General features: G+C 64.5%; 57 protein-coding genes, 4 tRNA genes and 2 pseudogenes (2 of these 63 running past the window's edge). 35 read left to right on the forward strand and 28 right to left on the reverse strand.

Translation table 11 applies throughout. From position 1 onward, the window contains the following. Both DB708_RS27365 and DB708_RS25145 read right to left on the reverse strand, forming a co-directional pair. On the reverse strand, positions 1 to 108 hold the 5' portion of the coding sequence (locus tag DB708_RS27365; protein ID WP_165839920.1) for a hypothetical protein. It extends 402 nt beyond the left edge of the window; the window shows 108 of its 510 coding nt (coding positions 1-108); it begins with the start codon at positions 106 to 108; the stop codon falls past the left edge of the window. Positions 109 to 173: 65 nt separating this feature from the next. Then, positions 174 to 665 (reverse strand): YajQ family cyclic di-GMP-binding protein, encoded by a 492-nt coding sequence (locus DB708_RS25145; RefSeq protein WP_108926167.1) that lies wholly within the window; start codon positions 663 to 665, stop codon positions 174 to 176. Positions 666 to 734: 69 nt separating this feature from the next. Between DB708_RS25145 and DB708_RS25150 the strand changes: the two genes are divergently transcribed. Then, positions 735 to 820 (forward strand) — tRNA-Tyr (locus DB708_RS25150). 99 nt (positions 821 to 919) lie between these two features. Here DB708_RS25150 and DB708_RS25155 read toward each other — a convergent pair. Then, a complete protein-coding gene (locus DB708_RS25155) occupies positions 920 to 1,606 on the reverse strand; it encodes a winged helix-turn-helix transcriptional regulator (protein WP_108926168.1) in 687 nt (228 codons plus the stop codon). 183 nt (positions 1,607 to 1,789) lie between these two features. Between DB708_RS25155 and DB708_RS25160 the strand changes: the two genes are divergently transcribed. Then, the gene (locus DB708_RS25160; RefSeq protein WP_235616935.1) at positions 1,790 to 2,488 is read left to right on the forward strand and encodes an alpha/beta hydrolase; all 699 of its coding nucleotides are present in this window, start codon (positions 1,790 to 1,792) and stop codon (positions 2,486 to 2,488) included. Between the two features lie 72 nt (positions 2,489 to 2,560). Here DB708_RS25160 and DB708_RS25165 read toward each other — a convergent pair whose 3' ends face one another. After that, a complete protein-coding gene (locus DB708_RS25165) occupies positions 2,561 to 3,673 on the reverse strand; it encodes an NmrA family NAD(P)-binding protein (RefSeq protein WP_108926170.1) in 1,113 nt (370 codons plus the stop codon). 319 nt (positions 3,674 to 3,992) lie between these two features. Here DB708_RS25165 and DB708_RS25170 point away from each other — a divergent pair, with 319 nt between their 5' ends. After that, a complete protein-coding gene (locus DB708_RS25170) occupies positions 3,993 to 4,568 on the forward strand; it encodes an ABATE domain-containing protein (RefSeq protein WP_108926171.1) in 576 nt (191 codons plus the stop codon). Between the two features lie 42 nt (positions 4,569 to 4,610). On the opposite strand, the gene DB708_RS25175 is transcribed toward DB708_RS25170, so the two are convergent. From DB708_RS25175 to DB708_RS25190, 5 genes are all read right to left on the reverse strand, one after another. After that, positions 4,611 to 5,615 carry a zinc-binding dehydrogenase gene (locus tag DB708_RS25175; protein WP_108926172.1) on the reverse strand — a complete coding sequence of 335 codons (1,005 nt, stop codon included), beginning with the start codon at positions 5,613 to 5,615 and terminating at the stop codon, positions 4,611 to 4,613. A gap of 166 nt (positions 5,616 to 5,781) precedes the next feature. Next, positions 5,782 to 6,714 (reverse strand): aldo/keto reductase, encoded by a 933-nt coding sequence (locus DB708_RS25180; RefSeq protein WP_108926173.1) that lies wholly within the window; start codon positions 6,712 to 6,714, stop codon positions 5,782 to 5,784. Continuing rightward, the gene (locus DB708_RS27885; protein WP_235616936.1) at positions 6,701 to 7,165 is read right to left on the reverse strand and encodes a cysteine hydrolase family protein; all 465 of its coding nucleotides are present in this window, start codon (positions 7,163 to 7,165) and stop codon (positions 6,701 to 6,703) included. Before DB708_RS27885 ends, DB708_RS25180 begins: the two co-directional genes overlap by 14 nt. After that, a complete protein-coding gene (locus DB708_RS27890; protein WP_235616937.1) occupies positions 7,162 to 7,464 on the reverse strand; it encodes a cysteine hydrolase family protein in 303 nt (100 codons plus the stop codon). The genes DB708_RS27885 and DB708_RS27890 overlap by 4 nt, the downstream gene beginning before the upstream one ends. Before the next feature lie 92 nt (positions 7,465 to 7,556). Beyond that, positions 7,557 to 8,147, reverse strand: a complete 591-nt coding sequence (locus tag DB708_RS25190) for a TetR/AcrR family transcriptional regulator (protein ID WP_108926174.1) — start codon at positions 8,145 to 8,147, stop codon at positions 7,557 to 7,559. Between the two features lie 480 nt (positions 8,148 to 8,627). On the opposite strand from DB708_RS25190, the gene DB708_RS25195 reads away from it, so the two are divergent. Continuing rightward, positions 8,628 to 9,494, forward strand: a complete 867-nt coding sequence (locus DB708_RS25195) for an FkbM family methyltransferase (RefSeq protein WP_235616938.1) — start codon at positions 8,628 to 8,630, stop codon at positions 9,492 to 9,494. A gap of 47 nt (positions 9,495 to 9,541) precedes the next feature. On the opposite strand, the gene DB708_RS25200 is transcribed toward DB708_RS25195, so the two are convergent. The 4 genes from DB708_RS25200 to DB708_RS25215 all read right to left on the reverse strand — a co-directional run bounded on the left by DB708_RS25200 (position 9,542) and on the right by DB708_RS25215 (position 14,170). After that, on the reverse strand, positions 9,542 to 11,527 hold the full coding sequence (locus DB708_RS25200; protein WP_108926175.1) for a molybdopterin-containing oxidoreductase family protein: 1,986 nt from the start codon (positions 11,525 to 11,527) through the stop codon (positions 9,542 to 9,544). Positions 11,528 to 11,712: 185 nt separating this feature from the next. After that, positions 11,713 to 12,510 carry a carboxymuconolactone decarboxylase family protein gene (locus DB708_RS25205; protein ID WP_108926176.1) on the reverse strand — a complete coding sequence of 266 codons (798 nt, stop codon included), beginning with the start codon at positions 12,508 to 12,510 and terminating at the stop codon, positions 11,713 to 11,715. Between the two features lie 8 nt (positions 12,511 to 12,518). Next, positions 12,519 to 13,343 carry a mycofactocin-coupled SDR family oxidoreductase gene (locus DB708_RS25210; protein WP_108926177.1) on the reverse strand — a complete coding sequence of 275 codons (825 nt, stop codon included), beginning with the start codon at positions 13,341 to 13,343 and terminating at the stop codon, positions 12,519 to 12,521. Further along, positions 13,340 to 14,170 carry a mycofactocin-coupled SDR family oxidoreductase gene (locus tag DB708_RS25215; protein WP_108926178.1) on the reverse strand — a complete coding sequence of 277 codons (831 nt, stop codon included), beginning with the start codon at positions 14,168 to 14,170 and terminating at the stop codon, positions 13,340 to 13,342. The genes DB708_RS25210 and DB708_RS25215 overlap by 4 nt, the downstream gene beginning before the upstream one ends. 74 nt (positions 14,171 to 14,244) lie before the next feature. On the opposite strand from DB708_RS25215, the gene DB708_RS25220 reads away from it, so the two are divergent. Continuing rightward, positions 14,245 to 14,835, forward strand: coding sequence for a TetR/AcrR family transcriptional regulator (locus DB708_RS25220; protein WP_108926179.1), 591 nt, complete (start codon positions 14,245 to 14,247; stop codon positions 14,833 to 14,835). 10 nt (positions 14,836 to 14,845) lie between these two features. Here DB708_RS25220 and DB708_RS25225 read toward each other — a convergent pair whose 3' ends face one another. Genes DB708_RS25225 through DB708_RS25235 form a run of 3 tightly spaced genes read right to left on the reverse strand, consistent with a single transcriptional unit; the run spans position 14,846 to position 18,484 of the window. Further along, on the reverse strand, positions 14,846 to 16,183 hold the full coding sequence (locus DB708_RS25225; protein WP_409347629.1) for a hypothetical protein: 1,338 nt from the start codon (positions 16,181 to 16,183) through the stop codon (positions 14,846 to 14,848). 57 nt (positions 16,184 to 16,240) lie between these two features. Continuing rightward, the gene (locus tag DB708_RS25230) at positions 16,241 to 17,215 is read right to left on the reverse strand and encodes a DUF1254 domain-containing protein (protein WP_108926297.1); all 975 of its coding nucleotides are present in this window, start codon (positions 17,213 to 17,215) and stop codon (positions 16,241 to 16,243) included. Positions 17,216 to 17,251: 36 nt separating this feature from the next. Next, positions 17,252 to 18,484, reverse strand: a complete 1,233-nt coding sequence (locus tag DB708_RS25235; protein ID WP_108926181.1) for a cytochrome P450 — start codon at positions 18,482 to 18,484, stop codon at positions 17,252 to 17,254. 288 nt (positions 18,485 to 18,772) lie between these two features. Between DB708_RS25235 and DB708_RS25240 the strand changes: the two genes are divergently transcribed. Then, positions 18,773 to 19,456 carry an adenylate/guanylate cyclase domain-containing protein gene (locus DB708_RS25240; protein WP_235616939.1) on the forward strand — a complete coding sequence of 228 codons (684 nt, stop codon included), beginning with the start codon at positions 18,773 to 18,775 and terminating at the stop codon, positions 19,454 to 19,456. Between the two features lie 45 nt (positions 19,457 to 19,501). Here DB708_RS25240 and DB708_RS25245 read toward each other — a convergent pair whose 3' ends face one another. The 3 genes from DB708_RS25245 to DB708_RS25255 form a co-directional block, all read right to left on the reverse strand. Then, positions 19,502 to 20,737 (reverse strand): cytochrome P450, encoded by a 1,236-nt coding sequence (locus DB708_RS25245; RefSeq protein WP_108926182.1) that lies wholly within the window; start codon positions 20,735 to 20,737, stop codon positions 19,502 to 19,504. Positions 20,738 to 20,821: 84 nt separating this feature from the next. Next, positions 20,822 to 21,586 carry an SDR family oxidoreductase gene (locus DB708_RS25250; RefSeq protein WP_108926183.1) on the reverse strand — a complete coding sequence of 255 codons (765 nt, stop codon included), beginning with the start codon at positions 21,584 to 21,586 and terminating at the stop codon, positions 20,822 to 20,824. Positions 21,587 to 21,664: 78 nt separating this feature from the next. Next, positions 21,665 to 23,842, reverse strand: coding sequence for an FUSC family protein (locus DB708_RS25255; protein WP_108926299.1), 2,178 nt, complete (start codon positions 23,840 to 23,842; stop codon positions 21,665 to 21,667). Between the two features lie 214 nt (positions 23,843 to 24,056). Here DB708_RS25255 and galT point away from each other — a divergent pair, with 214 nt between their 5' ends. Then, a complete protein-coding gene (gene galT / locus DB708_RS25260) occupies positions 24,057 to 25,166 on the forward strand; it encodes a galactose-1-phosphate uridylyltransferase (RefSeq protein ID WP_108926184.1) in 1,110 nt (369 codons plus the stop codon). Beyond that, the gene (locus DB708_RS25265) at positions 25,163 to 26,251 is read left to right on the forward strand and encodes a galactokinase (RefSeq protein WP_108926185.1); all 1,089 of its coding nucleotides are present in this window, start codon (positions 25,163 to 25,165) and stop codon (positions 26,249 to 26,251) included. Before galT ends, DB708_RS25265 begins: the two co-directional genes overlap by 4 nt. 3 nt (positions 26,252 to 26,254) lie before the next feature. Here DB708_RS25265 and DB708_RS25270 read toward each other — a convergent pair whose 3' ends face one another. From DB708_RS25270 to DB708_RS25285, 4 genes and pseudogenes are all read right to left on the reverse strand, one after another. Further along, entirely contained in the window at positions 26,255 to 26,740 is a 486-nt protein-coding gene (locus DB708_RS25270; protein ID WP_108926186.1) for a hypothetical protein, read from the reverse strand. A gap of 22 nt (positions 26,741 to 26,762) precedes the next feature. Continuing rightward, complete coding sequence (locus DB708_RS25275) at positions 26,763 to 27,521, reverse strand: hypothetical protein (protein WP_133251055.1); 759 nt, start codon at positions 27,519 to 27,521, stop codon at positions 26,763 to 26,765. Between the two features lie 71 nt (positions 27,522 to 27,592). Beyond that, positions 27,593 to 28,264, reverse strand: coding sequence for an envelope biogenesis lipoprotein LpqN (gene lpqN / locus DB708_RS25280; RefSeq protein WP_108926188.1), 672 nt, complete (start codon positions 28,262 to 28,264; stop codon positions 27,593 to 27,595). 104 nt (positions 28,265 to 28,368) lie between these two features. Continuing rightward, a pseudogene (locus tag DB708_RS25285) lies at positions 28,369 to 30,748 on the reverse strand (lysylphosphatidylglycerol synthase domain-containing protein). Positions 30,749 to 30,963: 215 nt separating this feature from the next. On the opposite strand from DB708_RS25285, the gene DB708_RS25290 reads away from it, so the two are divergent. From DB708_RS25290 to DB708_RS25335, 10 genes are all read left to right on the forward strand, one after another. After that, positions 30,964 to 31,911, forward strand: coding sequence for a class I SAM-dependent methyltransferase (locus DB708_RS25290; protein WP_108926300.1), 948 nt, complete (start codon positions 30,964 to 30,966; stop codon positions 31,909 to 31,911). A 103-nt stretch (positions 31,912 to 32,014) separates the two neighbouring features. After that, on the forward strand, positions 32,015 to 32,737 hold the full coding sequence (locus DB708_RS25295) for a FadR/GntR family transcriptional regulator (RefSeq protein ID WP_108926189.1): 723 nt from the start codon (positions 32,015 to 32,017) through the stop codon (positions 32,735 to 32,737). Then, complete coding sequence (locus DB708_RS25300) at positions 32,734 to 33,531, forward strand: MlaE family ABC transporter permease (protein ID WP_108926190.1); 798 nt, start codon at positions 32,734 to 32,736, stop codon at positions 33,529 to 33,531. Before DB708_RS25295 ends, DB708_RS25300 begins: the two co-directional genes overlap by 4 nt. Position 33,532: 1 nt before the next feature. Continuing rightward, complete coding sequence (locus tag DB708_RS25305) at positions 33,533 to 34,402, forward strand: ABC transporter permease (RefSeq protein ID WP_108926191.1); 870 nt, start codon at positions 33,533 to 33,535, stop codon at positions 34,400 to 34,402. A 5-nt stretch (positions 34,403 to 34,407) separates the two neighbouring features. Next, complete coding sequence (locus DB708_RS25310) at positions 34,408 to 35,622, forward strand: MCE family protein (protein WP_108926192.1); 1,215 nt, start codon at positions 34,408 to 34,410, stop codon at positions 35,620 to 35,622. Continuing rightward, positions 35,619 to 36,650: a virulence factor Mce family protein gene (locus DB708_RS25315; protein ID WP_108926193.1), complete on the forward strand. Its 1,032-nt coding sequence runs from the start codon at positions 35,619 to 35,621 to the stop codon at positions 36,648 to 36,650. The genes DB708_RS25310 and DB708_RS25315 overlap by 4 nt, the downstream gene beginning before the upstream one ends. Then, on the forward strand, positions 36,647 to 38,188 hold the full coding sequence (locus DB708_RS25320; protein WP_108926194.1) for a virulence factor Mce family protein: 1,542 nt from the start codon (positions 36,647 to 36,649) through the stop codon (positions 38,186 to 38,188). Before DB708_RS25315 ends, DB708_RS25320 begins: the two co-directional genes overlap by 4 nt. Next, entirely contained in the window at positions 38,185 to 39,684 is a 1,500-nt protein-coding gene (locus tag DB708_RS25325) for a virulence factor Mce family protein (protein ID WP_108926195.1), read from the forward strand. Before DB708_RS25320 ends, DB708_RS25325 begins: the two co-directional genes overlap by 4 nt. Before the next feature lie 8 nt (positions 39,685 to 39,692). Continuing rightward, entirely contained in the window at positions 39,693 to 40,835 is a 1,143-nt protein-coding gene (locus DB708_RS25330; RefSeq protein ID WP_108926301.1) for a virulence factor Mce family protein, read from the forward strand. 3 nt (positions 40,836 to 40,838) lie between these two features. Further along, positions 40,839 to 42,389 carry an MCE family protein gene (locus tag DB708_RS25335; protein ID WP_108926196.1) on the forward strand — a complete coding sequence of 517 codons (1,551 nt, stop codon included), beginning with the start codon at positions 40,839 to 40,841 and terminating at the stop codon, positions 42,387 to 42,389. A gap of 17 nt (positions 42,390 to 42,406) precedes the next feature. On the opposite strand, the pseudogene DB708_RS25340 reads toward DB708_RS25335, so the two are convergent. Further along, positions 42,407 to 43,138: pseudogene (locus tag DB708_RS25340) on the reverse strand (TVP38/TMEM64 family protein). 163 nt (positions 43,139 to 43,301) lie between these two features. Here DB708_RS25340 and DB708_RS25345 point away from each other — a divergent pair. Genes DB708_RS25345 through DB708_RS25365 form a run of 5 tightly spaced genes read left to right on the forward strand, consistent with a single transcriptional unit; the run spans position 43,302 to position 47,589 of the window. Continuing rightward, on the forward strand, positions 43,302 to 44,738 hold the full coding sequence (locus DB708_RS25345; RefSeq protein WP_108926198.1) for a CehA/McbA family metallohydrolase: 1,437 nt from the start codon (positions 43,302 to 43,304) through the stop codon (positions 44,736 to 44,738). Between the two features lie 58 nt (positions 44,739 to 44,796). Beyond that, a complete protein-coding gene (locus tag DB708_RS25350) occupies positions 44,797 to 45,312 on the forward strand; it encodes a nitroreductase family protein (RefSeq protein WP_108926199.1) in 516 nt (171 codons plus the stop codon). Between the two features lie 20 nt (positions 45,313 to 45,332). Next, complete coding sequence (locus DB708_RS25355; RefSeq protein WP_108926302.1) at positions 45,333 to 46,094, forward strand: class I SAM-dependent methyltransferase; 762 nt, start codon at positions 45,333 to 45,335, stop codon at positions 46,092 to 46,094. Between the two features lie 23 nt (positions 46,095 to 46,117). Continuing rightward, positions 46,118 to 46,576: a cyanase gene (gene cynS, locus DB708_RS25360; RefSeq protein WP_108926200.1), complete on the forward strand. Its 459-nt coding sequence runs from the start codon at positions 46,118 to 46,120 to the stop codon at positions 46,574 to 46,576. Beyond that, on the forward strand, positions 46,576 to 47,589 hold the full coding sequence (locus DB708_RS25365) for a patatin-like phospholipase family protein (protein ID WP_108926201.1): 1,014 nt from the start codon (positions 46,576 to 46,578) through the stop codon (positions 47,587 to 47,589). Before cynS ends, DB708_RS25365 begins: the two co-directional genes overlap by 1 nt. Positions 47,590 to 47,710: 121 nt before the next feature. On the opposite strand, the gene DB708_RS25370 is transcribed toward DB708_RS25365, so the two are convergent. The 3 genes from DB708_RS25370 to DB708_RS25380 form a co-directional block, all read right to left on the reverse strand. Then, complete coding sequence (locus DB708_RS25370; protein WP_108926202.1) at positions 47,711 to 48,406, reverse strand: crotonase/enoyl-CoA hydratase family protein; 696 nt, start codon at positions 48,404 to 48,406, stop codon at positions 47,711 to 47,713. Between the two features lie 60 nt (positions 48,407 to 48,466). Next, positions 48,467 to 49,309 (reverse strand): hypothetical protein, encoded by an 843-nt coding sequence (locus DB708_RS25375; RefSeq protein WP_201263617.1) that lies wholly within the window; start codon positions 49,307 to 49,309, stop codon positions 48,467 to 48,469. A gap of 125 nt (positions 49,310 to 49,434) precedes the next feature. Further along, entirely contained in the window at positions 49,435 to 50,085 is a 651-nt protein-coding gene (locus tag DB708_RS25380; protein ID WP_108926303.1) for an MBL fold metallo-hydrolase, read from the reverse strand. Positions 50,086 to 50,267: 182 nt separating this feature from the next. On the opposite strand from DB708_RS25380, the gene DB708_RS25385 reads away from it, so the two are divergent. The 12 genes from DB708_RS25385 (at position 50,268) to rplA (ending at position 55,283) form a co-directional block, all read left to right on the forward strand. Beyond that, positions 50,268 to 50,480, forward strand: coding sequence for a type II toxin-antitoxin system VapB family antitoxin (locus DB708_RS25385; protein WP_108926204.1), 213 nt, complete (start codon positions 50,268 to 50,270; stop codon positions 50,478 to 50,480). A gap of 84 nt (positions 50,481 to 50,564) precedes the next feature. Then, a tRNA-Thr gene (locus DB708_RS25390) sits at positions 50,565 to 50,637 on the forward strand. A 37-nt stretch (positions 50,638 to 50,674) separates the two neighbouring features. After that, positions 50,675 to 50,748 (forward strand) — tRNA-Met (locus DB708_RS25395). A gap of 35 nt (positions 50,749 to 50,783) precedes the next feature. After that, the gene (gene rpmG / locus DB708_RS25400) at positions 50,784 to 50,951 is read left to right on the forward strand and encodes a 50S ribosomal protein L33 (RefSeq protein WP_108926205.1); all 168 of its coding nucleotides are present in this window, start codon (positions 50,784 to 50,786) and stop codon (positions 50,949 to 50,951) included. 49 nt (positions 50,952 to 51,000) lie between these two features. Next, positions 51,001 to 51,477, forward strand: a complete 477-nt coding sequence (gene hadA / locus DB708_RS25405) for a (3R)-hydroxyacyl-ACP dehydratase subunit HadA (protein WP_108926206.1) — start codon at positions 51,001 to 51,003, stop codon at positions 51,475 to 51,477. Then, positions 51,464 to 51,892 (forward strand): (3R)-hydroxyacyl-ACP dehydratase subunit HadB, encoded by a 429-nt coding sequence (gene hadB, locus DB708_RS25410; RefSeq protein WP_108926207.1) that lies wholly within the window; start codon positions 51,464 to 51,466, stop codon positions 51,890 to 51,892. Before hadA ends, hadB begins: the two co-directional genes overlap by 14 nt. A gap of 4 nt (positions 51,893 to 51,896) precedes the next feature. Continuing rightward, positions 51,897 to 52,412: a (3R)-hydroxyacyl-ACP dehydratase subunit HadC gene (gene hadC / locus DB708_RS25415; protein WP_108926208.1), complete on the forward strand. Its 516-nt coding sequence runs from the start codon at positions 51,897 to 51,899 to the stop codon at positions 52,410 to 52,412. Between the two features lie 146 nt (positions 52,413 to 52,558). Further along, a tRNA-Trp gene (locus DB708_RS25420) sits at positions 52,559 to 52,631 on the forward strand. Positions 52,632 to 52,720: 89 nt separating this feature from the next. Further along, positions 52,721 to 53,194, forward strand: a complete 474-nt coding sequence (gene secE / locus DB708_RS25425; RefSeq protein ID WP_108926209.1) for a preprotein translocase subunit SecE — start codon at positions 52,721 to 52,723, stop codon at positions 53,192 to 53,194. A gap of 34 nt (positions 53,195 to 53,228) precedes the next feature. Beyond that, positions 53,229 to 54,008, forward strand: a complete 780-nt coding sequence (nusG, locus tag DB708_RS25430) for a transcription termination/antitermination protein NusG (RefSeq protein WP_108926210.1) — start codon at positions 53,229 to 53,231, stop codon at positions 54,006 to 54,008. Between the two features lie 62 nt (positions 54,009 to 54,070). Beyond that, a complete protein-coding gene (rplK, locus tag DB708_RS25435) occupies positions 54,071 to 54,499 on the forward strand; it encodes a 50S ribosomal protein L11 (RefSeq protein WP_108926211.1) in 429 nt (142 codons plus the stop codon). 76 nt (positions 54,500 to 54,575) lie between these two features. Continuing rightward, positions 54,576 to 55,283 (forward strand): 50S ribosomal protein L1, encoded by a 708-nt coding sequence (rplA, locus tag DB708_RS25440; RefSeq protein ID WP_108926212.1) that lies wholly within the window; start codon positions 54,576 to 54,578, stop codon positions 55,281 to 55,283. Between the two features lie 2 nt (positions 55,284 to 55,285). On the opposite strand, the gene DB708_RS25445 is transcribed toward rplA, so the two are convergent. Beyond that, positions 55,286 to 56,177, reverse strand: partial view of an RNA polymerase sigma factor gene (locus DB708_RS25445; RefSeq protein WP_108926213.1) — the 3' portion only. Its footprint extends 335 nt past the window's final position; only the last 892 of its 1,227 coding nucleotides appear in the window; the start codon falls outside the window, past its right edge; it ends in the stop codon at positions 55,286 to 55,288.

A 56,177-nucleotide genomic window follows, 5' to 3' on the forward strand; every position in this document is an offset into this window, starting at 1 on the left:
GGCGGGCTCGGTGTGCACCGTGACCGACGACAGGGCGACGCCCACGGCGTGGGCGCTCTCGCGTAGGCGCCGGTTCGCGGCGTCCAGCTCGGCGACCGTGGGGGTCATGGCAAGCTCCTGCGTTCGATTCGTGCAGCCCTAGTCTACTGCACGAACCGAATGCGAAGCGCTGGCTAGCGGTAGTTCACGAACTGCAGCGCCACCGCCACGTCGGCCTGCTTGAGCAGCGCTTGGACCGCCTGCAGGTCGTCCCGCTTCTTGCTGGTCACCCGGATCTCGTCGCCCTGGATCTGCGTCTTGACGGACTTGGGTCCGTCGTCGCGGATCAGCTTGGTGATCTTCTTGGCGTTCTCGCTGTCGATGCCCTGCTTGAGCGTGCCGGTGACCTTGAATGTCTTGCCCGAGGCCTGCGGCTCACCGGCGTCGAAGGCCTTCATCGAGATGTCGCGGCGAATCAGCTTTTCCTTGAACACGTCGACGGCGGCCTTGACGCGCTCCTCGGTCGACGAGGTCAGCTCGACGCCCTCGTCGCCCTTCCACACGATCGTGGTGTCGGTGCCGCGGAAGTCGAAGCGGGTGGCCAACTCCTTGGCGGCCTGGTTAAGCGCGTTGTCCACCTCTTGCCGGTCGAACTTGCTGACGATGTCGAACGATGAGTCAGCCATGCGATCGCCCTTCCTCGTTGCTGCTAGCCGTTTGTGAATTGTCTACCCGCTCGTTGTACCCTGCTAGGCGGCAGGTTGCCCGAGCGGCCAATGGGAGCGGACTGTAAATCCGTCGGCTTACGCCTACACTGGTTCGAATCCAGTACCTGCCACCACAGTTCAGGCATGTAAGGATGGGAATCGGTGGGCCCTACGAGCGCTGCTTGAAATACTGAAAAGCGCTTGGATGCAAGCGTTTTCACTAAAGCGTCAGGTCAGCCCGCCAATTGACTAGAGGCCGGGGCGACGGGTGCATACAGGTTCCACTTCGGAAATGCGCGACGAAGCGACTGTGGGCCACTGACGGTGATATCGCCGGTTCGCAGCACATCCCGCCAGGTTCGGGCGCCCCGGTGCCAGTCGACGAACGCTTGGGATCTTGCCTCAACAGTCAGATCAGGCTGCCCGCCCGGGTCTGAGTGACAGAATTCGGCCCTCCCGTGGTCGACCAACATCCAGAACCGCCGCTTGTTGGGGCGCTCTTCGGGAAATATGAAAGCAACCACTACCCGGGCATTGGGCAGGGCCGGCCGGTCGACCTGCGCCTGGCACCAGGCCCACAGCGCGTACGCAGGATCAGAGTGCTCCCTTGTCACGTGAGCCCACCGCTTGCCCCATGTCGCCAGAGCGGTGACAACACCGGCCAGGTCGGCGCCGGCCTCGGTGAGTCGGTAGTGGTGCCCGCGGCCATCGGGCTTGAGCTGCGTTTCGATTACACCCGCTCGTTGGAGTTCGTCGAGCCGCTTGGCGAGCATGGAGCGAGACATTGCCGGCACGCCGTTGGCGATTGCCGAAAAGGTGTCCGCGCCAAACATTAGATTGCGCACGATCAACGGATTCCACCTCTCGGCAACGATTTCCGATGCCATAGCGACCGGGCAGTACTGGTGGTAGGTGGCCATGTCATCAATTGTGCAACACCGCTGACGAACGTCGAGTTCTAAATCAGAACTTCACGGCGCGACCCTGCCGCCCGACGATGTCTTCATGGGAGCCCGCGAGCATGACCAGCGGCCCGGAGATGAATACAACGAAAGAGGCTCGCTGCCATGGGTATTCAATCGGAATCAGTCGATTCTCGGCCGGTGCTGTTCTTTGTTCACGGGGCCTTTTTTGGCGCGTGGAGTTGGGACGCGGTGCGACAGGATCTGTCGGCCCGGGGCTGGAGGTCGCAAACCGTCGACCTGCCCAGCGTGGCGGACCGAGGAAGCGCGCGTCTTGCGCTGTTTGACGACGCCACGCTGGTCCGTCGGCGCATCAAGGAGATCGCCGGTCCCGTAGTGGTTGTCGCCCATTCGTACGGCGGCGTGGTGGTGACTCAGGCCGCTGCCGGGTTGCCGAATGTTCGACACCTGATTTATGTCTGCGGTTTTCAGCTTGACGTTGGAGAATCCTTGCTCGGTGTCACCGGTAAGGCACCCGACTGGTGGAATATCGAAGGTGACATTTTGACCGTGCACGACCCGCGTGCGGTCTTCCTTCACGATGTTCCGCAGGGCGTCGCGCTTCAGGCGGTTGCCCGGCTGAAGCCCTTGACCCTGTCCGCCACCACCCAGAAATTGACTATCGCTGCCTGGCATAGGATTTCGTCGACGTACATCGCGGCTGACGAGGACAAGGCTATTCCCCTTGCAGGTCAGGGCTTCCTGGCGAGACGAGCCGCCTACGTTCGTCATTTGCCGTCGGGCCACTTGCCTCTCCTCTCTATGCCCTCTGCGCTGGCAGACCTGATCGTTGAGGCAGCTGACGCCACTACCAAGTCGGAAAAATCAAATCTGATCTGAAGCAATTTTGAGTTTCACGACCGATCGGATTTCCATGCCAATCAAAAGGATTTGCGATTGCGGCGTCGAGGGTCAACTCGATAGGAGCTTTCGATCCCAGGTGCTGCCGTCCACCCGGGGAAATGCTGCAGGGTGCTCGGCCCGCCACACTTCCGATCGGCCTGAGTATTTCGGCTCGGCTGGTTGGGGCTGTTGCTGAATCCGGTCGAAAGCGTCGAGGTCGCGCACCGGCACGACCGCTGCCAGCATGAAACCCCTTAGGGCCCTGAGGAAGTTGCCGGCAGTGCGGTGGGTCGCCGGCCCCGTCGCGTAGCGGCGAGCGATCGTCAGGAAGTCCTCGGGCTCGACACCGGCGACGTCATGCACATGCGTCGTCACGCCTCCTACCTCCCACGAGCCGAGGGCTTGCTCGACGAGGTAATGGCGCAGGCTGGTCTGCAGGTACATGCTCAGGCCGAGTTTCTTGGCGCGCAGACCCACCGCTCGCATATACCTGTCAGGAGTCACGTCGATGTGGCGTACGCGTCGGCCGAGCGCTTCGCCGATCGCGTCAGCTATCTCTTGTCCTGTCATGAGTTTTGGTCCAGTCGGACGATATGCGTGGCCGTCATGACGATGGGGGTCGAGCAGTGCACCGACCGCTACCCGCGCGATGTCTTCGTTGGAGGGGGGCGCGTTGCGACCAAGGCCGGTCGGCGTCGGAAATATTCCGAGCTGGGCGGCCATCGGGACTTGCGTCAGATAGTTGTCGGCGAAGTAGCCCGGATCGACTGCCACATGGGCGGTGTCAGGCAATAGCTCAAATAGCTTGTCGGTCAACCAGGCGTGCCGGGTCAGCAGCGATGGGTGCTCTGGACTGGCCGCCCATTGGCCCATTGCCACAACGGCTTCTACACCATTGCGCCGTGCGGCCACAGCGAAGGCGACGGCGCTGTCTAGCGCGTGGGGATGGAAGGGAGCGTTGAAGAATAGTCGGTCGACTCCGTCCATCGCGGCCGCAACCTGCTGGATATCCATCATGTCCGCGACGACAATTTCAGCTCCCAGGTCCTTTAACCGGGCGCTTCGCGCGTCCTCATGATGAACCATGGCCGTAGTGGGCATGCCCTTCTCGAGTAGTTGGGCGACGACGGCGCGGCCGATCTTGCCGGTAGCGGCGGTGACCAATATGCGGTTGTTAGTCATGGGATCTCCTAATTGCGATGGTGTCGACGGTCTCCTTGGGCGCCTCGGTGTTGCGCCCGAGCCCAATGACGTTGTCGCCGCGCCGCAACGCAGCGTAGGTCAGCGACAGGCCATGCCTGAGGTCGCGCCAGTGATGAGCCAAGCGCGGCGAGGCGTGTTTGTCATGTGATCAGCATAAGCATGTAGACGATAACGTGTCAACGTAACCATCTCAAAATGTTAGCTACATAGTAGGCTTGAAGATAACCAACGGCCGGACTGCTTGGCTTCTGTCGTACAGTTGACCGTCCGCGGAAGACGAGGTCGAGGAGGGTGCGAGATGGCCGTAGCCGACGACTCGTTCCCGGCGGATACCAGCGCCTCGCTGGTGTTGGCGTTCGTCAACACCCACGACCATCAAGGTCGCTTTCCTGATCGCTTGTCAGGAGTGCCGGGCCTGGAGGGATGGCTGAGTTCGCTGGTCCCGCCGGTAGTCGACGACACCGTCGGCTCTGTCGATGCCGTCGAAGCCCGCGATATCCGCGACGCCTTGATCACCGTGCTGCTGTGGCACGGCGACGCCGACAACATCACCGATGATGAGATCGCCGGTGCGCGGCGCGCGCTCAACCGAGCGGCACTGCGGTATCCGCTGCGAGCCCGGTTCACCGATAACGGTGTTGCACTGGTCTCCGACCAGCCTGCGCTGGCCGGGGTCCTAGGCTCTGTCCTGGCCGAAGTTGCCGCACTGTCGCAGTCGGGAAGCTGGGCAAAGGTAAAGGCCTGCAGGAACTGCCATCACGGATTCGTCGACAGCAGTCGCAACCTCTCGGCGACGTTCTGCAGCAACCAGTGCAAATCACAAGCCGGAATGCGCGCCTACCGAAGCCGACAACGCGACGCCGTCGACGACTGACCGGCGACCTCGCCAGCGGCGGGGTGTGTCGCACCTGGCCACTCAACTGCCGTCGATTGCCGCGACGATCTTTCCGAGGACTTTTCGTTCCCCAAGGCGCGTGAGCGCTTTGGGGATGTCGTTGAACGACACGGTTTCACCGACCATGTGCCGGAGAGCACCGGTGTCGATCAATTCCTCGAGGCCGCGCAGGATCCCTTCGAGATGCGCGCGGCTGTAGCCCGCCGCGAGCACACCAACCAGGGTCGTATTCGTCATGACCATCATCGGGACGTCGGGGGTTGGCCAGGTGCCGCTGGCGAAGCCGACGGCCAGATGCCGGCCGTCGCGGGCCAGGGCGCCCATCGCCGCGGTGCCCTGCGCACCGCCGACGGGATCGAAGACCACATCGAGGCCGGCCCAGTCCGTCGCTTCGCGCAGCGCGTGCGCGAGTGGTGTTCCGTCAGAAGCGGTTTCGCCGTGGGCGACGACAACGTGGTCGGCGCCCAAGGACCGACAGAATTCTGCTCTCTGCTGGTCGCTGACGACGGCGAGTACCCGTGCGCCTCGAGCCTTCCCGAGTTGGACCGCCGCGATTCCACTGCCGCCCGCGGCGCCGAGCACCGCCAGGCGTTCGCCCGCTTCGAGTCCGCCGCGATCGATCAGGCCGATCCATGCTGTCATGTTGGGGATCCAAAATCCCGCCGCGGCGGAGTCGTCCATCCCGGCGGGAGCCGGGAACACGGTGCTCGCGTGGGCGAGGGCTTCGGCGGCGAAGGATCCGTTGCCACTGACGAGGTCACTGACACCCAGCACGCGGGTGCCGATTGCGATGTCGACGCCCGGTCCGACCGCGGTGACGGCGCCGACCAATTCCTGCCCGGGTGTAAACGGTAGCGGGGGAGTCAACGGGTAGCTGCCCCGACACATCAGCACATCGGGTAGTCCGAGGCCCGCCGCCGCGACGCGGATTCGTACTTGCTCGGCGCCCGGGCTCGGCAGATCCCGGTCTACTTCGCGCAAAACATCGGTCGGCTCACCGATTCCGTGGACCTGCCAAGCTTTCACGTGACCGCCTAACTCACAGTGTCTGCAGCTGGTCTAGCTTCCGGCGACGCGCAGACGCTCGCCCGCGAGCTGACCAGAACGAAGGCCGGGATCGCGCCGACGCCCATATCGCATTTTATGAACGCACTCTCGCCACGCGCAGCACATTCGACCTATGCGCGCCGCCTCAACGACTTATAAATCCCGGAACTCCAGTGTCTGGAACGGAATTGAATCGATGGCGAGTGTCGAGGCGCTCGTTGATCTCACGGATCGCACTTTCGGTAAGCGCGGTGACATCGACGTTCTCGCGAATGCGTTGCGGGTTGGCCGACGACGTGAGAACAGCACTTCCACGCTGAATGCCCCACGCCAGCAACACTTGTGCAGGGGTCTTTTCGAACCGACGGGCCATATCGACGATCAGCGGATCGTCGAGCAGTCGCGGCTCCAACGCATGCCCCAGCGGTGCGAAGGCCAACATGACGATGCCTTGTGTTTCAAGGAATTCATGCAGTTCCCATTGCGGGTGATAGGGATGTGACTCGACCTGGACGACCGCCGGCTTGATCCGGGCGTCGTCGATGATCTTTCGGGTGCCTTCAACACTGATATCCGACAAGCCGATCGTTCGGGTAAGTCCCTCGTCGACAAGGGTTTCCATCGCGCCCCAGGTCTCTTCCAACGTGACTGCGTCGTCGTAGACGACGGCTCCGTGCGCGTCGCGGGGATCCTGGTCGTCGCCGGGTGCGAAGGCGAATGGTGTGTGCACGAGATAGAGATCAACGGCGTCCAGCCCTAGTCGGTCCAGGCTGGCCTGCAACGCGGGCCTGACTCGTTTGGGCTGGTGGTTGTTGTTCCACAGCTTCGTGGTCACGAAGAGGTCCTCACGCCGGACCGTTCCCTCGGCGAACAACTCCTTGAGCGCCGCGCCGATTTGCGCTTCGTTGCGATAGCGTTCGGCGGCGTCGAGGTGGCGGAACCCAACCTCGACCGCGGCCTTAACGGCAGTGCGCGTTTGGTTGGGGTCGGAAAGCAATGTGCCGAACCCGAGTGCCGGAATCTCGGCACCGTTGTTCAGGGCGAATTTGTGCTGGTTCAGATTTTCAATGGTTTCCATTTTGTTCGACCTCCTTGTTGGTCAAAAGATATTCGGTGACAACATGTTTCGTTAGCTGGGTGACCGCCTCGGCGGTGGTCCACACCACGCTGGCGAGGAATCGAAAGTTCACCAGCGCGGCCAGGTAGCCGTCGCCTTCGGGCAGCCGTGGGCCCGCCGTGGCGTCCTTGACGACTGCCACCTCGAAGCCCTGTTCGATGAGTTCGCGCAGGTGCCCCTCGACACACAGATTGGCCGCCATTCCTGCCAGGACGACCTGGCTGACCCTGCGCTTGCGCAACTGCAGCACCAAGTCGTTGGACTCGGGGCCGACGATTTTGTGCGGAGAGGCGATCACCGTTCGGCCGTCGTGAATGTGGTGCTGGTAGTCGGGCAGGAAGTCGGCTCCGGACCCGGCGAAGCCGTCCGTTGCGTACGCGTCCCGGCGCCCGAACATGCCGACGTTGATCATGAATTGTTCGAGCGGATCACCGAACCGCCACTGGCTGTCCGTCGGGGGTAGAAGTAGTGCGGCGACACCGCGACGGTGACACCCGCAAGCTTCGCGGCTCCGAACAGTTCACCGATGTGCGCGACGGTGTTGTTGTCGCGGACACTCTCACCGAACACCGGCCACGAGACCCCTTCGGGGCTGAGGAAATCAAGCTGCGGGTCGGTGATGACGAGTGCGGCACGCTGGTGATCGAGCTGGAAGTGGGCGCTTGGCAGCCCTGGGTTCTCCGGTTCGGCGTACCTGGACAAGTCGGCCATCGAGGTGATCCTTACGCTCGTAGTGCTCTGAGAATAGATGACCAGTCGTCTATAAATCAAGAGGTGGTGGAGTCTCCCCGATCACACCGGGATCAGCGCAGAACTGACGGCACGGTGACCGTTTCGAATCGTTCATACGGGGCTCGGCTGCGGGTCACCTTCCCGCGCAGGGCTGCGCCCTCCCACGATTCGATTAGTAGCGAGGCGAGCTCGGCCGCGTCCAGATCTGCGCGGATGCCATCGGCGCCACGCTGGCCGGAACGCACACACGCCGTCAGGGCCGAGTCCCAACGGTCGAGAATGCGAACGAGCTCGGCACGAACCTGCTCGCTGCAACCGCCGAGTTCGAGGGACAGATTGCCGACCAGGCAGCCGAGCAGGAAATCGCCCGACTCGTGTTCATCGGCGAGTGCATGGAAGAAGCGGGTGATTCGTTGCTGCGCCGTGCCGTCCGCGTCAAGCATTGGCAGCAAACGCGTTTCGATGTCGGACCAATGGTGGGCGAGGACCGCGGCGGCGAAAGCCTCCTTGCTTGGAAAGTAGGCGTAGAACGAGCCTTTCGGCACACCGGCCGCATCGGTGATGTCTTTGACGCCACTGGCGGAGAAGCCGCGTGCGTGCACCAGTTCGAGGCCCGCCGCAAGAAGGCGACGGCGCACGTCGGGATTCGGCGGCCGCGGCATACGACAATAGTAGCCGACCGGTCGCTTATCTTACCGCCGGCCTGAATTAGCTGCGTGCTCCAGGGCCGTGCACGACCAGTCCCATGCAATTGCTCCGGCACCGGATCCGGTGGATGATCCGCCCGACCGTGTCTCCCCGCGAGGAGTACTGGTACCAGACCAGGGCATCGGCGAGCCCCTGGCACTTGCGGCATTGTTCGGTTTCACGTTTGTACATTGGATTCCTCCATCTCGGGGAGTGGGGGGAATCGTCCAACGTTGGGCGACTTAATTAAAATTACATCAGCATTTTTCGTGCGGTGCTTTCCCGCGCCAAGAGTTATTTACTTTAAACACTATGCGACATTCCCGCAGCTCAGTCGCAACATAATTGATACATAGCTTGCTGACCGGCTGGCCGAATCTGCGTGGTTAGTGTCGGACTTATTGTGCGATTCACCTTTTCGATGAGGCAAGCGTCGTATACCTATACTTGACTCCGTGGTGGCGGCGAACCTTCCGGAAGGCATTGGCGAAATCGCCGATTTCTACGACCTGCTGGCCCCGCAGCGCCGCACCGAGGTCGTCGACGTCGGTGCGAATCCGATCGATTCCGAACCGCCTTACACGCCGATGCTTGGCGCGGGACTATGTCGTGTGACGGGATTCGAGCCTCAGCATCAACCGCTGCACACGCTGCTGGGACGCCAAGGCCCACACGAGCGTTATCTCCCGTATGCGGTGGGTGATGGAAATGCGCACACGCTCAACGTATGTCGTGGATCCGGGATGACAAGCCTGTTGGAACCGGACCCGGCGGCGCTGGACGTGTTCGAGTATCTCAAGCTCCCGGCGGAAGTGGTGCAACGGCTACCCGTGCAAGCCCGCCGACTCGATGACATCGACGAAATTGAACACATCGACTTCCTGAAGGTCGACGTTCAAGGGGGCGAACTCGCGGTGTTTCAAGGGGGGACAGTCAAACTCGCTGAGACGGTGGCGATCCAGACCGAGGTTTCGTTCGTGAGCCTGTACAAGGACCAGCCAACTCTCGGTGACATAGATTCCGAGCTACGTGGTCAGGGATTCGTGCCGCACTGCTTTCCTGCGATCAAGCTGTGGCCGATTGCGCCGTGCGTGGATCCGCGCCAGCCCGTCAACCAGCTGCTGGAGGCCGACATCGTCTACGTGCGGGACTTCACCCGCGCGGACTCGATGAGCGACGAGCAACTCAGGCATCTCGCCGTCATCACGCACTACTGCTATCGGTCGTTCGACTTGGCCCTGCGCTGTGTGATGTTGCTGGAGCAGCGGCAAACGGTGGAGGCCGGAACTTTGCAGCGCTATCTGGATCTCTTGGCGACCTGATAGCACCCAAGCCAATCGGCGGCTAAATGCTTGACGCTCTTGATATCTCAGGCAGGATGCAGGCTGACGGCTATGCCGGAATAGCGCACCATGCCGGTCACCACGTCGATGTCGTCCTTGTTGGTCAGTCGATTGACGTTGGCATCGTGGTGGCCGTGCGGGATCGACACCGCTCCGCGGCGCATCGCTTCGTCGACCTTCGCGATGCCGGTCAACTCTCCGTTGGCGCTGCGCACGGTTACCCGACGGCCGCTGACGACGCCCGCGGCGGCGCCGTCCTGCGGGCTGATCAGGATCTCGGCGGCTTCGCCGAGAAAGTCGAGTTGCCCGTTCAGCTTTCGGCGCTGCCGGCGCGGCACCATCACCAGCGGCGGGGTCGGCTCGAGTGCGGCGAGTTGATCGACGAGCAGCGGTGGCGCCAGCCGCCAGCCGCCCATCCGCCCGACGTGCTCCTCGACCCACGCCGCCGGAAGCTCGCGCGGCACTTCCGCCCAGCCCGTGGCGGCCACTTCGTCGTACTTGGTGCGGGCCCCGGCCAGCAGGACGGCGAGCACGTCGTCGTCGGTGCTGGTGTCGGGGTCGCCGAGACTGCTTAGGTTGTAGCCCAGCCGCCTGCCGATTTCGGCGAAGACCCACCACATCGATCGCCGCTCACCGACCGGGTCGACGACCGCGGAGCTGTATTGCACCGACACCTGCGAGCTCAGGATGTCGTGAATGGTGATGTCGGGACGTTCCAGCGGATCCTTGGTCGGCAGCACGTGGGTGGCCAACTCGGTGGTCTCGTTGTTGATGATCTCGGTAGTGGCGAAGACTTCCAGGTTCTGCAGCGCTGGGATCAACTTGCCCGTTTCGGGAAACGACGTGACCAGGCTGCCGCCGACGTTGATCAGGGCGCGGATGTTCCCGGCCGCGATCTCGTCGGGCAGTACCGCGCACGGCCATTCGTTGATGAACGCCTGGGCCTCCGGGCGGCTGCGCGGACCGGGGCCGAATGATCCCTCGACTGGGGTGACCGGCAGCAGATCGCCGAAAGTTTCGAGCTGGTAAGCGAATCCGGGATGGAACCAGGTGCCGCCGGGCCGGTTCATCGCGCCGGTGAGGATCATCAGCACCCAGGCGAGCCACTGGGTGACGTTGGCCCGTTCGGCCGTCATCGTGACGCCGGTGCCGGTCTCGACCGCGACGCATTTGGCGGCGCGCACCGCCTCGCCCAGCCGCGTCAGCTCCGCCGCGGGTACGTCGGCGAACGCCGCGGTGTGTTCGAGAGTGAACGGCTCGACCGCGGCGGTCAGTTCGTCGATACCTTGAACCGGCACATCGGTTTTCATGCCGTCGCGCAGAATTTCGCGGACCAGATAGGCCAGCACCGCGTGGTCGGTGCTGGGCCGCGGTGCGAGATGACCGGAGGCCAGCCGCGCGGTCTCGGTGCGCCGCGGGTCGATCACCCAGACCTGCCCGCGCTTGGCGATCTCGCGCACCGTGCCGGTCGGGTTGGGCATCGAGATCGCATGGCCGTGTGAGACCACCGGGTTGGCGCCGACGAGCATCAGAAAATCGCACTCGTCCAAATCGGTGCGGCCGGACAGGCCCATGAATCCGCCCACCAAATCGGAGACCAGAGGCTTAGCGGTGCCGTCGATGGTCAGCGGGCTGAACTTCGCCGGTGTGCCGATCGCGGCGTGTAAGGCCTCGGCCATCCGGAACCCGGCGCTTTCCATCGTGCTGAAGTAGAAGCCGACCGCCTGGGGCCCGTGGCGGTCGATGATGTCCTTGAGCCGGGTGCCCAGGTCGTCGAGACAGGCGTCCCAGCTGGTGTCTTGCAGCGCGCCGTCCACCCGAATCCGCGGCCGTTCCAGCCGGTCCGGGTGGTGGTGCAGCAGGGGCAGCGCGCGGCCCTTCGGGCAGCAGTAACCGTGCGAAAACGGGTGGTCCTGGTCGCCGCGAACGCGGACCACCTCGTCCCCGTCGACGTCGACCAGAATGCCGCACACCGACGTGCAGATACGGCAGAAGCTGCGCACCGTTTTCATACATCGGTAACGTACTCTCGCATTCCGAGAAGCACTATTACTGTTTTGGAAATAGCATTTCCAGCACGGCGCGGCGTTCGCGGTCCCGACCCGACGGCGCTTGACGTCCCGTCGGGTGTGCGTCCCCGGCTTTGGGTGTGCATCCATGGCGCCAGGAGTGCACCCTCAACGCTCCGACGCGGTCGTCACACGGGCGATGTTCCGGCTTCGGCCAGCACCCGCTGCTGCTGCTCCGCGATCACCTGGTGGAGGTATTCGGCCTTCGCGAAGCCGTAGTATGCGGCGAATTGCAATGCCAGTTCGTCCATCTCGTCGAACGAGACGTCACCGCTCTTGAGTGCCGCGTAAACGTGGGACATGATCGGGATTTCGGTGTCCTGAAACGCCACGCACGCCACGGTGATCAGGCGCCGTTCCTTCATCCCCAGCCCGCGGCGAAGCCACATCTCACCGAACACGAAGTTCAGGATGCCCGCGCCCGTGTAGGGGTTATCGCGCGGTGGCGCGAACGGCAGGCAGTTGATGTCCTTGAAGGAGCTCTCGCCACCGAGGAGGCGTTGCTCCGGGTCGCTTTCGGTGACCATCGGCAGCAACGGCTCGGCGGGCGACGGTTCTTCGCCGCGCGCCGCCATGATGGCGAACCACTGCTGGTCCACGACGATGTTGAACCTCGACGCCTTGGGCCACCCCGCGTAGACGGCGAAATGCAGTACGGTCTCCCGCATCTCGTCGATCGTGATGTCACCACTGTTCAGTGCGGCGTAGATGTGTTGTTCCAGGGGCTGGGCGGCATCGGCGGCGGCGACGCAGGCCAGGGTGACGAATCTGCGGTCGCGACGGCTAAGCGTCGGTCGCGACCACACCTCGGCGAAGACGAAGTCGATCAACCCGTTTGCGAAGGCGGTGCCGTCCTGTTCGGGCGGGTCGACAGTCATCACCTCGGCGTACTGGCGAATGCCCCGGTCTCGACGCGTCGTATCCATCGTGGCTCCTACCTGATCGTCACGCCGGCATCGACTTTGAACTCGAGCCCCGTGACGTAACGCGATTCATCCGAGACCAGGAAGAGCACGGCATTGCTCACGTCGGATGCCTCGATAAGGGGCGCCGGCAGCGCGTTGAGGAAGATCGGCAGGAGGTCGGGCCGTGCCGCGATGTGTTCGTGCAGCGATGGTGGCGCCATCCCGGTCGCCACGCCCGTGGGATGGACGGTGTTGACCCGAATATTTTGCGCGGCAAGCTCATTGGCAAGGGCCAAGCTCATGCCCACGATCCCGTGTTTGGACGCGGTGTAGGGCACATGCAGCGGCGTGCCCTTGATGCCCGCCGAGGAACTGATATTGACCAGGCTGCCGCCGCGCTCAACCAGATGTGGAATCGCCGCGGCGCAGGTGTTCCAGACGCCGATCAGATTGACATCCGTCACCAAGCGCCACTGCTCGGCCGTCGTCGTGTCCCAGGTGCCGGTGGTGAGGATTCCGGCGTTGGCGACGGCCGCGTCGAGCCCGCCGAGCTGCGAGACCGCCTCGTTCACAACGGACTTCATCGCGTCGCCGTCACGGACGTCGGCCACGTAGGTCAGCGCCGTGCGGTGATGTTCACGGACCAGCCGCGCGGTTTCGGCCAGGTCTTCTTCCGTCGCCAACGGGTAGTCCAGTCCGGCAAGGGGCGCGCAGACATCGACCAGTACCAGGTCGGCGCCTTCCTCGGCCAGGCGTACGGCATGGCTGCGACCCATTCCCCTTGCGGCCCCAGTGATTAGGACGCGTTTGCCTGCCGCACGCCCTGTCGACCCGCTATCGGACCCGGTGGTCATAGCTTGTTGCAGAAGCCGGCGTCGACGGGGAAGGTCACGCCAGTAACGTACCTGCCCTCGTCGGAGACCAGGAAGGCGATCGCGCCGCTGATGTCTTCGGGCTCGAGCATCCCGACCGGCAGCGGGTTCTGCAGATGCGGTCCGCCGCCGGGGTAATTCTCCAGGAACTCGGTCATCGCGGGGTTGACCGCCATCATCGTGTTGACCGCGGTGGGGTGCACGGTGTTGACCCGAATATTGGCCGGCGCAAGCGCATTGGCGAGGGTTCGCATCAATCCGACGATGCCGTGCTTGGACGCCGCGTAGCCGAGGCCGCCGCCCTGCGCACCGCCAAAGCCTCGCAATCCGGCCGTGGAGCTGGTGAACACGATCGATCCGCCCCGATTGCCGGCGAGCAGGTGCGGAATCGCCGCCGAGGCGACGTGGTACGAACCGTCGAGATTGACGCCGACGGCCGCACGCCACTGGTCCAGCTCTTCTTCGATGCTCAGCTCGCGGAAGGCCACCGGGGCGATACCGGCGTTGGCGAGCACAATGTCGAGGCGTCCGAAATGCGCGACCCCGGCGTCCATCGCCGACTTGACCTGATGGAAGTCACGGACGTCCGCGACGGTGCCGACCATCTTGCCGCCGGCCTGTTCGACCAGGGCGATCGTTTCGTCGAGTTCTTGGGGCGATGCCATCGGGTAATGGTTCGCCGGGATGTCGCTGCAGATGTCGATGCCGATGATGTCGGCGCCCTCGCGAGCCAGCCGGATCGCATGACTGCGTCCCTGGCCGCGTGCGACCCCGGAGATAAAGGCGACTTTGCCGTCCAGCTTGCCCACATGCCCTCACTTTGATTTACACCGTCGGTGCAGTTAGAGCGCCGGTAACCCGGTTACTAGACTGCCACAGTAACATGGTTACCGTGGCAGGCAACAGGGGCTCCGAGACGGTAGACCCGATCATCGGAATCGTGGTCGAACTACTCGACACCGAGGGCTCTGACGCCGTCCAGCTTCGCGAAATTGCGAGGCACGCACGGGTGTCGCTCGCGACGATCTACAAGCGTTACGGGACGCGGGATGAACTCATCGTCGCCGCACTCGAATGGTGGATGGACACTAACCGATACGCGAAGCTGCCGGAGCCGGGGGCCGCCAGCGCCTCGGGCGAATCGCTGTATTCGGGCCTGATGCAGGTGCTGCGGACCATTTTCGAGCCGTGGGAACAGCACCCGCTGATGCTGAAATCCTACTTTCGCGCCAGGTCGGGGCCCGGCGGTGAGCGACTCATCGAACGCGGTGTCGACGCGGTGGTGCCGGTCGCCAGAGCCGTTCTGGCGCAAGTGGATCAGAGTTTCGCCGATGATCTCGAGTTGATCCTCACCGGCGTCGTATACGGTTTCCTCGGCCGGTTCACGCAGGGGGAGATCGACGTCACCGAGATCGTTCCCGGCCTCGAGCGCACGGTGTTCTGGTTGACGACGGGCTACGAAAAGGGCAGGTGAGGGGTCGGCCCTAGAACCACGGGCCTGGGTAGTGCCCGTCCTGGTCTTGCACCATCACGATTTCCTTGCAGTCGCCGCCGGCGGTGGTTTCGCCGCGGCAGACCAGCGTCCATCCCGATATCCGCTCGAAGGGCCGGACGGACCAGTTCGTCGCGACCGGATCGGGGGCGGGCAAGGCGAGCACCGAGTACGTTCCGCCGATATTCGTGATGTAGAGATGATCGGCGAAGAAGGCCATTTTGGAGATCGGAAGCTTCTTGGCGTCATCTCGGTTCTTGAGCAAGTCCCAGTGCTGGGTGCGCAGATTCCACACCCCGAAGCCGAACTGCGAATCGGCCGAGTCGCGGCCGTCGACGAAGAGCTTTCCGTCCGACAACGTCGCGGTCAGCCCACCGCCGGAGATCCGATCGGACTCACCCACCTTGATCATGGCCTTGGCGTTCAGGTCGAAAAACATGGTCGAGACGACGGTGGGAGAGTCTTGATGGGTGATCTTCACCAATTTGTCTGGCCCGTCTGACAATTCGGTATCCACCGTGATTACATCGTTGTCCTGATAAATGGTTTCACCCGACGGACGGCGCAGCTCAGCACCAGAGGATTTGCCGGGCTGCGTGTTTCGCTGAAACGACAGCACGTCCTGCCAGACGCGAGCGGGCGCATCGTCGTTCCACGCACTGGTCAAGTCGCTACCGGAAAGAATGACGGTTCGCGGCGGCGAGGTAGTGGCATGTCCGTCGGTGAAGGCGTTGAGCCATGCCGCACCGGAGGTCGTTGCGCCGAGCCGCCATTGCTTCGCCTCGGTCAATTGCAACTCGGGAATCGGTGGCTGCAGTTCTTTCGTCGCCACCTGTTTTCCCGTCTTGAAGTCGAAGGCGTACGCGGTGGTCTTGGTGACCTCGCGTGCCGGCGCCTGCGCCGGTTTGACCGTCGTCACCACGTAGACGGCCAACAGGTCGTCCGCCGTGCCCGCCAGCGCGCACATGGCTCCGGTGACGTTTTCGCCGGCGGGAATCGTGGGGAGCGACGGTGCAACGTATTGGCCTGTTTTCGTATCGAACACTTTGGGGCGAATGTCCTCGAGCGCGGATGTGCCGACTGAGAATTCCTCCGGACAGCCGAAGTACGCCGTTCCGCCGTAGCTTTTCCAGTCCTTCTCCAAAGGGCCGGTTACCGGCGGCGGTGGAGGAGCCGAACTGGTGGTGGCCGCCGAGGTGGAAGTCGAGGTCGTCGTCGTTAGCGCCGGTGGAGATGCCGTCTCCGAACAGGACGCGATGACCAGACAGACTGCCGGCCCGAGCAGGGCAAGCCGGCGCCTGGGCATACATGTCCCGTTGTCCGCACGCATCAGCAAACCCCCATTAACTGCGACCGCGACTGGTGCGGCCTTTCTCACTATTGCCGATCACGAAACCGGTTGGGCCGCTGGGAATGTCCATCCGCCATTGAGGACTTCTTCATGCGGCCGATACAGCCGGACCAAATAGTTCCATTCCGGGGTGATCGGCAGGCAGTTGGATGACGCGGTATCGCAGCCGCCGAATTGAATGGTGATCTCGCCGCCACCGTCCCGCTGCGCGGTGATGTTGTTCAGCGAATAGGCGTCGAGCGCGTTCGGGGTGAAGTAGCCGTCTTTGTTATAGACGGTAACCGACCAGAACCCGTCGACCGGCACCTCGCCGACGGTGAGCCGATAGACCGTGGCGCCGTCATTGTTTGGTGTATGGACGCTGAAGTAGAAGGCGTCTTTTTCCGGATTGCCGCCCCATGCCACTGCCGAGCCGATCAGGTGCCGTACCGGGTCGACGTCATTCTTGGCGCCGAACATCGCTGCGGAGTCAGGCACCGTGGCCCCCAGCTGAACAAGTGCGTCCCGGACGGCCTTCTGGCTGACCGGGTCCCACTTCGGGATCTCGAAGCTACCCGCGTTGTCCTGTCGCACCCCGACAGCGTCTTGAAGTCGATGGACGGTGTTCAGATCGGCGTCGTCATTGGGGTCGACCAGGGTGCGAACGATCGCCACCACGTACCGGGTGCCGATGTCGTTGCGGGTCAGAGTGTGTTCGCCCTGCCCGTAGCACACCGCCGGCACGTAGTGGTCTTCGGTAATCAGCTGCATCGACATGAACCGGCCGGCGGGATCCGGCAGCGATATCGTCAACGGTCCGGCCTCGAGGTCGAAGACGCCCGCCGAATACAGCGTGTCGCGGTTGGGCCGCACCACCAGCTGATTGTCCAGTGGCGTCAGCTCGCGGATGTGCATGAAGGTCCCGAAACCGCCGTCGGCGACGACCTTGCCGAAATACAAGTCGCTTTCAGCCCGGGCGAAATTGTCTGGTGAAACGAGTACCGCGCCGTCGGATGTCCTGCGCTCTTTCATCGTTCGGACCATACCCGCCGGGCCGAACGCCACCTATCAATCCACGTCGAACTCGATGGGCAGGCTAGTCGGTCCGCTCAAGCTCACCATCGGCTTCCATGGCACTGGTCCGGCGATGCGCGGGTTCACCAGCCGTTGGGACAGAACGGTCAGCGCTTCGGCGAGCTCGCGGCGGGCCAGGTTGGCGCCCAGGCAGTAGTGAATGCCACCGCCGAAGGTCAGGATCGGGGGTACCCCCTCACGGGTGATGTCGACGCGGTGCGGGTCGGCGTACACATCGGGATCACGGTTGGCCGCAGCGGTATTGACCAACACCATGGTGCCGGCCGGGAATAGGTACCCGTCGAGCTCGGCGTCCTCGACCACCAGCCGCAGCGTCCCGCAGGCGATCGGTGAGTGGCGCATGGTTTCCTCGACCGCGCGCATCGCCAGTTCGGGGTGGTCGGTGAGAAGTTCCCATTGCTCGGGGTGCTCGCACAGCACTTGCACCGAGGCGCCCACCTGGTTGCGGGTGGTGTCTGTTCCCGCCAACAACAGGCCTCCGGCAAGCATGCGTAGTTCGGCGGCGTTGAGGCGATCTCCGTCTTCCTCGGCGCGGATGAGATCGGAAAGCAGGTCGTCGGTCAGGCTGTGCCGGCGTCGAGCGACCATCCCGTCGACATAGTCGTCTAGCTCACCCCACGCGCGCATCACGCCGGGCTCCAGTTCGCGAATGTCGGCACTGAAGCTGAAGGCCTTGAAGATCTCGTCGGCCCATACCGAAAACTGTTGCCAATCCTCACGTGGTGCGCCGAGCAGCGCGCAGATGATCGGCACGGGGTAGGGGCGGGCGATGGCGGTGACCACGTCGCAGCACCCCGCGTCGGCAACGCCGTCGACGAGCTCGTTCATCAGGTCGGCCATCGTGTCGTGCAGGCGCAGGGTCGCTTTGGGGGTGAATGCCTTGGAGGTCAGACTGCGCAGCCGATGGTGCGCGTCACCTTCCAGGCAGAGCAAGCTGTTGACCACCTTGTCCCACAACGGGCCCGACGTGATGCCGTGGACGAGCAGATTGATGCCCGGCGGGATCTGGAATCGGGTGTCGCGAAGAACGGTGCGCACCAGGGGGTACGAGAGCACCTCGGGTCCGTATGGCCCGATCGCGATCGGGGCCTGTCGCTGCACGGCTTCGATGCGCGGGTAGATCTCCGCGGGGGTCTCCCCGGCGTCGTAGTCCAACGCGGGGAGATCGGCGTCGAAAACACTTGCGGGAGCGGTACCGACAGCCATGGCGGTCTCCTTAGCCCGGAATCCGCGACGCGCGAAGCGCGCGGACAACTTTCAAACAATGTATGGCCACGTTGTATAGGTGTCAACGACGCGCGTTCAGGCGAACCGATGTTGGCGGCCAAACGGACGGCTTTGGGGCGGATGCCTCATGTGCCGATAGGGCTCGGGGTCGACAATTTCGGCATGGTTGTTTTCGATTCCCCACCCGACACCGCTGCTGTAGCCCCAAAACAGCCGTGGGACAGGGTGTTAACGGAAGGTCATGCGTCTCTGGTCAGGGCGCGGCGGGTGTTTCGCCATCTGCCGTCCGAACCGCGTTGCAAGGTGTGCAACAACCCGTTCGGTGGGCTGGTCGGACGCGCTTTCGCTGCCGCTGGATTCAGCCCGTCCCGCAAGAACCCAAATTTGTGCAGCCGCTGTTGCGACGCGCTTCCGCCGGGCGGCGCCGAGGTGGACGTCGCGGTGTTGTTCGCCGACGTTCGCGGTTCCACGGAGCTGGGCCGGCGTGGCGACGCCGCGGACTTTGCCGCGTTGCTCAACCGGTTCTACTCAGCCGCAACGCAGACGCTCCTGCGCCATGATGCGGTGATCGACAAGCTGATCGGCGACGAGGTCATGGCCTTCTTTGTGCGGGGCATCAGCGGGCCCCACTACCGGCGTCGTGCGGTGATGGCGGGGGTGGATCTGCTGGACGCGGTCGGGTACGGGGGCGACGAGGGGCCTTGGCTGCAGCTGGGCGTGGCGGTCAACGCGGGCGTCGCCTACGTCGGCAATGTCGGGGACGCGGTGGTCGATTTCACCGCGCTCGGCGACCCGGTCAACGTCGCGGCGCGGATGCAACAGCATGCCGCCGGTGGGGAATTGCTCGTCGCGTCCGCAGTGGCCGACGAGTTGGTGGCAGGCTCACCGCGGCGGCGGTTGGAGCTGCGCGGATACGACCGGCCGATCGAAGCGTTCACCGTCAATGCGTGACTTCGATTATCGGCGAACAGGACTGCGCCGCTAGGTGGTGACAGGTCAGCTGCGCTGATAGTCGACCTGCCAGTGTTTGATGCCGTTGATGAACGGTGAGCGCAGCCGCTGCGGGTCCCCGGCGGAAGCCAGGTCGGGCATGTGGTCGGCGATTGCGTTGAACATGATGTCGATCGTCATGCGAGCCAGGTTGGCGCCGATGCAGTAGTGCGCACCGGTGCCACCGAATCCGAGGTGCGGGTTGGGGCTGCGCATGACGTTGAATGCGTATGGATCGCCGAATACCTCTTCGTCGAAATTGGCCGAGCGGTAGAACATCACCACCCGCTGACCCTTGGTGATCGCGACGCCACCAAGCTCGGTGTCGGCCAGCGCGGTGCGCTGGAATGCCGTGATCGGAGTGGCCCACCGGATGATCTCGTCGGCTGCGGTCTTGGGTCGCTGCGCCTTGAACAGCTCCCATTGCTCGGGGTGGTCGGTGAAGGCCATCATCCCCTGCGTGATCGAGTTGCGAGTCGTCTCGTTGCCGGCGATGCCGAGCGTCACCACGAACATGCCGAATTCCGCCTCGGAGAGTCCGTCGCCGTCGACGCCGGCCGCCACCAGCGTCGACACGATATCGTCACCCGGATCTTCGGCTTTGCGGGCCGCTAATTGCATTGCGTACCACATTAATTCGCCCGCTGAGGTGAGTGCGTCGTAGTCGGCGAACTCCGGGTCGTCGCTTCCGATCATCTTGTTGGACCAGTCGAACAGCTTGCCGCGGTCCTCCGCCGGCACCCCGAGCAGGCCGGCGATGGCCTGCAGCGGCAACTCGCAGGCCACCTGAAGGACGAAGTCTCCCGAGCGTTGCTCCGCGGCGTGCTGGGCGATCTGGCGCGCGCGCTCGTTGAGGTCGGCGCGTAGCCGCTCGACGGCTCGCGGGGTGAAGCCGCGGGCGACGATCTTGCGTAGACGGCTGTGTGCGGGGTCGTCCATCATGATCATCGATGCCCGGCCGGCTTCGATCTGCCCCTGCGCCTGATCCTCCCGGTAGCGCGGCACGATGGATTTCGTTGCGGACGAGAAGATGTCGCTGCGCAGCGACACCTCGCGGATGTCGCGGTGCTTGGTGACCATCCAGTAGCCGCCGTCGGAGAACCCGCCCTGATCGAGCGGCTGCTCATTCCACCAGATCGGCGCCGCCCGGCGCAGTTCCGCCAACTCCTGCACCGGTAACCGGTGGGCGTAGATGTCGGGATCGGTGAAGTCGAACCCCGGCGGGAGGTTGACAGCGGCGATGGATGCGCTCCTCGGGGATCGCGGGTGGTGAGCAGATGTTAGCGCTTAGACATGGCTGGGCATACATATAAGAGCAAATGTCGGCTACTTGCCGTGCGGGTCGCTGGCGTTGAGCGCCGCGATCACCTTGTCCTGGTCGCCGCGGGCCTCGCCGTAGCGCAGGAACTTCACCCGCTCCACCTGAATCTCGTTGCTGTCGGGTTCGTTTTCCAGCAGCAGCATCACCTCGTCGAGAAACTCGTCGAGGGGCATCGCGGCGGGGTTATCCCGTTGTCCGGGAGCCAGATCGGTTTGCACGGACGGCGGCACGAGTTCTTTGACCTCGACGCCTGTGTCGGCCAGCTGCAGCCGCAGCGACTCGCTGAGCATGTGAATGGCGGCTTTGGAGGCGTTGTAGCTGGGGGTGGCCCGCAGCGGCGCGAATGCCAGGCCTGACGAGACCGTGATGAGGGTGGCTGCCGGCTGCTTTTGCAGATGCTCGACGAACGCCGCGATCAGTCGGATGGGGCCCAGCACGTTGGTGACGATCGTCGATTCGGCGGACTCCAGGAACGTGTCGGGGTGATGCCAGTCCTCGATTTTCATGATGCCCGCGACTGCGATCACAACGTTGAGGTTCCGGTGGCGCGCCAGCACCTCGTCGGCGGCCGAGCGCACGCTCGCGGCGTCGGCGGTATCGATCTGCACGGTGTCGAGACCGGGATGCTCGGTGGCGATCTGGTGGAGCAACTCGGTTCTGCGACCCCCGACGATGACGGTGTTGCCCTTGGCCTGCAGGCGCAGAGCGAGCGCCAACCCGATCCCGCTGGTCGAGCCGGGAATGAAGATGGTGTTGCCGGAGATGTGCATGCGCTGACGCCTTTCCTGGGGTAGCTAGAGTTTGCCAAGTCGGCGGGTCCTGCGCGAGACCCTGGCGCCCGGTAGTGCTCAGTGCGCCGTCTGGCTAGCTACCTTCTGGGTGTCGTGCGCGCCGAGGTTTGTTGCCGCGGTGATGACGGCACGTTCGATCTGACGAAGCGCGTGCACCGCGGTGAGGAATCGCCTGGCGTCAGCAGGCGGCTCGGCCTCGTCGTCGCGATGGCGGGCCAGGGCCTCGGCGGCGTCGAGCGCGTCGGTCGTGGAGTTGACGGTCACCGGGCCGGCCCCGTCGACGAGGGTGACCAGCGCGTCGATGTTGCGCCGAGTCTGCTCGGCGGCCGTGGTGAATGCGTTGCCCATTTCGACGGCCAGCTGTTGTGAGCCGACGGGATTCCGGTAGCGCTCGCTGCTGCGGGCCAGGCTTCGGCCGTAACGGTCACAGGCGGTGAAGATGCGCAGGCCCCGGCGAATGCTGCGGCGTCCAGCCAGACCGGCCACTCCTGCCAAGAGCGGCTTGGCGGTGATTCGGAACTGCTGCAGGTTTCGGTCGAGCTGGCGCGCTTGCTCGGTCGGGCTGACGGCTTCGTCGTCGCCGAACATCGTCGCGGTGGAGATCTCGATCAGGGCGGTCAACGCCTTCAAGAAGGCGAGGGTGTCGTCGCGGATGGCGGTTCTGGTGTTCGTCGGCAACACCAGGATCGCCACGGTAACTCCGATCACGGCGCCGATCGCGGTCTCTTCGATGCGCAACATCAGTACACCGAACGAGAATTGGCCCATCAAGCCGTAGAGCAGTGCCAGCATCGTGGTGATCCAGAAGGTCATCAGGCTGTAGGTAATCGTCATGAAATAGAACGCGCAGAACAGGCAGACGAAAATCGCCGCCAGCGAGGCGGTCTTGGCGCCGGCGAACAGCGTGGCCGCCAGCATGCCGCAGGGCACGCCGAGGATGGTGCCCAGCATTCGCTGCCAGCCTTTGGTCAGGGTTTCACCCCAGGAGTTGGTGCCGGCGAAGATCACGAACGCCGCGATGACCGCCCAAAACCAACGGGCGGGCGACACCAGCTCGCCGGTGACGATGGCCAGCGACGCGGCGATCGTCACCTGAATGGCTTGCCGAGTGGTCTGCGACAGCCCGCCGGCTTGCTTGGCATCGGCACTGTCGTCGTCTTCGGGGCACGCCTGCTCGGGCTCCGCAGGCTTAGCGTCCTCGATGCTTTCAGCGGCCTTGCCGGTGGCGTGATCGATGATTGACCGGACTTCAGCAGTTGCAGTGGCGGCGTTGATGATTGCCAGCGCAAGGCGACGTATTGCCGCTTGCCCGGGGTCGTCGTCAGCGGTGGGCGTTGGCTGATGGTCAAGGATTCGTTGGGCCTGACTCGCGGCCTGCGCAAGCCCGTCGAGCGACGGAATCCGGATCGCTCGGGCCAGCTCGGTGAGCACCCCCGCGAGTTCCAGGCGGGTGCCGGAGCCGATGGCGGTGGGATTCTCCGTCACGACCAATGCCGCTTGCCGTCCGGCGTTGGCGACCCACTCGATGGCCAGTTCCGCGTCGAACAACCACGGAGCCAGCTGTTGGCTGGTCACCCCGGGCCACAGCACGGCGGGATCGGCCTTGTCTTCGATCTGGCTCTGCACCATCAGGGCGGTCTCGTTTAGCCGAATCGTGCGGGCCCGCATTTGGCGCTGTCGCCGTTCGTCGAGTCGCCCGGTGCGAACCGCGTCCGCCGTGGTGTCGACGACGATCGCCATTCGCGCCCTCAGCGCACGAATCGTGGCGCGTAGCACGCGTTCTGGATGGTCGGGCAGTACGTAGGTGGTCATCACGAACGTGCACACCGTTCCGACGACGACGGCGCCGATCATCCACGGCAACTCTGAAAGGCTTGCTCGCAGATACAAAGTGAAGAAATAGGCCATGAACGCGACCATCCCGAGTGCTCTGCCGCGGGGGCCGAAGCGACGAATGTACACCGCGGTGAAGACGACAATCACGAAGACGGTATCGGCGGCCACCTGGTACGGCGCGAGCGCCGCGGCGGCAATGATGGACAGTGCGGCGGGTAATGGCAGCAGCGCCATCGTGATTCGCTGCTGGCGCGAGTCAGGTTCGTTGACGGATCGGGACGCGATCATCGTGATGACGACGCCCAGCAGTGCGACGGTCAATGGCTGTCCGGTCGCGCGGGTCAGTACGAAAAGCATGGTGAGCGAGCAGGCCAGCGCGGTCGTTGTCCGAGTCGCCATTCGCAGTCGCAACAGTCCGGGGTCGGAGCCGATCCACCAGTTTCGCGCCCGCCCATAGAGCACCGTCGCGGAGGCGCCGAGACCCCTACCGGCGCTCAAATCCACATCGTCTCGGCGGGTATCGCGAAGGCCGCGCTCGTTCGCCCCGTGCCCACCCGACACCCGCTACCACCTCTCTTTTTGCTCTCCTATCCGCAGCGCTACTGCGTGAGCGCTGCGGACCAGGCTAGTCTTCGAGGTCGTGACAGCGCCGACGCGGGCGAAGCTGGCCGATGGCCGTGACCTGTTGTTCTTCGCGTTGCCCGGGCACCGTCCGGTGCCGGTCGCCGATCGCAGGCCATTGCCGGAGCGTGCCGGAGATCAGTCGCAGTTGCGGTTCGACCGGTCGACCGGACAGTGGGTGATCATCGCGGCGCTGCGACAAGACCGCACCTACAAGCCGCCCGCCGACCTGTGCCCGCTGTGCCCGGGTCCGACCGGGTTGACCAGCGAGGTACCCGCGCCCGACTACGACGTCGTCGTTTTCGAGAACCGGTTCCCAAGCCTGTCCGGTGCCGGTCAGCCGATGGGCGCGCCCGAAGCCGACGGGTTTGTCTTCGCGCCCGGAAATGGCCGGACCGAGGTGATTTGTTTTTCCAGCAACCACACCGGGTCGTTTTCGGGGTTGGAACCTGCGCATGCGCGGCTGGTGGTCGAGGCATGGCGGCACCGCACCGCCGACCTGATGGGCACCCCGGGCATCGAGCAGGTGTTCTGTTTCGAGAATCGCGGCGAGGAAATCGGGGTGACTCTGGCCCATCCGCATGGTCAGATCTACGGCTACCCTTATTTGACGCCGCGCACCGCCGCGATGCTGGCACAGGCACGCGAGCATCGAATGCATCACGGCGGCAACCTCTTTGCCGATCTGCTGGCCCGTGAGATCGCCGACGGTAGGCGTATCGCAGCGCGCACCGAGCTGTTCACGGCGTTTGTCCCGTTCGCGGCGCGCTGGCCGGTCGAGGTGCACATTTACCCGAACCGGTTCGTGCGCAACCTTGTTGAATTAACGGAGGACGAACTGGACGCGTTCGCGCAACTCTATCTCGACATGTTGGGTCGGTTCGACCGGATGTATTCGGGTCCGCTGCCCTATATTTCGGCGCTGCACCAATACGCCGATACCGAGGTTCAGGCTGACGGCTACTTCCACGTCGAGTTGATGTCGATCCGGCGCAGCGCCACCAAGCTGAAGTACCTGGCGGCCTCCGAATCGGCGATGGACGCCTTCATCACCGACGTCACGCCCGAAAGCGTGGCCCAGCGACTGGCCGAACTCGGATGACTATTCGCTACGCGGCGCCGGGGCGGATCAATCTGATCGGGGAGCACACCGATTACAACCTCGGGTTCGCGCTGCCGATCGCGCTTCCGCAACGCACGGTGGTGACCTTTACCCCCGACCGTGGCGATGCGATCACGGTGAGCAGCGACCGCGCGGACGGAGCCGTGCGCATACCGCTGAGCACCGCTCCCGGTGACCTGGATGGCTGGGCGAGTTACGTGGCCGGGGTGATGTGGACGCTGCGCCAGGCCGGCCACCCGGTGCCCGGCGGCGCGATGTCGATCACCAGCGAGGTGGAGCTGGGGTCCGGGCTGTCTTCCTCCGCGGCGTTGGAATGCGCGGCACTGGGGGCGATCGCATCGGCGGCAGGTGTGCACATCGACGCCAAAGAACAGGCGCGGCTAGCGCAGCGCGCCGAGAATGACTATGTCGGTGCCCCAACGGGTTTGCTCGATCAACTGTCCGCACTGTTCGGGGCGCCGTCGACCGCGCTGTTGATCGACTTTCGCGATGCCACCGTCGAGCCGGTGGCCTTCGACCCGGACGCGCACGGTGTCGCGCTGCTCCTGATCGACTCCCGGGCACGGCATCGGCACGCGGGTGGCGAGTATGCGGCCCGGCGTGCGTCGTGCGAGCGGGCGGCCGCCGAACTCAAGGTGTCGTCACTGCGCGAGGTTCAAGACCACGGGCCCTCGGTCTTGGCGGCGGTGACCGATCCGGTCGATGCCCGTCGAGCCCGTCATGTGTTGACCGAGAACCGGCGGGTACTTGATTTTGTTGGCACGCTGCGGGATTCGGACTTCACCGCGGCCGGCCAGATCATGACCGCCTCGCACGCGTCCATGCGTGACGATTTCGAAATCACCATCGGCCACATCGACCTGATCGCCGACACCGCGGTGCGCGCGGGTGCGCTGGGCGCCCGGATGACCGGCGGCGGGTTCGGGGGTTGTGTGATCGCTCTGGTGCCCACCGACCAGGCGGAGGCGGTTGGCGAGGCGGTGCGACATGCGGTGACCGATGCTGGGTTCGAGCAGCCGGTGATCAGCCGAACCCGCGCGGGCACGGGCGCGGGGCCGGCGTAGCTATTACTCGGCCGGGGTCAGTCGGACAGCGCCGAGGTGCATGCGGTCGACCGCCTCGCCGAACTCCTCCAACGTCGGGATCCGCTGGTCGCGGAATTTCAACCCGATCATCGTTTGGGCGCGTCGCAGGCCATACGAGTCGGCGCAGCGCTTGTAGAGATCGGAAACGATAGCGCGGTCCCGGATGAGCTCGCCGCGCATCGCGGTCGTCTTGCCGTCGTAAACGACCTGGGCGGGCGCGCCACCGCGAAAGTTCTGCTTCCACGGAGCACCGGTGAGCGCATACAGATCGCTGCCGATCACGTGGGCGCTCACCGGAAGTGTGAACGGGCGCCCCGTCTTTCGGCCGGTGAAGCTCAACACCATGAGCTGCTTGCGGGCGGAGCCGGCCAGCGGGGTGCGCAGCAGGAAACCCAGCATTGGGTTGACGAGTTTGAGCAGGGCCGACGGTGGGTGCCCGGCGTCGATCGCATACGACTGTTCTGCCATGCCCCCACCGTAAGGCCAATCGCTACGGTGAGCAGCCTTTTCCACGCAGGATCGGCGCGAGCCGGGCCAGCGGAACACTGGGTGCTACCGACCCTGGCGACACCCCGCCGGGGCCACGACCCGCAGGCATATAGAGGATCAGGTTGTCACGGTCCAGCGCCCAGGCCTGGTAGCTGTCGGCCAGCTCGCCCTCGGCGCGGTCGGGTTCGAACTGCTCGACCTGGAACGGCGACCCGCTCAGCGCCTGCTGCACAAAGGGATGCGCGATGGGCGGGATCGCCTTCAACGGATCCACGCCGGGGCACAGCAGGTCGGCGAGCTGCAGCTGACGGTTCGAGTCGAAGGTGAATGTGGTGATCTCGGCATTGGGGTGGGGCATGCTGCTGAAATACCAATCAGACTGGAATACCACAGTTTTCGTGGTCGATGCATTCGTGAGAACCTGCGACGTGATGTTGGCGTTGCCGGTTCCGTTGGCGTCCGTTTCGCCGTGATCGGTGAAGAATTTCCGGACGAAGGGTGTCAGGACCGGGCCGGCCGGCGGGGTGTCGACGAGGTCGACGGGGTACGCGGCGGTCACTTCGAGGTGGGCGCCGTTGACGTCCTTGCTCAATCTGCACTGTCCGACCTTGGCGTCCCACACTCCGTGCACGTCGTTGCAGAGACGGTTGGGAATCGGGGGTGGGCCGGCCGCCGGAGTGCCCGGGCTGTGGTTCGGACTCTGGCAGCCGCAGGCGATCAACATAGCGGCCGCGGCGATAGCGAGCCGGCTTCGTGGCATCGCCCCACCTTAAGGGCATGCAGACAGCGCGCCGCGGAGCTGGTCGTCTCCGCGGCGCGATCCGGCTGCTGTCAGGGGGTAATGGTGGTCTGGTCGTCGATCACGTTGGTGGCCTCATTCAACGGGTCGTGATCGCTCTGCAGCGAATCGGCGTTGAACTGCAACACGTACACCCCGTCCTGGCTCGGGATCACCACCGTCTTCTGTGCGATGGCGCGCGTCTTGCCGTCCCTGGTGTACGTGCCACCTAGCTGCCAAGCCTGAAACCCGCCGAGCGTGGACGCATTGCCTTTGGAGCCCTCGTAGCCGGGGAGATTCTGCAGCTCGCCCGGGGCGTAGTGGAGGATCTTCGCCGGGTCGACGTTACCGGTGAGCTTCGAGAAAATCGCCACGATGGTGGGCGGATCAGCGGGATTGGCGGGCTGCGACTGGACGATGGCGCCGTAGGACGCGGCGCTGTTCTGCGCGATCTGCCAGCCCGGGGGCACCGGCAGGTTGATGGTGGGGCCGGGGTCGCCGCGGTGCACCGGGGTTTCGGTGATCTTGTTCTCGACGACATAGTCGGCGATGGACTTGTTGGCGTGTGCGCCCGGTGTCGCGCTGGTGGTCGTCGTGGTCGTCGTTGTCGACGTCGAGGTGCTTGTCGATGTCGATGTCTTGGTTTCTGACTTGCCGCCCGAGCCGCAACCCACGACCGCCAGACTCAGAGCCACGACAATGGTTGCTGCGGTGAAGTGTTTCATCGATCAACTCTCCCGGAAATTGGGCTAGCACCAGCGCCAGCCGCGCGAAATGAGACTAGCCGACATTGTCGGAGAAAGTTGCTAGTTGAGTATCGGTCGACCGGCTAGACCATGTCGTTGTCGGCGAGCCAGCGCATCACCGGCCAGCCGATGAAGACCGGCAGCCAGCAGGTGAGCACCCGATACAGCAGCACCGATGGCACGCCGACAGCGGCGGGCACCCCGAACGCGGCCAACCCACCGATCAGCGCCGCTTCGACGGCACCCACGCCGCCGGGCGTCGGCGCGGCCGAGGCCAGGGTGCCGCCGACCATCGTCACCACCGTGCAGGTGACGAATGTGGCGCCGCCGCCGAAAGCCTGGACGCTGGACCACAGCGCCAGCGCCACACCGAGAGTCGTTCCGGCACAACCAAGTACGATCAGCGCGAGTCGCCTGGGTTCACGGACCAGCTCGATGAGGTCCTTGGCCACTTCCTGCAGCCGCGGGCGCACCGCCGTCGCCAGCCAGCCAGCCACGGAGCGTGGGCACGAACAGAAATGTGCCGACAATGCCCAGCGCCACACCCGCGATCAGGTAGAGCACCGTGGCATCGGGTACGAAATGCGAAAGGTCCATCGACGCGCCCGCCACGGTGCTGAACAAAATCAGCAATAGCAGGTGCATGATCACCTGTACCGATTGCTGCAGCGCCACCGCGGCGGTGGCCCGCATGACGGACAGGCCGCTCTTCTGCAAGATCCGGGTGCTCAGTGCCAGCCCGCCGACGCCGGCCGGGGTCGTGGTGGCGGCAAAGGTGTTGGCTACCTGGGCTATTGACAGCTTCCAGAAGTTCACCGTCCCGTCGGTGCACGCCCACAACGCCGCCGCTGCACCCACATACGTCGAGGCAGAAATGAACGCACCCAGTACTGCCCACCACCAGTTCGCCGTCCTGAGCTCGGAAAAGAATGTCGGCACGGTGCTGATGAACGGGTACGCGACATAGACCAGCGCGCCGAGCAGGACCAGCTGAACGACCTGACTACGGGTGAACCGGGTGATGGTTTCCTTCTCGATCTGATCCGCACCCGTTTGGGATTTGACTTCGGCCCGCGCGGCCGAGATGACAGCGGACGCGTCGCCTACCGACTTGCGGACCCGTTTGGGCACAGCGGATTTGGTGAGCCGACGCGAGGCGGTCAAGATGTTGTCTTTGCCGAACGTATCGATGGCCGCCCGAACCGCCGACTTCGCGTCGTACAACGCTGACGTGGTCACCAGCAGCTGGGCCAGGTCGGATTGCAGTTGTGCTTCGGTGGCGCCGTATTCGGCGTTGCCGAACCCACCGAAGAGCACCGTGCCGTCGTCGACGGTGATCTCGTGGCTGCGCAGGTCGCCGTGCGAGATCTGAAAGTCGTGCAGCTTTCCCAGCGATTCCCATACCCGCGCGACCGGTGTCGTCTTTGTGCACTCGTCGAGCGGGATCCCCCGAACGGGCCTGTGGGCGTAGAGCGTCCATCCCCGGTCCAACGCCGCGAAGGCAATCGTCGACGTGTTGGCCACGCCCACCTCACCGATGGCGATGGCCATCAACGCGCGATGCTCGACGGCGCGACGCATCGAGGCCTGCAGGGGAGCGGTCTCGGCATCACGCAGCCGCAGCTTGCGCCACAGCTCGCGCAGCGCGCCGCCACTGCGTTGGTGCGGGCCGTACAACTCGATCGCTGCCGTCGAATCGGGATCGCCGGAATCGGTCGACAGCACAAGCGGACCGGGTCCGGCGGGCCGGATCACCATCAGCCGTGAGACGACGAATCCTCGCTTGGCCATCGCACGGACCGCGGCCACCAGCGGCACTTCCAGCGCGGGTGTACCGACGGCCAGCACCACCAGCGCGCCGACGAACCAGCCCACCGCCAGCCCCACCAGCGAGCGGGCCGGGACGATGGCGCTGATGACGAGGTGGATCGGCACGAAGGCGAGCAGCAGCGCCCACCACCAGTGTCGCCAGCGCGCGGGAAGCCAGGGGCCGGAAACCGTCAGCACCGCGGCCAGCATCGCGATCCAGCGCGGGTCGTCGAGGAACTGCGCGGGTAGCGTGCTCAGCCGGTCCGAGACATCGAAGTGCCAGCGGGGTGCCGCCAGGCGGTTGCTGCTGATCGACAAGGGGAGTGCCGCGAGAATCGCGGCGGCCCCGTAGGCGCCCAACAGTTTCCACTGTCGGGCGACGATCAGGCCGATCAGGATCACGAATGGCAGCGCCAGAATCGCGAACCCGTATAGCAGGTAGACCACGTCCGATTGCGTGGGCGACAAGACCCCGACAATCTGGGAGACGGATTTCTCCAGCCGAATCCAGCGGGTGCGGGTGACCAGCGAGCCGGTGATCACCGTCGCAAGAAACACTGTGGCCAGGATCAACCGCAGAATGTCATTGGTCCGCCGATTCACCGGTTGCAGCAAGCTGCCCGAAACGCTGATCTCGCGCCCGTCAACTCGCATGACCGTGATCCTTCGAAATCCCTGGGCCCGTGCGCCGCTGTTAGCGGCCCGCCGACAACTTAACCGGATACCTGCGGGCAAGCGCGCATGAACCTGGTGGACAGGTTGTTTACCTGCGGGTAAACGGTAGCCGGACGCCGCCGACGGACACAGCCTGCGGACAGTTCGCTCACGTAAGGTCGCCCAAAGTGTGCGTCAACCGGGAGGACGTGAGCGTGGCCAGGACCGAGAACGACAGCTGGGAGATCACCGAGAGCGTGGGGGCGACGGCGCTGGGCGTCGCGGCATCCCGAGCGGCGGAGACCGAGAGCGAAAATCCGCTGATCCGCGATCCGTTTGCCCGCGTCTTCCTCGACGCGGCCGGTGATGGGGTGTGGAATTGGTATTCCGCTCCGCAGCTGCCCGCCGAGCTCCTCGAGACCGAGCCTAATTTGGCGCAGCAGATGCAGGCGATGGTCGGCTATATGGCTTCCCGGACCGCCTTTTTCGACGCGTTCTTTCTGGACGCGACGAACGCGGGCATCTCCCAGGCGGTGATTCTGGCGGCCGGCCTGGACTCGCGGTCCTGGCGGTTGCCGTGGCCGGACGGCACCACGGTGTACGAGCTCGACCAGCCCAGGGTGCTCGATTTCAAAGCGTCGACGTTGGCCGACCATGGGGCGCAACCCGCCTGCAACCGGGTCGCCGTCCCGGTGGACTTGCGCCAGGACTGGCCGAAGGCCTTGCGCGAGGCCGGTTTTGACGCCTCAGCACCCAGCGTCTGGTCGGCCGAGGGGCTGATGCCATATCTGCCGGCCGCAGCCCAGGAGCTGCTGTTCGAACGCGTGCAGGGCCTGACTGTCACCGGCAGCCGGATCGGTGTGGAGGCGCTGGGGCCGAAGTTCCTCGACCCCGAAGCCCGGACGCGCCGTAAGGCGCGGATGGATCGCGTCCGCGCGGCGTTCGCCAAAGCGGACCTACAGCGCGAGGTCCCCAGCACCGACGAATTGTGGTACTTCGAAGAGCGCGAAGACGTGGGTGCCTGGTTCGGTCGCCACAGCTGGGACGTGACGGTGACGCCTTCGCTGGAACTGATGGCCGGCTATGGCCGCAGGCCGGCGGAAGAGGTCGAGAACGACGTCCCCGGCAACCTGTTCGTCGCCGCGCAGCGGACGGGGAACTAGCGCCCCCGGCAAACACCGATCCCGGATGGACGGCGTGGGCTGCGCGACACGCCAGTGGTCTGACCACTTGACGTCTGACCTATGACCGAGAATGCTCTTGCGCATGGCGCTGCAGCCGGTGATCCGCCGATCGGTGCCCGAAGAGGTCTTCGAGCAGATCGCGGCCGATGTACTCAGCGGGGAGATGCAGCCCGGTGAGGCACTCCCCAGCGAGCGCCGCTTGGCAGAAGTTCTTGGGGTGTCCCGACCGGCCGTTCGCGAGAGTCTCAAGCGGCTTTCGGCGGCTGGCCTCGTCGAGGTTCGCCACGGCGACGTCACTACCGTGCGTGACTTCCGCCGGCACGCGGGCCTGGACCTGCTGCCCCGGTTGGTATTGCGCAAGGACGAGCTCGACATCTCCGTTGTCCGCAGCGTGCTCGAGGCTCGGCTGCGTATCGGCCCGAAGGTTGCCGAACTGGCGGCTGAACGGCATGGACCTGAGTTGGCCGGCTTGTTCGAGGATTCGCTGCGCGATCTCGGGACCGAACGCGATCCCATCGTGTGGCAACGCCACTCCCTCAAGTTCTGGGATCAGGTGGTCGATAGCACCAGCTCGATCGTATTTCGGTTGATGTACAACGCCTTTCGCGCCGCATATGAGCCGGCGCTGGCTGCCCTGGCCGGCGGGATAACCGCTGAGGTCAAACGTCCGGACGCCTACCGGAAATTGGCCGATGCGATCTGCGCCGGCGATGCCGTCGGGGCGAGGAAAGCCGCCAACGACTTGCTCGAACTCGCCAACACCGCGATGCTGGCCGCTCTCGACCGCCCGGGGAGGCGGCGATGAGCACCCACACCGTGATCGCCACTTATCTCCGCGGTCAGATCCAGCCCGGGATTGACGCGGTCGGCGGCTTCTGTCAGATGTGCGTCTTGACCGGCAAGGCGCTGTTTCGACGGCCCTTTCAGTGGGGTGAGGTGATCGAGCAGGGCTGGTTCATCACGAACGTTTCGTTGCTGCCAACCTTGGCGGTCTCGATTCCGTTGACAGTGCTCATCATCTTCACGCTCAACATCCTGCTGGCCGAGTTCGGCGCTGCCGACATCTCCGGCGCGGGCGCGGCGCTGGGCGCGGTCACCCAGTTGGGCCCGCTGACCACCGTGCTGGTGATCGCCGGCGCCGGGGCGACAGCCATCTGCGCCGACCTGGGCGCTCGGACCATCCGTGAGGAGATCGACGCGATGGAGGTGCTCGGCATCGACCCCATCCACCGGCTGGTCGTGCCGCGCGTCGTCGCCGCGACCATCGTCGCCGCACTGCTCAACGGCGCGGTGATAACCATTGGCCTGGTAGGCGGTTTCGTCTTCGGTGTCTTCATCCAACACGTTTCGGCCGGCGCCTATGTCGGCACACTCACCCTGGTCACCGGCTTGCCCGAAGTGGTCATCTCGGTGATCAAGTCGGCCATCTTCGGGATGATCGCCGGCCTGGTCGGCTGTTATCGCGGGCTCACCACCAAGGGCGGTCCCAAAGGCGTGGGCACCGCCGTCAACGAGACGCTGGTGTTGTGCGTGATCGCGCTTTTTGCGGTCAACGTGGTTCTGACCACGATCGGCGTGCGGTTCGGGACGGGGCGCTGACATGTCGACCTTCGCCGTGCTGCGCGCCCGCTACCCGCGCACTAGTTCCAACCTCAACCACTACGGTGGCGGCGCGGTCCGAAGGCTCGAGCGGATTGGGATTTTCGCGAGGTTCACGCGGATCAGCGTCACGCAGATTGGGTGGGCGCTGCACCGGTACCGCACCGAGACGCTGCGACTCATCGCCGAGATTGGCATGGGCACCGGCGCGATGGCCGTGATCGGCGGCACGGTCGCCATCATCGGGTTTGTGACGCTATCCGGCAGTTCGCTGATCGCCATCCAGGGCTTCGCCTCGCTGGGCAACATCGGTGTCGAGGCGTTCACCGGATTCTTTGCCGCACTGGCCAATACACGTGTCGCCGCGCCCATCGTCTCCGGTGTCGCGCTGGCCGCCACGGTCGGCGCGGGTGCCACCGCCCAGTTGGGTGCGATGCGGATCAGCGAGGAGATCGACGCCCTGGAAGTCATGGGCATCAAGTCGATCTCGTATCTGGTCTCCACCCGGATCCTGGGCGGGCTGGTGGTGATCGGGCCGCTGTACGCGCTGGCTCTCGACATGGCCTTCACCTCGGGCCAGCTCGTCACCACCGTGCTCTACGGACAGTCGAACGGTACCTACGAGCACTACTTTCGTACCTTCCTGCGTACTGAGGACGTTTTCTGGTCGGTCGCCGAGGTCGTCACGATCGCGGTGGTGGTGATGATCACCCATTGCTACTACGGGTACACCGCCAGCGGTGGCCCCGTCGGCGTCGGCCAGGCAGTCGGCCGATCGATGCGTTTTTCACTGGTCTCGGTGGTGGTCGTCGTCTTGCTGGCCCAGTTGGCGCTGTACGGCGTCGACCCGAACTTCAACCTCACGGTGTAACCGCCATGGCCGCGGAATTGACGCGCAATACCCGACGCGTCGTGCTTTACGTCGAGGGCATGGTCTTACTTCTGGTCAGCGCGATCGTTCTCACATTGGTGTACATGCAATTTCGGGGAGACTTCACGCCGAAGACCGAGCTGACCATCGTCGCCTCGCGGGCGGGCCTGGTGATGGAACCGGGAGCGAAAGTCACCTTCAACGGGGTGGCGATCGGTCGGGTGGCCAGCATCTCGGAGATCGAACGGGACCGCAGCCCGGCGGCGAAACTGGTGCTGCAGGTAAATCCGGAGTACATCAAGCTGATTCCGGCCAACGTGGAAGCCACCATCGAGGCAGCCACCCTGTTCGGAAACAAATATGTGTCGCTGGTCTCGCCGGAAAACCCGCAACAGCGCCGGATCTCGCCGCATGACGTGATTGACGTGCGCTCGGTGACCACCGAGTTCAACACGCTGTTCGAGACGATCACCTCTCTCGCCGAGAAGGTGGATCCGATCGAGGTCAACGCCACGTTGTCCGCGCTAGCCCAGGCCCTGGACGGACTGGGCAGCAACTTCGGGGATTCGATCGTCAATGGCAATCAGATTCTGGCGCAGTTGAATCCGCGAATGTCAGAGCTCGGCCATGACGTGCGTGGATTGGCCGATCTCGGCGAAACCTATGTCCGTGCATCGCCGGACTTGTGGGCCTTTTTGCAGAATGCGGTGACCACCGCGCGCACACTCACCCGGCAGCAGAGCGTTCTGGATGCCGCGTTGTTGGCGGCGGTGGGTGTGGGCAAGACAGGCGAAGACATCTTCACCCGCGGCGGGCCGTATCTGGTGCGCGGCGCCGCCGACCTGGTGCCGACCGCGGCGCTGCTTGACACCTACAGTCCCGCACTGTTCTGCACGATCCGCAACTTTCACGACGCCGCGCCACTGATCTTGAATGCCGTTGGCGGGAACGGCTATTCGCTGGCGGCGGCCGGATCAATCCTGCTGGCGCCCAACCCCTATGTCTATCCCGACAATCTGCCGCGGGTGAACGCTCACGGGGGACCCGGCGGGCGACCGGGTTGCTGGCAGACCATCACCCGGGATTTATGGCCGGCGCCGTATCTCGTAATGGACACCGGAGCCAGCCTCGCGCCGTACAACCACTTCGGGCTTGGCCAGCCGATGTTCGCTGAATACGTCTGGGGACGCCAATCCGGGGAGAACACGATCAACCCATGAGAATCACTGGCACGGCAATCAAACTCGGAATGTTGTGGTTGGTCCTGTTGGTGTTCACCGTGCTGATCATCGTCGTGTTCGGCCAAGTACGCTTCGACCGCACCACCGGGTATTCGGCGGTGTTCACCCATGTCAGCGGGCTACGAGAGGGCCAGTTTGTCCGCGCTTCGGGGGTGGAGGTCGGCAAGGTCTCCAAGGTCACGCTGATCGACGGGGACAAGCGGGTGTTGGTGGAGTTCGCCGTGGAGAACTCGCTTGAGCTCGACAAGGCGACGACCGCGTCGATCCGCTACCTCAACCTCATCGGCGACCGTTACCTGGAGCTCAGGCGTGGTGACAGCGGTCAGCGGCTGGCCCCGGGCGGCAGGATCCCGCTCGAGCACACCCAACCGGCCTTGGATCTCGACGCTTTGATCGGTGGGTTCCGCCCGCTCTTGAAGGCCTTAGATCCCGACAAGGTGAACAGGATAGCTTCCTCGATCATCACCGTGTTCCAGGGTCAGGGTGGCACTATCAACGAAATTCTCGACCAAACCGCTTCGCTCACTGCAACATTGGCCGACCGCGACCAGGCGATAGGCGAGATCATCACCAACCTGAATACCGTGCTGGCAACCACTGTCAAGCACGAGAAGGAGTTCGATGGAACCGTCGACAAGCTGGAGGGGCTGATCACCGCGCTGAAGAACAGGGCCGATCCGTTGGCCGCGGCCGTGGCCCATATCAGCAACGCGGCAGGTACGCTGGCCGACCTGTTGGGCGAGGATCGGCCGTTGCTGCACAGCACTTTCGGACATCTCGAGGACATTCAGCAGTCGCTCATACACGATCTGCCGACTCTCGATCATGTATTGGGCAAGCTGCCGGAGGCCTATCGGATCATCGGCCGTTCCGGCGGCACCTACGGCGACTTCTTCAACTTCTACCTGTGCGACCTCTCGCTGAAAGTCAACGGATTACAGCCGGGCGGGCCGGTACGCACCATCAAGCTCTTCGGTCAGCCCACGGGCAGGTGCACGCCGCAATGAGAACGCTGACGGAACTCAACCGGGGCCGGGTCGGGCTGATGGGTGTGGTGGTTACGCTGCTGGTAATTGGTGTGGGGCAGAGCTTTACCAGCGTGCCGATGCTGTTCGCCACCCCAACCTACTATGCGGAATTCGCCGACACTGGCGGCATCAACACGGGCGACAAGGTGGAAATCGCTGGGGTACAAGTCGGTCTGGTGCGCTCGCTGGCGATTCGCGGCAACAAGGTCGCGATCGGATTCTCGTTGGTCGGCCGGATGATCGGGAAGGAAAGTCGTGTGGCGATTCGCACCGACACCATTCTCGGCCGCAAGAATATGCAGATCGAACCGCGTGGTTCAGAGCCGTTGCGGCCCAACGGGTTTCTTGCGCTGGCACAGACCAATACGCCATACCAGGTCTACGACGCGTTCGTCGATGCCACCAAGGCGGCCACGGGCTGGGACATCGAGGCGACCAAACGTTCGCTGAAGGTGCTGTCGGAGACCTTCGATCAGACCGCTCCGCATCTGAGCGCCGCCCTCGACGGCGTCACGAAATTCTCGGACACGATCGGCCAGCGCGGGGAGCAGCTCAAGCAACTGCTGGCGAATGCCAACAAGGTCGCGCGCGTACTCGGCAACCGCAGCGAACAGTTCAACGGGCTGCTGGTCAATGCCGACACCCTGCTGGCCGCATTCAGGCAACGCAGCCAGGCGCTGAGCATTCTGCTGAGCAACGTGTCGGACGTATCAGCTCAGGTGTCTGGCCTGTTCAAGGAGAACCCCAACCTCAACAATGTGTTAGCGCAGCTGAGTACCGTCAGCGACGAGTTGGTCAAGCGCAAGAAGGACCTGGGTGATGTGCTGATCCTGCTCAGCAGGTACACCGCGTCCCTCGCAGAAGCCGTCGCTTCCGGGCCGTACTTCAAGGCGATCGTGGTGAATCTGCTGCCCTATCAGATCATTCAGCCGTGGATTGACGCGGCGTTCAAGAAGCGGGGCATTGATCCGGAGAACTTCTGGCGCAGCGCGGGGCTGCCCGAGTTCCGCTTCCCAGACCCCAATGGCACTCGGTTGCCCAATGGCGCGCCGCCGCCGGCGCCGCCGGTGCTGGAGGGCTCCCCGGAGCATCCCGGGCCGGCCGTCCCGCCCGGATCACCGTGTTCCTACACGCCGGCCGCGGGCGCCTTGCCCCGGCCCGACAATCCGTTGCCGTGCGCAGGTGCCGCCATCGGCCCGTTCGGTGGCCCCGGCTTCCCGGCACCGCTTGACGTTGCGGCGTCGCCGTCCGACTCGAACGGCCTACCGCCGGCGCCGGGCATCCCGATCGCCGGGCGGCCGGGACAGACCCCGCCGGGCGTTCCGGGCACACCGGTGCCGGTACCGGCCGACGCGCCTCCGGGTGCACGCACCGAACCGCTCGGACCGGCCGGCCCGCCGCCACCGTCGACGTTCGCGCCGGGCCTGCCGCCGGGCCCGGCAGCACCACCGGGACCGGGGCCCCAGCTGCCTGCCCCGTTGATCACACCCAGCGGGACCGGAGGTAGCAACCAATGAGCACCATCTTCGACATCCGCAGCATTCACCTGCCGAACGTCTCCCGCAAGGCAATGCTCGTCGCAGTGGTGGTCGTGGTGTCGGCGATGGTCGCGCTCGTCGTTGGAGTGCAGCTATACCGCAAACTGACCAGCACCACCGTTGTCGCCTATTTTTCCGAGGCCCTCGCGCTGTACCCCGGCGACAAAGTTCAGATCATGGGTGTACGGGTCGGTGCGATCGACAAGATCGAGCCGGCCGGCGACAGGATGCGAGTCACCTTTCACTACAGCACCAAGTACAAGGTGCCCGCCAACGCCACCGCGTCGATCCTCAACCCCAGCCTGGTGGCCTCGCGGACCATCCAGTTGTCGCCGCCTTATATCGACGGGCCGGTGCTCAGCGACGGCGCAGTGATCCCGATCGAGCGCACCCAGGTGCCGGTCGAGTGGGATCAGCTGCGCGAGTCCATCAATGGGATCCTGCGCCAGCTCGGGCCGACGGCGGAGCAACCCAAGGGGCCGTTCGGCGAGCTCATCGATTCGGCCGCGGACAACTTGGCCGGCAAGGGGAAGCAGGTTCACGACACGCTGAACAGCTTGTCGGAGGCGTTGACGGCGCTGAACGAGGGCCGCGGCGATTTCGTCTCGATCACTCGAAGCCTGGCGCAGTTCATCAGCGCGCTGTATCGCAACGATCAACAGTTCATCGCGCTCAACGACGACCTGGCCCATTTCACCGACTGGTTCGCCAAGTCTGACCATGACGTAGCCGACACGGCCACACGGGTCGACGATGTGCTTACCATCGCGCGAAAATTCTTGAACGACAACAGGTCGACGGTGGCTCACGACGTCGACAACCTTGCCGACGCGACCACCGCCCTGCTGCAACCTGAGCCGCGGGACGGTCTGGAAACCGCGCTACACGTGCTGCCAACCTTTGCGGCCAACTTCAATAACATCTACTATCCGGCGCACAGTGCGCTGGTGGGAACGTTCGTGTTCCCGAACTTCGCGAATCCCATGCAGTTCATCTGCAGCGCGGTCCAGGCGGGCAGCCGACTGGGTTATCAGGATTCCGCCGAGCTGTGCGCGCAATACCTGGCGCCGGTTCTGGACGCCATCAAGTTCAATTACCTGCCGTTCAGCGCGAACCCTTTCAGCTCGGCGGCCGCCCTGCCCAAAGAGGTGGCTTACTCGGAGGAGCGGCTGCACCCGCCGCCCGGATACAAGGACACCACCGTCCCCGGGATCTTCTCGCGGGACACACCGTTTTCGCACGGCAACCACGAGCCGGGCTGGGTCGTCGCGCGCGGGATGCAGGGCACTGCGGTTCAGCCGTTTACTGCGAACATGCTGACCCCGGAATCGTTGGCCGAGCTGATGGGTGGTCCGGACATCGGGGCCCCGCCGCCGGGGACCAATCTTCCCGGACCGCCGAATGCCTTTGATGAGTCCAATCCTCCTCCGCCGCAGTGGTTTCCGCGTCCCGCACAGGCGGAGGCGGGCCGGTGAAGGCGGTGATGCGGCTGACAGTCGGCGCCGGTCGCCGCGGACTCGTGTTCTTACTGGCCGCGCTGGTATTGACTTCGTGTAACTGGCGTGGCATCGCCAACGTGCCGTTGCCCATCGGTCGTGGCGCGGGTCCCAATCACCTGACGATCTACGTGCAGATGCCGGACACGTTGGCGCTCAACACTAATAGCCGGGTGCGCGTGGCTGACGTATGGGTCGGAACCGTGCGTGACATCAGGCTGAAGAACTGGATAGCGACCCTGACGCTGGATCTCGATCCGGCCGTGAAGCTTCCGGTGAACGCAACCGCGAAGATTGGTCAGACCAGCCTGCTGGGCACGCAGCACGTCGAGCTTGCCGCGCCGAAAAACCCGTCACCGCAACTGTTGAAGACCGGTGACACCATCGGACTGATGAACTCCTCGGCCTATCCCACCGTTGAACGGACATTGGCCAGCATCGCGGTCATCCTCACCGGCGGAGGCATCACGAACCTCGACGTGATTCAAACCGAGATCTTGAAAATCCTGGACGGCCACGTCGATCAGGTGCACGAATTCCTCGGGCGGCTAGACACATTCATCACCGAGCTGAACCGGCGGAGCGGCGACCTCACCCGCGCAATCGATTCGACCAATCAACTGCTGACCATCGTCGCGAACCACAACGACACGCTGGATCAGGTGCTCACCGACATCCCGCCGCTGATCCGGCACTTCGCCGACACGCGCGAATTGTTCGCCGACGCCACCGAATCGCTGGGGCGATTCAGCGACGTCGCCAATCGAGCGCTGTCAGATAGCCGGCCCGACCTTCGGCAGAACCTGCAGTCCTTGCAGCGACCGCTCAAACAATTGGGCCTGGCCTCGCCGTATGTGGTCGACGCGTTGAGGTTGGGCCTCACGGCGCCGTTCAACATCGACGGCGTCTCGAAGGTGATTCGCGGCGACTTTGTCAACGTGTCGGCCGCGATCGACTTGACGCTCAGCACCCTCGATAACGCGGCGCTGAGCGGAACGGGGCTTTCCGGGGCATTGCGGGCGCTCGAGCAGGCGTGGGGACGGGATCCAGCCACCATGATCCCGGATGTCCGCTATACGCCGAACCCGAACGATGCCCCGGGAGGACCGCTGGTGGAAAGGGGTGAGTGAGAAGTGTTGACTCGCTTCATCAGAACCCAGCTGCTGTTGTTGGTGGTGTTCTCGGTCATCGCCGTGGTGGTCCTCGGTTGGTACTTCCTGCGGCTACCCAGCCTTGCCGGGATCGATCGATACACGTTGTACGCCGAATTGCCCCGGTCCGGGGGTCTGTACCGAACCGCCAACGTCACATATCGCGGCATCACGATAGGCACGGTGACCAACGTGGAGCCCACCGAGCGGGGCGCCCGAGCGATGATGAGCATCGACGAGGGCTACCAGATCCCGACCGATGCGTCGGCCAATGTGCACTCGGTGTCGGCGATCGGCGAGCAGTACATCGACCTGGTGTCGACCCGCACCGGCGGTCCGTATTTTCACAACAACCAGACGATCACCAAAGCCACGGTCCCCAGCCAGATTGGCCCTGCGCTTGACGCCGCCAACCGCGGATTGGCGGTGCTGCCCAAGGAGAAGGTGGCGTCATTGCTGCACGAGGCGTCAGAGGCGCTCGGCGGGCTGGGGCCGTCACTTCGTCGTCTGGTCGACGCCACCCAGGCGATCACCCACGACTTCAAGGGCAGCATCGACGATGTCGACGAGATCATCGAGCATTCGGCTCCCATCCTCGACAGCCAGGTCAATTCCGGTGACGACATCGCGCACTGGTCCGCCAACCTGCGCTCCCTGACCGCGCAGACCGCGCAGCAGGATCAAGTGATTCGTCGCATCCTGGCCAACGCGGCGCCGACCGCCGAACAAGTCGGTGCCACCTTCGGCGACGTGCGGGAATCGCTGCCGCAGACGCTGGCCAATCTCGAAGTCGTGATCGACATGCTCAAGCGCTACCACAGCGGGGTCGAGCAGGCGTTGGTGTTCTTGCCGCAGTCCGGCGCGATCGCCCAGTCGGTTACCTCGGAATTTCCCGGCCAGGCGGCGCTCGGAATCGGTGCCTTGTCACTCAACCAACCACCACCGTGCCTGACCGGCTTCATGTCGGCATCGGAATGGCGGGCACCGGCCGACACCACCACCGCGCCGCTGCCGAGCGGCACCTACTGCAAGATCCCGATGGATGCGCAGAATGCGGTTCGCGGAGCACGCAATTACCCGTGTCCGGACGTGCCCGGCAAGCGCGCGGCGACCCCGCGGGAGTGCCGTAGCAGCGAGCCCTATGTGCCGCTCGGGACCAACCCCTGGTACGGCGACCCGAATCAGCTCCTCACCTGTCCCGCGCCGGCCGCGCGTTGTGATCAGCCGGTCAAACCGGGGCAGGTGATCCCGGCGCCGTCGGTCAACAATGGGCAGAACCCGCTGCCCGCGGATCGGGTGCCGGGCACACCGCCCCCGGTCAGCGACCCCCTGCAGAGACCGGGGTCAGGCACTGTCCAGTGCAATGGGCAGCAACCCAACCCGTGCAGCTACACGCCCAGCGCGGCGCAGGGGTCGATTTACGACGTGCAGAGCGGGTTGGTCGTAGGCCCAGACGGCGAAGTGTATTCCGTTGAGAACTCCAGGCACACCGGCGAAGACGGGTGGAAGGAGATGCTGGCACCGGCCCAGTGAAGCCTCAGCCGGGTTCCTCAGCACGTCCCGGCTCCCCGATCCGAATCGGGGATACCGTCATCCCCGTCCTGGGCGGTGTGCCCGCGCCATTTTCGATATCCGTGTCACGCGGCGAACGCGCCGGCGAGCGCGGTCACGCACCACACCGCGATTGCCGAATATGCCAGCGCCGACGACTTATTCGCGATCGAGGCACCCAGCGCGGTGTAGGCGAATGCACGCGGCGTCGAGCCGATGAACGAACCAATAGCTATCTGCCACAACGGAACTCCGAACGCCCCGAACGCGTAGGAGGCGAGCGCATCCGACAGGCCGGGAATGAACCGCTGGCCAACGACCGCGTACAAACCGCGACTTTCGATCAGCGCATCGATGCGCTGCGCGCGTTGCTTCCCCAGCAGAGCCCGCGCGCTGCCCCGGCCCGCCCGGCGGCCGACCCCGCTCGCGACGATCGCGGTCCCCACCGCGGCGCCGAGCGTCACGAAGATGCCGAGCACCGGGCCGAACAAAAGGCCGCTGCCCGCGGCCAGGATCGAGCCCGGCACGAACAATGCGCCCAGGATGGCCGACACCACGACGTAGACCAGCGGCGCGGCCGGACCGGTCGCCGACACGGCGCGCCGCCGGGTTTCGATGTCGATGACCCGCGCGATGGCGACCAGGTAGAACATACCGAGTAGCAAGCCGGCGAACACGACGAGCCGCACGATATGGCGTCGCCGGGATGCCGGTGAGGAATTGTCGATCATGTTGACCGCGATTCTTGCGCACCGGGTGTTGCCACGGAGTCATCAGCGCCCCGACGGCGGGCGTTCGTGTCGATGTAACGGGTGGTTAGACCTTCATGGCGAATGCTGTGGGCGCAACCCGACGCCGTCGTCGGAATGGTTACGGGCCGACGGGAGACAAGCCGTGAGCATCGTCAGGGTCGGGCCCGGTGCGATCACCGGGCAACGCGACGGCAAAGTCATCGAGATAGCGTTTTCGGGACGGTTTGGTTTTGGTATCTACCGGTGGGCTTACCTGCCGTTTGATGTGCCGCGGGGTGTGCAACAAATTCGGGTCGCCACCTCCCACGATGTCGGGGTTGGCGGTCTCGCACGAAATGTGTTGGATCTAGGGATGTTTGGCTCTGCCGGCTACGACCTGGGCAATGCGGCCGGGTTCCGGGGCTGGTCCGGCGGGGCCCGCGACGGCTTTGTGATCTCGCCCGCTTATGCCACGCCCGGCTACCTGGCCGGCCCCGTCGAGCCGGGGGTGTGGGCGGTGGCGCTGGGCCCGGTGGTGCTGAGCCCGTGGGGGATGGCGTGGCAGGTGCGGGTCACACTGGACACCGAGCCGCCTGCCGCCCAAAACGGGCCGCCGGTCGCGCGGGACTCAGCGTCGATCGCGTTCACGCCCGCCTCGGTCGGCGGTGCGCGCTGGTATCGCGGTGATCTGCATCTGCATACGGTTCACTCCGACGGTGCGCGCGATCCCGCTGAACTGGTGTCCGCCGCGCACGCTGCTGGGCTTGACTTCATCGTCTCCACCGAGCACAACACCACCTCCGCTAACCGGGTCTGGCCCGGCTGCCGCACCGGATCACTGTTGGTGATCCCAGGCGAGGAGGTAACCACCCGCCACGGCCACTGGCTCGCCGTCGGCTTGCCCCCGCGCGCCTGGGTCGATTGGCGATACGGGCCGCGCGACGGCGTGTTTCCCCGCTTCGCCGCCGAGGTTCGCCAAGCCGGCGGCCTGGTGGTCGCCGCCCATCCCGCCGCGCCACTGCCGGGATCGGCGTGGGAATTCGGATTCGCCGACGTGGACGCGCTGGAGGTGTGGAACGGCCGGTGGAACGTCGATGATGAGCTGTCCCTTCGTATTTGGCAACGACTGTTGCGCCAGGGCCGGCGCATGGTCGCGGTCGGCGGCAGCGACTCGCACGCCAACCGCCAGCCGGTCGGCGCGCCGCAGACGGCAGTACACGCGGCCGAGCTGTCGATCACCGCAATCGTCGACGGGCTGCGCCGCGGCCGCTCCTGCATCGTGGGATCCCGCGAAGTCGCGTGCGAGCTGACCGCGTCCAGCCCGAACGGCGACGTGGCCGGACCCGGGCAGCAGTTGCGGGTGGCGCCCGAGACGGCGGTGACGGTCACCGCCGTGATCAGCGGAGCTCCCGGCACCATCGCGACCCTGGTCACCGGGGCCGGCTGTGCGGGGCGAGCGCCGGTGGCCTCGGTGCGCACCCGGCTGCAATGGGAGCTTGACGCCGCGTCGGCGCGCTTTGCCCGACTCGAAGTACGTGACAGGCGGCGGGGTCGGCTCGGCGCGATGGTCGCCTTGACGAATCCGGTGTGGCTAACCTGAGAAAGGGCAAGACACACCAGCATTCGCGAAGGCCGGCGCCGACGAGAGAGGGACGAGATTGGAAACCTGGGATGCGATCTGTGCTCGGCGCAACGTCCGGCAATACCAGCCACAACCGGTGTCAGAGGACGATCTGAACCGGATCACCGAGGCCGGATGGCGGGCGCCGTCGGCGAAAAATCGCCAGCCGTGGGACTTTGTGATCGTCACCGACGCGGCTGCGCTGCAGGAGCTATCGACGGTTTGGCGCGGCGCCGGTCATATCGCGTCGGCGCCGGCCGCGATCGTTTTGGTGGTGCCGGTTCCACCGGACGATCGCCGGCTGGTGACCGACAACTACGACGTCGGCCAGGCGACGATGGCGATGATGATCGCGGCGACCGACCTGGGAATCGGCACCGGCCATTCGTCGGTGGGTGATCAGGAGAAGGCGCGCGCGATCCTGGGCGTCCCGGACGACTACCTGGTGGCCTTTATGCTCGGCGTCGGGTATCCAGCCGATCGTCCGCTCACGCCAATCCGCAAGCCGGACCGGCGCCCGTTCGACGAAGTCGTCCACCGCGGACACTGGTGAAGAGCGAGAAAGTGGCAGACATGGCGCGCGAGCACAAAGGCGAATACGGGTACGACGGTTCGTTCCACACCGTCTCGGCCGGGGCGCAGGTGGCCGGGGTGGCAGGCATCTCCGCCGTCTTATTGGCTGGCGCCGGCGCTGCCCTGGCCCGTGGTAATCGGGTGGCGGCAGCGCTCGGCGCGGCCGGGGCGGCCGGGGCGGCCGGGCTTCTCGCGACGACCGCTTCCTACATCTATGCGACCAGGCGGGGCAAGTTCGTGGCGTGGAACCGGATCCTCGATGAGCTGGGGCTGCAAGGCGACGAAACCGTGCTCGACCTCGGATGTGGCCGCGGGGCGGTGTTGTGCGCCGCGGCTAAACGGTTGCCGCGGGGCCGTGCGATAGGCGTCGATCTCTGGCGTGCCGACCAGACCCAAAACTCGCAGCAGGCAACGCTGTCCAACGCGGAGCTGGAAAACGTCGCCGACCGCATCGAGGTGCACACCGCCGACATGACCGCGCTGCCGTTGGCCGACGAGAGCGTGGACGCCGTCGTCAGCAACCTGGCCATCCACAACATTGCGAGCTCGCAGGGCCGGCGAAAGGCCTTGGACGAAGCGATTCGGGTGCTGCGCCCGGGTGGCCGCCTCGCGATCGCCGACCTATGGGAAACCAGCCGCCACGCCGCACATTTGCGCGACCTGGGTTTCGATGACGTGCGACACCGCAACGCCGGTTGGCGCATGTGGTTCGGCGGCCCCTGGTTTGCAACGCGTGTAGTCACTGCGACCAAGCGCAGTTAGCCCCCGTGCAGCATGCTGGATTCATGAACAGAAACGAGATCACCGAACAGATCGTCGTTGCGCGCCTGACGCGCGGCCTCACCTGGCAGGAGCTGGCCGACGCCATCGGCCAGCCGGTGGTGTGGACCACCTCGGCGTTGCTAGGCCAGCATCCGATTCCGCCGGAGCTCGGCAAGCTGCTGGCCGAGATGCTCGGTCTCGACCTGTCGGTGGTGCCGGTGCTCGCGGCGCCGCCTATGCGTGGTGGACTGCCCACCGCGGTGCCGACCGACCCCACCATTTACCGCTTCTACGAAGCACTTCAGGTGTACGGTGGCGCCATCAAGGAACTGATCCACGAGCAGTTCGGCGACGGCATTATGAGCGCGATCAACTTCAGCGTCGACCTGCAGAAGAAGCCGCACCCGTCGGGTGATCGTGTCGTCGTCACTTTCGACGGCAAATACCTTGCCTACGACTGGGTTTCAGCGCAAGGGGAGTAATGGCCAAGGCGAGTCGGCAGCCGAAACCCGCGGATCTCGTCCTCTCCGGTGGGGGCGTCAAGTTCATCGGCCTGGTCGGTGCCATCGTCGCCTTGATGGACGCGGGATACACATTCCCGCGGGTGTCCGGAGTTTCGGCCGGATCGGTTGTCGGCGCGATCTTGGCTGCCGCGTCCAAGGGTGACCAGCTGACGAGCCAGGAGGTCAAGGACCTCGCGTTGTCGGCTCCGCTGAGCAAATGGCGCGACGCGGGACCGGTCCCGGTTCTCGGTGCCGCGTGGGGACTTGTCCGGGACACCAGCATGTTTCGGGGTGACGCCGCCTACGACTGGATTCGCGGCGAGCTGAAGAACCTCGGTGTCACCTACTTCGGCGATCTGGTACTCGACGAGGACACGCTGCCCGAGGACCGGTGCCAAAAGCTGGTGGTCACCGTCGCTGACGTGACCGCGGCACAGTTGGTGAGACTGCCCTGGGACTACCGGCGGCTCTACGGGCTGGACCCCGATGAGCAGCTGGTCGCCGACGCCGTGCGCGCGTCGATGGCCATCCCGTTCTTTTACCGCCCGGTCAAGCTGACCGGGGTCAGCGGCACGACGTCAACACTCGTCGATGGTGGTGTGCTGTCGAACTTTCCGATTGACACCTTTGACCGGTTTGACGGAAAACCGCCACGCTGGCCCACATTTGGGATCACTGTCTTACCCAGGCTCAATGAGGGCTTCAGCGCGGTGATGCCCGCGCTGAAGCCGCTGCGATTTTTCGAGCAGACGGCGTTGCTGGAAAGTCTGCTCACCACCATGCTGACGGGCCACGACCAGACCCACCTCAACCAGCCGTGGGTTGCCGCCCGCGCGATCGCCGTCGAATCGACCGATGTGGGTGTGCTCGACTTCGATGTGGCGGCGGATCGCCTCGAGGCGCTGTACGCCAAGGGCCATGAGGCGGCGCAGGAATTCCTGCTGACGTGGGACTGGGCGGGGTATCTCAAACGGTTCCGCTGGGCGATTTGACGCCAGGTCCGCTGCGGCCGCAAGGGTGAAGTGACGACTCATCGCCGCCGTGCCACACTTCGAAATGGAGGAGGCGACGGGAGGGTGAGGCGGTTGCCCGGGCAACCGCATCGCCTCCTCCTTACAGGCCGAATTCGGCTTCTATGCCGTCGATTCCGGCGCGCAGCGCCTTGAGGGATTCTTCGCGGGCACGCAATTTTGTTGCGAGATGCGCTTGCTGCTTCAGGCCGGCGAATTCCTGCGCGGCTTCCTCGGCGCGGCTGACCACCATCTCAGGCAACACGATCTCGTCGACAAAGCCTGCGGCGAGCGCGGTTTCACCGAAGAACGTCTTGGCCAGCCCGGTGGCTTGCTGATACGCCGACCGCGTTAGCCGTAGCTTCAGGATCTCGAGGGCCGCGTAGGGGATCGTCATGCCGATCGCCACCTCGTTGGCCTGGATGTTGTAGGCGTGGGCGGTCACCCGGTGATCGCCGGAAGCCAATAGGAACGATCCCATCGCGATGGCGTGTCCGGTGCAGGCGATCACTACCGGCTTTGGGTAGGTCAAGAGTCGATACGACAACTCGAAGCCGCCCCGCAGCATGTCGATCGCCGGCTGTGCCTCGCCGGAGGTCAGGATCTTCAGGTCGAATCCGCCGCTGAACACCCGCTCGTTGCCGGTGAGCACCAGTGCGCCGACGTTGTCACTGTCGGCCTGGTCGATCGCCTCGTTGATTGCCGCCTGCATCGCTGGACCCAGCGCGTTGACCTTGCCGTCGTCCATCCTGATGACTGCGACGGAATCTTTGAGGCTGTAGGTAACCGGACCGCTCATGAAGTCGATTGAATCAGATCGGCATTGCGCGACCCCGCGGGGCCAGACCTAGGCCGACGGTCACACGTGCTCGTCGCGATGTTTACCCAGATCGCTTTTGCCGTTACCCAAGCGCAGGCCGACATCGGTGGGTGCGTCGACCTGCCGGGCGCGCCAGCGGTCCTGAGTTTCGGCCACCGCATTGTTGATTCGTTCGATCTCGCTGCGGAACACGTCGGCGCGCGTTTCCTTGCTCGCGTAGTGAAAGTAGGTCAGCAGGCCGCGCAGCAGTTCCAGCTTCTGCTTTTCCCGCTTGGCCAAGTCGTGCGTCGTCATCAACTCGATGCGCTGAACGGGCGGCAGGGCCTCCCAGTCCAGCACCACGCTGGTCTGCAGCGGCTGGCGCTCGCGTTCCCAGAACCGCCACCCTCGCGGCTTATCGGCGCGGTCGTAATAGATCACCGATCCGGCAAAGCGAGATTCGATGCCGCCGCCGATTTCGGCGCGATCGAGCGCTGAATCCCAGACCATTCGCCACTCCTGGCCGGGTGCGAGCACCGGCAATTCGCGGGGGAGCTGCAATTCGACGACTTCTGCGTAGCCGTCGCTGGAATTCTCGTATTCGGCCACCGTTGGTGGAGTCGGAAATGAAAACCGGATGTCGTAGGCCGCGGTCCGGCCGAAATTGCGGACCACTAGCTCGATCACATGCCAGTCCGCCGCATGCGGTTCCATCAGCATGCCGACGTGGGGCCGAGTCTGCTCGGCGGCCAATCGCCGGTTGCGGCTGATCTGGTGGTTGGTAAACACCAGCGCGACGATGCCGAGCGCGATCGTGGCCCACGCCGCCCATACCAACCAGGTGCTGGACTCCACGTCGGTGACCCCGTGCCAGCTGCCTTGGATCCACCCCATTGAATCCATCCCTTCGCTACATCACAGCGATGTGCACCCGAAATTCTGCTGCTCCGGCTGCGGAATCGCAACGATCAGGCTAATTACTCAAGTGGCCACAAAAATCGACCGAGAGAAACGCCTCGCTCAATCTGTTAACCGCCCATCAACATTCGCCACTGATCAAGATTGGTGGCTCGATACACATAATTGGAACGCTTGACCTCGGCCAGCGACGCGCTCGGGTCGGCGGAATACCAGTGCCCTGGAAAAACCGTCGGGTCGCCTGGCAGCGCGGCCAGCTGCTGCAGACTGCGGTACATCTCGTCGGGGTCACCGCCCGGAAAATCGGTGCGCCCGCAGCCATCCAGGAACAGCGTGTCACCGGCAACCAGCCGACCGTCGAGCAGAAAGCACTGGCTACCCGGCGTATGGCCCGGAGTATGCAACAGCTCGATCTCGATGTCGCCGATGTTGATCCTGTCGCGATGCTCATGCGTGGTCAGGTCGCCGACGGCGATCCCGGTGACTCGGGAAACCCAAAGCGCTTCATGGGTATTGACGTGCACCGGCACACTGGTCCGCTCCAGTAACTCGGCCAGTCCGTTGAGCTCGAAACCCATCATCGACCCGCCCACGTGGTCCGGGTGGTGGTGGGTCACCAGCATGCCGGACAGGCGCATGCCGTCGGCCTCCACCGTGTCGACCAGATCGCCGGCCGCATATGCCGGGTCGACGACGACGCAATCCCCGGTCTGACGGTCGCCGATCAGGTATGCGAAATTGCGCATCTGTACCGCGAACATATCGCCGGCGGCAAAATCGCGGCCGGCGAGCAGTTGGCGGAAATACAGTCGATCCGCTGACGAGTCTGTCACCGCACCAGACTATGACCCGGCCAACAGGCCTGGTATTTCGGGCGCATCGTGGCCTTTCGTAGGGGCTTTTTCGAACGCTTTGGCTGGTGTTCGGTGGGTATTGTTGGCCCATGCTGAAGAAGGTCGAAATGGAGATCGACGACGATCTTGTCCAAGAGGCAATACGTCGCTATCACCTGGCCGACGCCCGCGAGGCCGTCCATCTCGCGCTGCGGACTCTGCTCGACGACACGGCGGACGCACCCGGAGACCACGAGGACATTTACGACGAGTTCAGCGACCTGGGCGCATGGCAACCGCACCGCAACAGCGACGGGGGCTGAACGCTGCGGCGTGGTTTGGTGCCGTCGCGCGTCGCGCTGTACCCTCTTTTTGGCCCGAGGCACGACTGATCGCTACGGGTTCAGGCCCCCTTAGCTCAGTCGGTAGAGCGTTTCCATGGTAAGGAAAAGGTCAACGGTTCGATTCCGTTAGGGGGCTCGGCGGGACGCCGAGCAGGCGGGCGGCGCGTACCAGAGGCGGTGTAGCTCAGTCGGTTAGAGCGAACGACTCATAATCGTTAGGTCGCCGGTTCGAGTCCGGCCATCGCTACAACACAACAATGTGACGTGTGAAAGAGAATTGAAATGGCTTCCAGTACCGACGTTCGGCCAAAGGTCACTTTGGCCTGCGACGTGTGTAAGCACCGCAACTACATCACCAAAAAGAACCGCCGCAACGACCCTGATCGGCTGGAGCTGAAGAAGTTCTGCCCGAACTGCGGCAAGCACCAGGCTCACCGCGAGACGCGCTAACCTCGACCTACGAGTGTTTACTCAGACTGACTAGGTAGGTTTTGAAGCCGTGCCATTGACCGCAGATATCGTCGGGATGCATTACCGCTATCCCGACTATTACGAGGTGGAGCGGGAGAAGATCCGCGAGTACGCGGTGGCCGTACAGAACGGCGATGCCTGGTTCTCGGAGGAGGGAGCCGCCGCCGAGCTCGGCTACAAGGGGCTGCTGGCCCCGTTGACGTTTTGCTGTGTGTTCGGCTACCAGGCTCAGACGGCGTTCTTCAAATACGCCAATGTAGCTGTCCAGGATGCCCAGATCGTCCAGGTTGACCAGGTACTGAAGTACTTTAAGCCGCTCGTGGCAGGCGACCGGCTCTACTGCGACGTGTACGTGGATTCAGTGCGTGTGTCGCACGGTACCCAAATCATCGTGACCAAGAACATCATCACCAACGAGGCGGGCGAAATCGTGCAGGAGACCTATGCGACCCTGGCGGGTCGTGCTGGTGACGATGGAGAGGGATTTTCTGATGCCACTGCGTGAGTTCAGCTCGGTGAAGGTGGGCGACCAGCTTCCGGAGAAGACTTACCCGCTGACCCGCCAGGATCTGGTGAACTACGCGGGTGTTTCGGGCGACTTGAACCCGATCCACTGGGACGACGAGATCGCCAAGGTCGTCGGGCTGGATACCGCGATCGCGCACGGCATGCTGACCATGGGCATTGGCGGCGGTTACGTCACCGCGTGGGTCGGCGATCCCGGCGCGGTCACCGAGTACAACGTGCGATTCACGGCGGTCGTGCCGGTGCCCAACGACGGCAAGGGAGCCGAGCTGGTCTTCACCGGTCGGGTCAAGTCGGTCGATCCGGAGAGCAAGTCGGTGATCATCGCAATCAGCGCCACTACCGGGGGCAAGAAGATCTTCGGACGGGCCATCGCGTCGGCCAAGTTGGCGTAGTCGAATGGCGCTCAAAACCGATATCCGCGGCATGGTGTGGCGGTATCCGGATTACTTCATCGTGGGCCGCGAGCAGCTACGTGAGTTTGCCCGATCCATCAAGAACGAGCACCCGGCCTACTACGAAGAAGCAGCGGCAGCCGAACTCGGCTACGACGCGATCATCGCACCGCTAACCCTCGTCACGATCTTCGCCAAGCACGTGCAGCTGGATTTCTTCCGCCACGTCGACCTGGGCATGGAGAGCTTGGTGATTGTCCAGGTTGAACAGCGGTTCGTCTTCAACAGGCCGATCCTGGCGGGCGACAAGCTGTGGGGGCGGATGGACGTCGTGTCGGTCAGCGAGCGTTTCGGCGCCGATATCGTCCTGACCAAGAACGTCTGCACCGACGACAACGGTGAGGTCGTGATGGAGGCCTACACCACGTTGATGGGGCAATACAACGAGGCTCCGGACGACGGTTCCATACAGCTCAAATGGGATCCCGCATCCGGGCAGGTCATCAGAACGCGTAATTAGTATCTGACTCCCGTGCCGATGTACACTCGGACCTCGGGGTTTTCCCATTACAGCGCGCTGTCCGTAGGTTCGGCGATCACCGAACGGAGAGCGCGCGTGTCATGTAGGCCCCGGTAGGTAAGCGCAGGTTGGCCTGCCAACCGCGAAGGGGCGTAGCTCAACTGGCAGAGCAGCGGTCTCCAAAACCGCAGGTTGCAGGTTCAAGTCCTGTCGCCCCTGCAGAAGGTGAAGCGTGCCATGCTGGACACTAAGGTGCCCGATCAGCGCGGGACGAAGCGTGAGATAGCTAGCGAACAAAGGAGCATGCGGTGAGCGACGAAGGCGACGCTGCCAACGACGCCGCACGCGACGGCGGTGACACCGACGACAGCACGAGCGGTGGTCGAACGGCCGTGGTGACCAAGCCTGCGACGCGTCCGCAACGTCCGACCGGCAAGCGGTCCCGGCAGCGCGTGGCGGATGCCGACGACGTCGACGCAGAGTCCTCGGACGAGGCCGAGGACTCCAAGGAGGACAAGAAAACCCCGGCAGCTAAGAAGGCCGGAGCCGATAAGAAGGCCAAGAAGCCGAAGAAGCCCGGGGACCGTACGGCTAACCCGTTCGTTTTCGTCTACAACTACCTCAAGCAGGTCGTTGCCGAGATGCGGAAGGTGATCTGGCCGAACCGCAAGCAGATGCTCACGTACACATCCGTGGTGCTGGTGTTCCTGGCGTTCATGGTCGCACTGGTAGGTCTCGCTGATTTGGGCCTGACAAAGCTCGTGCTGTTGGTGTTCGGCTGAGCTTTTCGACAGTGATAGAGAGGACTGACAAACCGTGACTACCTTCGACGGTGACACGTCCGCGGGCGAAGCGGTCGACGTAGACGCGCCCGCCGAGGTCGTCGAGGCCCCTGAGTCCGCGGGGACCCCCGAGACGCCCGAGGCGGCCGCTGACGCGGAATCGGCCGCTGACGCGGGATCGGCCGAGGAGGCCGACCCTGCCGCCGCGCTCAAGGCCGACCTGCGCAGCAAGCCCGGCGACTGGTACGTCATCCACTCCTACGCGGGATACGAGAACAAGGTGAAAGCCAACCTCGAAACCCGTGTGCAGAACCTGGACGTCGGCGACTACATCTTCCAGGTCGAGGTGCCCACCGAAGAGGTCACCGAGATCAAGAACGGCCAGCGCAAGCAGGTCAACCGCAAGGTCCTGCCCGGCTACATCCTGGTGCGCATGGACCTCACCGACGACTCCTGGTCCGCGGTGCGCAACACCCCCGGCGTGACCGGATTCGTCGGCGCGACCTCCCGTCCGTCGGCGCTGCGGCTCGACGACGTGGTGAAGTTCCTGCTGCCGCCCGCGGCGACGAAGAAGGCCGTCAAGGGCGCTGCCACCACCGCTGCCGCCGCCGAGACGGGTGGCTTGGAACGTCCTGTCATCGATGTCGAGTACGAGGTCGGCGAATCGGTGACGGTCATGGACGGCCCCTTTGCCACGCTGCCGGCCACGATCAACGAGATCAACGCCGAACAGCAGAAGCTCAAGGTGCTGGTGTCGATCTTCGGCCGCGAAACACCCGTGGAACTCACCTTTACCCAAGTCTCTAAGATCTAGCCGGCCGTCCCGCTCGCGGGAACGGCTGGATGCATAAACCCAGGAAGGAACGTCAAAATCTCATGGCCCCGAAGAAGAAAGTCGTTGGGCTGATCAAGCTGCAGATCCAGGCCGGGCAGGCCAACCCCGCCCCGCCGGTGGGGCCCGCGCTCGGCCAGCACGGCGTCAACATCATGGAGTTCTGCAAGGCGTACAACGCCGCAACGGAAAACCAGCGTGGCAACGTCATCCCGGTGGAGATCACGGTCTACGAGGACCGCAGCTTCACCTTCGCGCTCAAGACGCCGCCCGCCGCCAAGCTGCTACTAAAGGCCGCCGGCGTGGGCAAGGGCTCGGCTGAACCGCACAAGACCAAGGTCGCCAAGGTCAGCTGGGATCAGGTGCGCGACATTGCCGAGACCAAGAAGGCCGATCTCAACGCCAACGACATCGACGCCGCTGCCAAAATCATCGCCGGCACCGCCCGGTCGATGGGGATCACCGTCGAGTAATCCTCAGCACCACCACCGTGGGAGGGCCAGCTTCGGCCCGAATTAACCACGACCCAACACCAGATTGGATAGATCAATGAGCAAGAACAGCAAGGCCTACCGCGCCGCCTCCGAGAGGATCGATCGCGACAACCTGTACACCCCGCTAGAGGCTGCCAAGCTGGCCAAGGAGACATCCTCGTCGAAGCAGGACGCGACTGTCGAGGTGGCGATCCGGCTCGGTGTCGACCCGCGTAAGGCCGACCAGATGGTCCGCGGCACGGTCAACCTGCCGCACGGCACCGGCAAGACCGCCCGCGTCGCCGTGTTCGCCGTGGGCGACAAGGCCGAGCAGGCCCAGGCCGCCGGCGCCGACATCGTCGGCAGCGACGACCTGATCGAGAAGATCCAGGGCGGCTGGCTGGAATTCGACGCCGCGATCGCGACCCCCGACCAGATGGCCAAGGTCGGTCGCATCGCACGTGTGCTGGGTCCGCGCGGCCTGATGCCGAACCCCAAGACCGGCACCGTGACGCCCGACGTCGCCAAGGCCGTCACCGACATCAAGGGCGGCAAGATCAACTTCCGCATCGACAAGCAGGCGAACCTGCACTTCGTGATCGGCAAGGTATCTTTCGACGAGAAGAACCTCGCGGAGAACTACGGTGCCGCGATCGACGAGGTGCTGCGGCTCAAGCCGTCGTCGTCCAAGGGGCGCTACCTGAAGAAGATCACCGTGTCGACGACGACCGGCCCGGGCATTCCGGTGGACCCGTCGGTCACCCGCAACTTCTCCGAGGGCTAAACCTACCCACCACACTCGGCGATACGCCGCCGCAAAAAGTCGCGCCCCGGCTCAGAACCGTTCGAGTGCAACGCCGTTCGATACCAGGCGAGAGCTTCGGTGGGCCTTCCCGCGCGCCGCAGCAGATCGGCCCTTACCGTCGCGACCAGATTCGACCGCGTCAGCCGGGGATCGCGCGCCACTTCGTCCAGTGCGCTCAGACCGGCGGCGGGGCCGTCGCGGAAGCCCACCGCCAGCGCGCGGTTCGCGCCCGCCACCGGCGAGCCCGTCAACGCCAAGAGCCGGTCATAGGCCGTGCAGATGGTGGTCCAATCGGTGTCCGCCCAGGACGTGGCCGTCGCGTGTAGGGCGGCGATCACGGCCTGGGGCAGGTAGGGGCCCGTCGACCCCTCGGCCCGCCGCAACCGGTCCAACCCGCGCGCAATGCGGCCGCGGTCCCACTCGCGGCGGTCCTGGTCTTCCAGGGGTACCAGCATCCCGACATCATCGACCCGGGTTGCGCGGCGCGAGTCGTGCAGCAGCGGCAAGGCGGCCAGGGCGTGTGCCTCGCGCTCGTCCGGCATCAACGCGCATAGCTCGCCGGCCAGCCGAACGCCCTCGTCGCATAGTTCGTCGCGAATCGCCGAGGGGCCCGCGGTGGACCAGTACCCCTCGGTGAACATCGAGTAGATGCAGCCCAGCACGTGTGGTGTCCGCTCTCCCAACAGCTCCGCGGGCGGCACCCGCAGCGGAATGTTGGCGTGGCGAATCTTGTTCTTGGCGCGCGTGATTCGCTGACCACTGGCGGTGTCCGTCTGCAGCAATGCCCGGGCGATCTCGGCGACGGTCAACCCGGACACCAGCCGCAGCGTGAGCGCCAATTGTGACTGTCGGTCCAGCGCCGGATGAGCACAG

The organism is Mycobacterium montefiorense (assembly GCF_003112775.1).
Taxonomy (GTDB): Bacteria; Actinomycetota; Actinomycetes; order Mycobacteriales; family Mycobacteriaceae; genus Mycobacterium; species Mycobacterium montefiorense.

Coding starts and splice junctions, on each gene's coding strand:
- DB708_RS25145 (WP_108926167.1), bottom strand. CDS start 665: ATGGCTGACTCATCGTTCGACATCGTCAGCAAGTTCGACCGGCAAGAG.
- DB708_RS25155 (WP_108926168.1), bottom strand. CDS start 1,606: ATGGCCACCTACCACCAGTACTGCCCGGTCGCTATGGCATCGGAAATC.
- DB708_RS25165 (WP_108926170.1), bottom strand. CDS start 3,673: ATGACTAACAACCGCATATTGGTCACCGCCGCTACCGGCAAGATCGGC.
- DB708_RS25170 (WP_108926171.1), top strand. CDS start 3,993: ATGGCCGTAGCCGACGACTCGTTCCCGGCGGATACCAGCGCCTCGCTG.
- DB708_RS25180 (WP_108926173.1), bottom strand. CDS start 6,714: ATGGAAACCATTGAAAATCTGAACCAGCACAAATTCGCCCTGAACAAC.
- DB708_RS27885 (WP_235616936.1), bottom strand. CDS start 7,165: ATGATCAACGTCGGCATGTTCGGGCGCCGGGACGCGTACGCAACGGAC.
- DB708_RS27890 (WP_235616937.1), bottom strand. CDS start 7,464: ATGGCCGACTTGTCCAGGTACGCCGAACCGGAGAACCCAGGGCTGCCA.
- DB708_RS25190 (WP_108926174.1), bottom strand. CDS start 8,147: ATGCCGCGGCCGCCGAATCCCGACGTGCGCCGTCGCCTTCTTGCGGCG.
- DB708_RS25200 (WP_108926175.1), bottom strand. CDS start 11,527: ATGAAAACGGTGCGCAGCTTCTGCCGTATCTGCACGTCGGTGTGCGGC.
- DB708_RS25205 (WP_108926176.1), bottom strand. CDS start 12,510: ATGGATACGACGCGTCGAGACCGGGGCATTCGCCAGTACGCCGAGGTG.
- DB708_RS25210 (WP_108926177.1), bottom strand. CDS start 13,343: ATGACCACCGGGTCCGATAGCGGGTCGACAGGGCGTGCGGCAGGCAAA.
- DB708_RS25220 (WP_108926179.1), top strand. CDS start 14,245: ATGGTTACCGTGGCAGGCAACAGGGGCTCCGAGACGGTAGACCCGATC.
- DB708_RS25225 (WP_409347629.1), bottom strand. CDS start 16,183: ATGCGTGCGGACAACGGGACATGTATGCCCAGGCGCCGGCTTGCCCTG.
- DB708_RS25230 (WP_108926297.1), bottom strand. CDS start 17,215: ATGAAAGAGCGCAGGACATCCGACGGCGCGGTACTCGTTTCACCAGAC.
- DB708_RS25235 (WP_108926181.1), bottom strand. CDS start 18,484: ATGGCTGTCGGTACCGCTCCCGCAAGTGTTTTCGACGCCGATCTCCCC.
- DB708_RS25250 (WP_108926183.1), bottom strand. CDS start 21,586: ATGCACATCTCCGGCAACACCATCTTCATTCCCGGCTCGACCAGCGGG.
- DB708_RS25255 (WP_108926299.1), bottom strand. CDS start 23,842: ATGGCGACTCGGACAACGACCGCGCTGGCCTGCTCGCTCACCATGCTT.
- DB708_RS25265 (WP_108926185.1), top strand. CDS start 25,163: ATGACTATTCGCTACGCGGCGCCGGGGCGGATCAATCTGATCGGGGAG.
- DB708_RS25270 (WP_108926186.1), bottom strand. CDS start 26,740: ATGGCAGAACAGTCGTATGCGATCGACGCCGGGCACCCACCGTCGGCC.
- DB708_RS25275 (WP_133251055.1), bottom strand. CDS start 27,521: ATGCCACGAAGCCGGCTCGCTATCGCCGCGGCCGCTATGTTGATCGCC.
- lpqN (WP_108926188.1), bottom strand. CDS start 28,264: ATGAAACACTTCACCGCAGCAACCATTGTCGTGGCTCTGAGTCTGGCG.
- DB708_RS25295 (WP_108926189.1), top strand. CDS start 32,015: ATGGCGCTGCAGCCGGTGATCCGCCGATCGGTGCCCGAAGAGGTCTTC.
- DB708_RS25300 (WP_108926190.1), top strand. CDS start 32,734: ATGAGCACCCACACCGTGATCGCCACTTATCTCCGCGGTCAGATCCAG.
- DB708_RS25305 (WP_108926191.1), top strand. CDS start 33,533: ATGTCGACCTTCGCCGTGCTGCGCGCCCGCTACCCGCGCACTAGTTCC.
- DB708_RS25310 (WP_108926192.1), top strand. CDS start 34,408: ATGGCCGCGGAATTGACGCGCAATACCCGACGCGTCGTGCTTTACGTC.
- DB708_RS25315 (WP_108926193.1), top strand. CDS start 35,619: ATGAGAATCACTGGCACGGCAATCAAACTCGGAATGTTGTGGTTGGTC.
- DB708_RS25320 (WP_108926194.1), top strand. CDS start 36,647: ATGAGAACGCTGACGGAACTCAACCGGGGCCGGGTCGGGCTGATGGGT.
- DB708_RS25325 (WP_108926195.1), top strand. CDS start 38,185: ATGAGCACCATCTTCGACATCCGCAGCATTCACCTGCCGAACGTCTCC.
- DB708_RS25330 (WP_108926301.1), top strand. CDS start 39,693: ATGCGGCTGACAGTCGGCGCCGGTCGCCGCGGACTCGTGTTCTTACTG.
- DB708_RS25355 (WP_108926302.1), top strand. CDS start 45,333: ATGGCGCGCGAGCACAAAGGCGAATACGGGTACGACGGTTCGTTCCAC.
- cynS (WP_108926200.1), top strand. CDS start 46,118: ATGAACAGAAACGAGATCACCGAACAGATCGTCGTTGCGCGCCTGACG.
- DB708_RS25365 (WP_108926201.1), top strand. CDS start 46,576: ATGGCCAAGGCGAGTCGGCAGCCGAAACCCGCGGATCTCGTCCTCTCC.
- DB708_RS25370 (WP_108926202.1), bottom strand. CDS start 48,406: ATGAGCGGTCCGGTTACCTACAGCCTCAAAGATTCCGTCGCAGTCATC.
- DB708_RS25375 (WP_201263617.1), bottom strand. CDS start 49,309: ATGGATTCAATGGGGTGGATCCAAGGCAGCTGGCACGGGGTCACCGAC.
- DB708_RS25380 (WP_108926303.1), bottom strand. CDS start 50,085: ATGTTCGCGGTACAGATGCGCAATTTCGCATACCTGATCGGCGACCGT.
- DB708_RS25385 (WP_108926204.1), top strand. CDS start 50,268: ATGCTGAAGAAGGTCGAAATGGAGATCGACGACGATCTTGTCCAAGAG.
- rpmG (WP_108926205.1), top strand. CDS start 50,784: ATGGCTTCCAGTACCGACGTTCGGCCAAAGGTCACTTTGGCCTGCGAC.
- hadB (WP_108926207.1), top strand. CDS start 51,464: ATGCCACTGCGTGAGTTCAGCTCGGTGAAGGTGGGCGACCAGCTTCCG.
- hadC (WP_108926208.1), top strand. CDS start 51,897: ATGGCGCTCAAAACCGATATCCGCGGCATGGTGTGGCGGTATCCGGAT.
- rplK (WP_108926211.1), top strand. CDS start 54,071: ATGGCCCCGAAGAAGAAAGTCGTTGGGCTGATCAAGCTGCAGATCCAG.
- rplA (WP_108926212.1), top strand. CDS start 54,576: ATGAGCAAGAACAGCAAGGCCTACCGCGCCGCCTCCGAGAGGATCGAT.